This window comes from Rubrimonas cliftonensis, assembly GCF_900107585.1.
GTDB lineage: Bacteria > Pseudomonadota > Alphaproteobacteria > Rhodobacterales > Rhodobacteraceae > Rubrimonas > Rubrimonas cliftonensis.
The window spans coordinates 165419-218814 of record NZ_FNQM01000003.1; the positions used below are offsets into that span (position 1 = coordinate 165419).

The 53396-nt window shown below is 72.8% G+C and carries 59 protein-coding genes and 2 tRNA genes (2 of these 61 running past the window's edge); 27 read left to right on the top strand and 34 right to left on the bottom strand.

All coding sequences use genetic code 11. The features are described 5' to 3' along the window. A protein-coding gene (locus BLW43_RS06240; protein ID WP_093251561.1) for a DeoR/GlpR family DNA-binding transcription regulator crosses the window boundary here: on the top strand, positions 1-99 show its 3' portion. 687 nt of this gene lie to the left of the window's left edge; only the last 99 of its 786 coding nucleotides appear in the window; the start codon falls outside the window, past its left edge; it ends in the stop codon at positions 97-99. A 34-nt stretch (positions 100-133) separates the two neighbouring features. Here the strand turns inward: BLW43_RS06240 and BLW43_RS06245 are convergent, their stop codons facing one another. Genes BLW43_RS06245 through BLW43_RS06260 form a run of 4 tightly spaced genes read right to left on the bottom strand, consistent with a single transcriptional unit; the run spans position 134 to position 3940 of the window. Beyond that, complete coding sequence (locus BLW43_RS06245; protein WP_093250458.1) at positions 134-1066, bottom strand: dihydrodipicolinate synthase family protein; 933 nt, start codon at positions 1064-1066, stop codon at positions 134-136. Beyond that, positions 1063-2247, bottom strand: coding sequence for an NAD(P)/FAD-dependent oxidoreductase (locus tag BLW43_RS06250; RefSeq protein WP_217632107.1), 1185 nt, complete (start codon positions 2245-2247; stop codon positions 1063-1065). The genes BLW43_RS06245 and BLW43_RS06250 overlap by 4 nt, the downstream gene beginning before the upstream one ends. Then, positions 2244-3710, bottom strand: coding sequence for an FAD/NAD(P)-dependent oxidoreductase (locus BLW43_RS06255; RefSeq protein WP_093250463.1), 1467 nt, complete (start codon positions 3708-3710; stop codon positions 2244-2246). The genes BLW43_RS06250 and BLW43_RS06255 overlap by 4 nt, the downstream gene beginning before the upstream one ends. Next, positions 3707-3940 (bottom strand): 2Fe-2S iron-sulfur cluster-binding protein, encoded by a 234-nt coding sequence (locus BLW43_RS06260; protein ID WP_093250465.1) that lies wholly within the window; start codon positions 3938-3940, stop codon positions 3707-3709. The genes BLW43_RS06255 and BLW43_RS06260 overlap by 4 nt, the downstream gene beginning before the upstream one ends. Before the next feature lie 182 nt (positions 3941-4122). Here BLW43_RS06260 and BLW43_RS06265 point away from each other — a divergent pair, with 182 nt between their 5' ends. The 6 genes from BLW43_RS06265 to BLW43_RS06290 are packed head-to-tail and all read left to right on the top strand — an operon-like array spanning position 4123 to position 9008. After that, positions 4123-4926 carry a transporter substrate-binding domain-containing protein gene (locus tag BLW43_RS06265; RefSeq protein WP_093250468.1) on the top strand — a complete coding sequence of 268 codons (804 nt, stop codon included), beginning with the start codon at positions 4123-4125 and terminating at the stop codon, positions 4924-4926. A 58-nt stretch (positions 4927-4984) separates the two neighbouring features. Continuing rightward, entirely contained in the window at positions 4985-5659 is a 675-nt protein-coding gene (locus BLW43_RS06270; RefSeq protein ID WP_093250470.1) for an amino acid ABC transporter permease, read from the top strand. Then, positions 5659-6348 (top strand): amino acid ABC transporter permease, encoded by a 690-nt coding sequence (locus BLW43_RS06275; RefSeq protein WP_093250472.1) that lies wholly within the window; start codon positions 5659-5661, stop codon positions 6346-6348. Before BLW43_RS06270 ends, BLW43_RS06275 begins: the two co-directional genes overlap by 1 nt. Further along, positions 6326-7063 (top strand): amino acid ABC transporter ATP-binding protein, encoded by a 738-nt coding sequence (locus tag BLW43_RS06280; RefSeq protein ID WP_093250484.1) that lies wholly within the window; start codon positions 6326-6328, stop codon positions 7061-7063. Before BLW43_RS06275 ends, BLW43_RS06280 begins: the two co-directional genes overlap by 23 nt. Then, the gene (locus BLW43_RS06285) at positions 7063-7992 is read left to right on the top strand and encodes a DUF6282 family protein (protein ID WP_093250488.1); all 930 of its coding nucleotides are present in this window, start codon (positions 7063-7065) and stop codon (positions 7990-7992) included. Before BLW43_RS06280 ends, BLW43_RS06285 begins: the two co-directional genes overlap by 1 nt. Further along, a complete protein-coding gene (locus BLW43_RS06290) occupies positions 7989-9008 on the top strand; it encodes a phosphotriesterase family protein (RefSeq protein WP_217632109.1) in 1020 nt (339 codons plus the stop codon). The genes BLW43_RS06285 and BLW43_RS06290 overlap by 4 nt, the downstream gene beginning before the upstream one ends. A gap of 1 nt (position 9009) precedes the next feature. Here BLW43_RS06290 and BLW43_RS06295 read toward each other — a convergent pair whose 3' ends face one another. From BLW43_RS06295 to BLW43_RS06305, 3 genes are all read right to left on the bottom strand, one after another. Continuing rightward, on the bottom strand, positions 9010-9684 hold the full coding sequence (locus BLW43_RS06295; protein ID WP_093251566.1) for a GntR family transcriptional regulator: 675 nt from the start codon (positions 9682-9684) through the stop codon (positions 9010-9012). A 642-nt stretch (positions 9685-10326) separates the two neighbouring features. Continuing rightward, the gene (locus tag BLW43_RS06300; protein ID WP_093250492.1) at positions 10327-11094 is read right to left on the bottom strand and encodes a response regulator; all 768 of its coding nucleotides are present in this window, start codon (positions 11092-11094) and stop codon (positions 10327-10329) included. Then, a complete protein-coding gene (locus tag BLW43_RS06305; RefSeq protein WP_093250496.1) occupies positions 11091-11723 on the bottom strand; it encodes a MarR family winged helix-turn-helix transcriptional regulator in 633 nt (210 codons plus the stop codon). The genes BLW43_RS06300 and BLW43_RS06305 overlap by 4 nt, the downstream gene beginning before the upstream one ends. A gap of 200 nt (positions 11724-11923) precedes the next feature. Here BLW43_RS06305 and BLW43_RS06310 point away from each other — a divergent pair, with 200 nt between their 5' ends. Continuing rightward, positions 11924-12796, top strand: coding sequence for a branched-chain amino acid aminotransferase (locus BLW43_RS06310; protein ID WP_093250499.1), 873 nt, complete (start codon positions 11924-11926; stop codon positions 12794-12796). A gap of 137 nt (positions 12797-12933) precedes the next feature. Here the strand turns inward: BLW43_RS06310 and BLW43_RS06315 are convergent, their stop codons facing one another. Both BLW43_RS06315 and BLW43_RS06320 read right to left on the bottom strand, forming a co-directional pair. Further along, positions 12934-13935, bottom strand: coding sequence for an SGNH/GDSL hydrolase family protein (locus tag BLW43_RS06315; protein WP_093250502.1), 1002 nt, complete (start codon positions 13933-13935; stop codon positions 12934-12936). Between the two features lie 130 nt (positions 13936-14065). Next, complete coding sequence (locus BLW43_RS06320; protein WP_093250505.1) at positions 14066-15778, bottom strand: thiamine pyrophosphate-binding protein; 1713 nt, start codon at positions 15776-15778, stop codon at positions 14066-14068. A 50-nt stretch (positions 15779-15828) separates the two neighbouring features. On the opposite strand from BLW43_RS06320, the gene BLW43_RS06325 reads away from it, so the two are divergent. Continuing rightward, entirely contained in the window at positions 15829-17526 is a 1698-nt protein-coding gene (locus tag BLW43_RS06325; RefSeq protein WP_093250508.1) for a chloride channel protein, read from the top strand. Between the two features lie 41 nt (positions 17527-17567). On the opposite strand, the gene chrA is transcribed toward BLW43_RS06325, so the two are convergent. The 5 genes from chrA to BLW43_RS06350 all read right to left on the bottom strand — a co-directional run bounded on the left by chrA (position 17568) and on the right by BLW43_RS06350 (position 21353). Continuing rightward, positions 17568-18875: a chromate efflux transporter gene (chrA, locus tag BLW43_RS06330; protein ID WP_245730945.1), complete on the bottom strand. Its 1308-nt coding sequence runs from the start codon at positions 18873-18875 to the stop codon at positions 17568-17570. A gap of 45 nt (positions 18876-18920) precedes the next feature. After that, positions 18921-19565 (bottom strand): HAD-IA family hydrolase, encoded by a 645-nt coding sequence (locus BLW43_RS06335; RefSeq protein ID WP_093250513.1) that lies wholly within the window; start codon positions 19563-19565, stop codon positions 18921-18923. After that, positions 19562-20257: a ribulose-phosphate 3-epimerase gene (rpe, locus tag BLW43_RS06340; protein ID WP_245730946.1), complete on the bottom strand. Its 696-nt coding sequence runs from the start codon at positions 20255-20257 to the stop codon at positions 19562-19564. Before rpe ends, BLW43_RS06335 begins: the two co-directional genes overlap by 4 nt. A 13-nt stretch (positions 20258-20270) precedes the next feature. Then, positions 20271-21164 (bottom strand): universal stress protein, encoded by an 894-nt coding sequence (locus BLW43_RS06345; protein WP_093250521.1) that lies wholly within the window; start codon positions 21162-21164, stop codon positions 20271-20273. A gap of 113 nt (positions 21165-21277) precedes the next feature. Beyond that, positions 21278-21353, bottom strand: a tRNA-Ala gene (locus tag BLW43_RS06350). A gap of 211 nt (positions 21354-21564) precedes the next feature. Here BLW43_RS06350 and BLW43_RS06355 point away from each other — a divergent pair. From BLW43_RS06355 to BLW43_RS06370, 4 genes are read left to right on the top strand one after another with little or no spacing between them, the layout of a single operon-like run. Next, positions 21565-21852, top strand: a complete 288-nt coding sequence (locus BLW43_RS06355; protein ID WP_093250524.1) for a YggT family protein — start codon at positions 21565-21567, stop codon at positions 21850-21852. A 5-nt stretch (positions 21853-21857) separates the two neighbouring features. Next, positions 21858-22214: a carboxymuconolactone decarboxylase family protein gene (locus BLW43_RS06360; RefSeq protein WP_093250527.1), complete on the top strand. Its 357-nt coding sequence runs from the start codon at positions 21858-21860 to the stop codon at positions 22212-22214. After that, entirely contained in the window at positions 22207-22854 is a 648-nt protein-coding gene (locus BLW43_RS06365; protein WP_093251571.1) for a 2-hydroxychromene-2-carboxylate isomerase, read from the top strand. The genes BLW43_RS06360 and BLW43_RS06365 overlap by 8 nt, the downstream gene beginning before the upstream one ends. Next, entirely contained in the window at positions 22851-23378 is a 528-nt protein-coding gene (locus BLW43_RS06370) for a GNAT family N-acetyltransferase (protein ID WP_093250529.1), read from the top strand. Before BLW43_RS06365 ends, BLW43_RS06370 begins: the two co-directional genes overlap by 4 nt. A gap of 14 nt (positions 23379-23392) precedes the next feature. Here the strand turns inward: BLW43_RS06370 and BLW43_RS06375 are convergent, their stop codons facing one another. Beyond that, positions 23393-24214: a hypothetical protein gene (locus tag BLW43_RS06375; RefSeq protein WP_093250532.1), complete on the bottom strand. Its 822-nt coding sequence runs from the start codon at positions 24212-24214 to the stop codon at positions 23393-23395. Between the two features lie 165 nt (positions 24215-24379). On the opposite strand from BLW43_RS06375, the gene mdh reads away from it, so the two are divergent. Beyond that, on the top strand, positions 24380-25357 hold the full coding sequence (gene mdh, locus BLW43_RS06380; RefSeq protein WP_093250540.1) for a malate dehydrogenase: 978 nt from the start codon (positions 24380-24382) through the stop codon (positions 25355-25357). Positions 25358-25593: 236 nt separating this feature from the next. Here the strand turns inward: mdh and BLW43_RS06385 are convergent, their stop codons facing one another. The 6 genes from BLW43_RS06385 to BLW43_RS23400 form a co-directional block, all read right to left on the bottom strand. Then, positions 25594-25890, bottom strand: coding sequence for a DUF1244 domain-containing protein (locus BLW43_RS06385; protein WP_093250543.1), 297 nt, complete (start codon positions 25888-25890; stop codon positions 25594-25596). A 71-nt stretch (positions 25891-25961) separates the two neighbouring features. Beyond that, complete coding sequence (locus BLW43_RS06390) at positions 25962-26336, bottom strand: hypothetical protein (RefSeq protein ID WP_093250546.1); 375 nt, start codon at positions 26334-26336, stop codon at positions 25962-25964. A gap of 18 nt (positions 26337-26354) precedes the next feature. Then, positions 26355-28358, bottom strand: coding sequence for a protein meaA (locus BLW43_RS06395; RefSeq protein WP_281243483.1), 2004 nt, complete (start codon positions 28356-28358; stop codon positions 26355-26357). An 84-nt stretch (positions 28359-28442) separates the two neighbouring features. Further along, positions 28443-29033 (bottom strand): DoxX family protein, encoded by a 591-nt coding sequence (locus BLW43_RS06400; protein ID WP_093251574.1) that lies wholly within the window; start codon positions 29031-29033, stop codon positions 28443-28445. A 34-nt stretch (positions 29034-29067) separates the two neighbouring features. Then, positions 29068-29946, bottom strand: coding sequence for an HvfC/BufC N-terminal domain-containing protein (locus BLW43_RS06405; protein ID WP_175478781.1), 879 nt, complete (start codon positions 29944-29946; stop codon positions 29068-29070). Continuing rightward, the gene (locus BLW43_RS23400; protein WP_175478782.1) at positions 29930-30244 is read right to left on the bottom strand and encodes a hypothetical protein; all 315 of its coding nucleotides are present in this window, start codon (positions 30242-30244) and stop codon (positions 29930-29932) included. The genes BLW43_RS06405 and BLW43_RS23400 overlap by 17 nt, the downstream gene beginning before the upstream one ends. Positions 30245-30407: 163 nt before the next feature. Between BLW43_RS23400 and BLW43_RS23405 the strand changes: the two genes are divergently transcribed. From BLW43_RS23405 to BLW43_RS23410, 8 genes are all read left to right on the top strand, one after another. Continuing rightward, complete coding sequence (locus BLW43_RS23405; RefSeq protein ID WP_175478783.1) at positions 30408-30548, top strand: hypothetical protein; 141 nt, start codon at positions 30408-30410, stop codon at positions 30546-30548. Positions 30549-30743: 195 nt separating this feature from the next. Then, the gene (locus tag BLW43_RS06415) at positions 30744-31586 is read left to right on the top strand and encodes an SGNH/GDSL hydrolase family protein (protein WP_175478784.1); all 843 of its coding nucleotides are present in this window, start codon (positions 30744-30746) and stop codon (positions 31584-31586) included. A 15-nt stretch (positions 31587-31601) separates the two neighbouring features. Then, on the top strand, positions 31602-33023 hold the full coding sequence (locus tag BLW43_RS06420) for an MBOAT family O-acyltransferase (protein WP_093250564.1): 1422 nt from the start codon (positions 31602-31604) through the stop codon (positions 33021-33023). Positions 33024-33035: 12 nt separating this feature from the next. Beyond that, positions 33036-33299, top strand: coding sequence for a hypothetical protein (locus BLW43_RS06425; RefSeq protein WP_093250566.1), 264 nt, complete (start codon positions 33036-33038; stop codon positions 33297-33299). A 100-nt stretch (positions 33300-33399) separates the two neighbouring features. Continuing rightward, positions 33400-34290 carry an alpha/beta hydrolase family protein gene (locus tag BLW43_RS06430; RefSeq protein WP_093250569.1) on the top strand — a complete coding sequence of 297 codons (891 nt, stop codon included), beginning with the start codon at positions 33400-33402 and terminating at the stop codon, positions 34288-34290. 106 nt (positions 34291-34396) lie between these two features. Further along, positions 34397-36205: a gamma-glutamyltransferase gene (gene ggt, locus BLW43_RS06435; protein WP_093250572.1), complete on the top strand. Its 1809-nt coding sequence runs from the start codon at positions 34397-34399 to the stop codon at positions 36203-36205. 213 nt (positions 36206-36418) lie between these two features. After that, positions 36419-36760, top strand: a complete 342-nt coding sequence (locus tag BLW43_RS06440) for a hypothetical protein (protein WP_139283994.1) — start codon at positions 36419-36421, stop codon at positions 36758-36760. Beyond that, on the top strand, positions 36757-39801 hold the full coding sequence (locus BLW43_RS23410; RefSeq protein ID WP_093250580.1) for a hypothetical protein: 3045 nt from the start codon (positions 36757-36759) through the stop codon (positions 39799-39801). The genes BLW43_RS06440 and BLW43_RS23410 overlap by 4 nt, the downstream gene beginning before the upstream one ends. 62 nt (positions 39802-39863) lie before the next feature. On the opposite strand, the gene BLW43_RS06450 is transcribed toward BLW43_RS23410, so the two are convergent. After that, positions 39864-41009 carry an alpha-D-ribose 1-methylphosphonate 5-triphosphate diphosphatase gene (locus tag BLW43_RS06450; protein ID WP_093250585.1) on the bottom strand — a complete coding sequence of 382 codons (1146 nt, stop codon included), beginning with the start codon at positions 41007-41009 and terminating at the stop codon, positions 39864-39866. 53 nt (positions 41010-41062) lie between these two features. Between BLW43_RS06450 and BLW43_RS06455 the strand changes: the two genes are divergently transcribed. Continuing rightward, positions 41063-41764 (top strand): DUF1045 domain-containing protein, encoded by a 702-nt coding sequence (locus tag BLW43_RS06455; protein ID WP_093250588.1) that lies wholly within the window; start codon positions 41063-41065, stop codon positions 41762-41764. 26 nt (positions 41765-41790) lie between these two features. Here BLW43_RS06455 and BLW43_RS06460 read toward each other — a convergent pair whose 3' ends face one another. From BLW43_RS06460 to BLW43_RS06475, 4 genes are read right to left on the bottom strand one after another with little or no spacing between them, the layout of a single operon-like run. Beyond that, positions 41791-42501 (bottom strand): phosphonate metabolism protein/1,5-bisphosphokinase (PRPP-forming) PhnN, encoded by a 711-nt coding sequence (locus BLW43_RS06460; RefSeq protein WP_342741595.1) that lies wholly within the window; start codon positions 42499-42501, stop codon positions 41791-41793. Continuing rightward, positions 42498-43181, bottom strand: a complete 684-nt coding sequence (phnL, locus tag BLW43_RS06465) for a phosphonate C-P lyase system protein PhnL (protein ID WP_093250591.1) — start codon at positions 43179-43181, stop codon at positions 42498-42500. The genes BLW43_RS06460 and phnL overlap by 4 nt, the downstream gene beginning before the upstream one ends. 5 nt (positions 43182-43186) lie before the next feature. Further along, positions 43187-43984, bottom strand: a complete 798-nt coding sequence (gene phnK / locus BLW43_RS06470) for a phosphonate C-P lyase system protein PhnK (protein ID WP_093250593.1) — start codon at positions 43982-43984, stop codon at positions 43187-43189. Continuing rightward, positions 43981-44844, bottom strand: coding sequence for an alpha-D-ribose 1-methylphosphonate 5-phosphate C-P-lyase PhnJ (locus BLW43_RS06475; protein ID WP_093250596.1), 864 nt, complete (start codon positions 44842-44844; stop codon positions 43981-43983). Before BLW43_RS06475 ends, phnK begins: the two co-directional genes overlap by 4 nt. A gap of 36 nt (positions 44845-44880) precedes the next feature. Here BLW43_RS06475 and BLW43_RS24570 point away from each other — a divergent pair, with 36 nt between their 5' ends. Then, positions 44881-45006, top strand: coding sequence for a hypothetical protein (locus BLW43_RS24570; RefSeq protein WP_281243477.1), 126 nt, complete (start codon positions 44881-44883; stop codon positions 45004-45006). Between the two features lie 16 nt (positions 45007-45022). Here the strand turns inward: BLW43_RS24570 and BLW43_RS06480 are convergent, their stop codons facing one another. The 8 genes from BLW43_RS06480 to phnC all read right to left on the bottom strand — a co-directional run bounded on the left by BLW43_RS06480 (position 45023) and on the right by phnC (position 52037). Next, the gene (locus BLW43_RS06480; RefSeq protein ID WP_093250598.1) at positions 45023-46108 is read right to left on the bottom strand and encodes a carbon-phosphorus lyase complex subunit; all 1086 of its coding nucleotides are present in this window, start codon (positions 46106-46108) and stop codon (positions 45023-45025) included. Then, on the bottom strand, positions 46108-46689 hold the full coding sequence (gene phnH, locus BLW43_RS06485) for a phosphonate C-P lyase system protein PhnH (RefSeq protein ID WP_245730948.1): 582 nt from the start codon (positions 46687-46689) through the stop codon (positions 46108-46110). The genes BLW43_RS06480 and phnH overlap by 1 nt, the downstream gene beginning before the upstream one ends. After that, a complete protein-coding gene (phnG, locus tag BLW43_RS06490; RefSeq protein WP_093250601.1) occupies positions 46686-47198 on the bottom strand; it encodes a phosphonate C-P lyase system protein PhnG in 513 nt (170 codons plus the stop codon). The genes phnH and phnG overlap by 4 nt, the downstream gene beginning before the upstream one ends. Before the next feature lie 123 nt (positions 47199-47321). After that, complete coding sequence (locus BLW43_RS06495) at positions 47322-47936, bottom strand: LbetaH domain-containing protein (protein WP_093250603.1); 615 nt, start codon at positions 47934-47936, stop codon at positions 47322-47324. 10 nt (positions 47937-47946) lie between these two features. Then, on the bottom strand, positions 47947-49296 hold the full coding sequence (phnE, locus tag BLW43_RS06500) for a phosphonate ABC transporter, permease protein PhnE (RefSeq protein WP_093250612.1): 1350 nt from the start codon (positions 49294-49296) through the stop codon (positions 47947-47949). Positions 49297-49298: 2 nt separating this feature from the next. Continuing rightward, entirely contained in the window at positions 49299-50174 is an 876-nt protein-coding gene (phnE, locus tag BLW43_RS06505; protein WP_245730949.1) for a phosphonate ABC transporter, permease protein PhnE, read from the bottom strand. 68 nt (positions 50175-50242) lie between these two features. Next, entirely contained in the window at positions 50243-51142 is a 900-nt protein-coding gene (gene phnD / locus BLW43_RS06510) for a phosphonate ABC transporter substrate-binding protein (protein ID WP_093250615.1), read from the bottom strand. Between the two features lie 76 nt (positions 51143-51218). Next, positions 51219-52037 carry a phosphonate ABC transporter ATP-binding protein gene (gene phnC / locus BLW43_RS06515; protein ID WP_093250617.1) on the bottom strand — a complete coding sequence of 273 codons (819 nt, stop codon included), beginning with the start codon at positions 52035-52037 and terminating at the stop codon, positions 51219-51221. A gap of 285 nt (positions 52038-52322) precedes the next feature. Between phnC and BLW43_RS06520 the strand changes: the two genes are divergently transcribed. The 3 genes from BLW43_RS06520 to BLW43_RS06530 all read left to right on the top strand — a co-directional run. Beyond that, a tRNA-Gly gene (locus BLW43_RS06520) sits at positions 52323-52397 on the top strand. Between the two features lie 123 nt (positions 52398-52520). Further along, complete coding sequence (locus tag BLW43_RS06525) at positions 52521-53315, top strand: MlaE family ABC transporter permease (protein ID WP_245730950.1); 795 nt, start codon at positions 52521-52523, stop codon at positions 53313-53315. Then, positions 53315-53396: the 5' end (the start) of an ABC transporter ATP-binding protein gene (locus BLW43_RS06530; protein WP_093250621.1), read on the top strand. It continues 692 nt past the right edge of the window; the window shows 82 of its 774 coding nt (coding positions 1-82); its start codon is at positions 53315-53317; its stop codon lies off the right edge, out of view. The genes BLW43_RS06525 and BLW43_RS06530 overlap by 1 nt, the downstream gene beginning before the upstream one ends.

The following is a 53396-nucleotide window of genomic DNA, read 5'->3' on the forward strand; positions in this document are numbered from 1 at the left end:
ACCGACGAGACGCCGCCGCAGGCGATCGACGCGCTCTGCCGCGAGCACGGCGTCGCGGTGCATGTGGCGGGCGGGCGCCGGGCGGAGGCGGCTGAATGACGGCGGGGCGAGAGGCGGCGCGCGGGGCGCGGCCTCAGGCGTCGAGCGCCCCGGCGTGGACCAGCGCGGCGCGCAGGGCCGCCCGCTCCTGCGCAGGGGTTTCGGGGGTCGGCGGCGCCATCCGGTCGCTCGGGAAATGGCCCTGAAGCGCGAGGCAGGTCTTGAGCCGCGCGTTGGCCCGACCGCCGGGCGGCTCGCGGTAGATCGCGCGCGCCAGTGGATAGATGCGCTCATGCGCGGCGCGCGCGGCGTCGAGGTCGCCCCGCTCCACGGCCGCGAACAGCGTCGCGACCGGCTCCGGCGCGACGGCGGCGAGGCTGACGAGGCTGCCCTCCGAGCCGATCACGAAGCTGGTCAGCAGGTGCTCGTCGCCCGAGCCGTACACCGCCACCTGCGGCCGCGTCGCCTTCACCAGCCGGCGGTTGGCCTCGTAGGCGGCGACCTCCCAGCTGCCCTCCTTCACCCCCACGACGCGCGGCAGGGCGCAGAGCGCGGCGAGCGTGTCGGGCCCGTGCGCCATGCGCCCCGCCGAGATCGACGCCTGATAGAGCATGATCGGCGCCGTCGTCGCCTCGATGACGGCGCGGTGGTGGGCGAGCGCCATCTCGCGCTCGACATAAAGCGCCCAGCCGTTCGGCGGGAACACCATCAGCGCGTCGGCCCCGGCGGCCTCCAGCCCGGCCGCATGGGCGGCGGCGACCAGCGCGCTTTCGGCGTTGACGCCGGCCACGAGATAGGCCCCCGGCGCCGCGGCGCGAACGATCCCGACGACGCGGAGCTGCGCTTCGAGCGGCAGCACCGCGTTCTCGCCCGCGTGACCGTTGAGCAGGAAGCCGGAGACGCCCGCCGCCGCGGCAAGCCGCGCGGCCAGCGCGGCGAGCGGGGCCGCGTCCACGTCGAAGTCGGCCGTGAGCGGGCAAGGCAGGGCGGCGTAGACGCCGCGCGGGGCGGCGGGCGCGTCGGTCATCGGGCTGGGTCTCCCTCGGGGGCGTCGGCGCCGGCCGGGACGCGCGGGGACGCGCCGGCGGCTTCGGGAGCAGGCGCAAGCAGGCGCTCGACGGGGAACAGCGGCAGATCGGGCTCGCCGCCAAGCATCCTTTCGGCGAGCAGGCGCGCGATGTACGGGCCGCTGGTGTAGCCGGAATGCACGCCGCCGCAGACATAGGCCTCCGGCAGGCCGGGCAGCTCCCCCACGGCGGGCATCGCGTCGGCGGTCTCGGCCTCCAGCCCCGCCCAGGCGCGGGCGAGCCGCGCCCCGCGCAGCGCGGGAATGGCGTGGCAGGCGAGGCGGAGATTGCCGATCAGCGCTTCGGGCCGCAGCGCGAAGCCGCCCCGGTCGCGGTCTCCCACGGCCTGCCAGCCGCCGCCGATCACCGTCGTGCCGTTGGCGAACTGCTTGAGCGAGAGCAGCCCGCTCGCCACGCCGACGACGCTGCGCATAACGGGCGGCGTGCGCTCCGTCACGGCGAGCTGATTGACCAGCACCTTGACGGGCAACCTGACGCCGAGCCACGCGCACATCGGTTCGAGCCAGACGCCGCCGCACAGCGCCAGCCGCGCCCCGGCGATCGCGCGGCCGTCGGCGACGCGCACCGCGTAGCCCCCCGCGCACGGCTCGACGCCCGTCGCCTCGGCGTTCTCGAACAGCGTCGCGCCCGCCTCGACCAGCGCGCGCCGGAAGGCGAGGCCGGTGAGATAGGCGCTGGCGTAGCCGTCGACCGGGCAGAAGCCGGCGAGGATCGGATGGTCGGAGAGCCCCGGCTCGATCGCCTTCGCGCGGGCCGGGGAGACCAGATCGATTGGCGCGCCCGCCTCGCGGCGCTTGCCGGCCCGGAAGCTGAGGATCTCGGCCTCCCGCTCGGTGAAGGCGAGCGACAGGCCGTCGCAGACGACCACGCCGACGTCATGGCCGAGCCACTCCCGCGCGGTCGCCCACATCCGGTGCGCGCGCAGCGCGTAGGGGATCAGCGCGACACGCGTCATCTGCATGGTCAGCGTGCCGGCGTTGACGCCGGACGCCTCGCGGCAGAGCGGCCCGCGCTCGATCAGCGCCACGCGCATCCCGCCGCGGGCGAGAAACAGCGCCAGCGTGCAGCCGTGCACGCCGCCGCCGACCACCACGGCGTCGTATGTCGGCGGCGCGGTCACAGCGGCGCAGGGTCGGGCACGGGGATGTCGGCGTAGTCGAAAGCGCCGATCAGGGCGTCCAGGGGAACGGGGCGCAGGGGCGCGCGCCCGGTCCATTGCCCGACGGCGCGGCGGGCGGCGTCCACCCCGCCGCGCCCGGCCAGCCGCAGCGCCAGCAGTTCGGCTGCGGCGTCGCCGCAGACGCGGCCCTGGCAGGGGCCCATGCCGCAGCGGGTGAAGTGTTTGAGCTGGTTGAGGTCCGTCGCGCCCGCGTCGAAGGCGGCGTCGATCTCGGCGCGGGTCACGTCCTCGCACCGGCACACCACGGTCCCGGGCGCGATCGCCGCAGTCGCCGCCGGACGCTGGCGGCTCAGGCGGCCCATGGCGGCGCCGAAGCGCGCGGCGCGGCTGGCGCCGGGCGCCGGGCGCGGCGCGGGGCCGCGACCGAGATCGGCAAGCATGGCGGCGGCGGCGCGCTCGCCCGCCGCCAGGGCCGCCGCGGCCCCAAGCACGCCGGCGCCGTCCCCGGCGGCGTAGAGGCGCGGGGCCGAGGTGCGGCAGGCGTCGTCAGTCTCGGGTAGCCAGCCGCCGCGCGCACGGTCGAAGACGTGGGCGGCGCGCAGGAGGCGGGTGATCTCGGTCGCCGGCGCGAGGCCGTGGCCGACGGCGAGCGCGTCGCACGCCACCCTCCGCGTCGGCGCGCCGGCCACGGGCGCGCCCTCGGCGTCCACCGGGCCGAGCTCGACCGCCTCGAGCCGCATGTCGCCATGCGCCGCGCGCACGCCGGTCCTGAAGCCGGGCCGCACGCCCGCGCGCAGCATCGCCGCGACCCAGCCGGCACCGCGCGCGGCCAGCGCAGGGCGGCCGGCGAGCGCCGGCGCCGCCCGCGCCCAGTCCGCCGCGCCGTTCAGATCGGCGACGGCGACGACCTCGGCGCCCGCCTTCAGCGCGCCGGCGGCGACGGCGGCGAGCAGCGGCCCGGCGCCGGCCACGACGAGGCGCCGGCCCGGCGCCATGCGCTGGCTCTTGAGCAGGATCGTGGCGGCGGCGAGGCCTATCACGCCGGGCGTCGTCCAGCCCGGAAACGGCGAAACGCGCTCCAGAGCGCCGGTCGCCACGAGCAGCAGGCGCGCCTCGATCACCCGCGGCCCGTGGTCCGTCATCCCGCCGTCGGTCATGACGTCGATGCGGAAACGCCCGCCGAGCTCGGTCACGGACCAGACCACCGCCCCCGCGAGAAGCTGCGCGCCGGCGCCGGCCACACGAGCCCGAAGCGCGTCGCCCTCTGCCAGTTCCGGCCCGCCGGCGCGCGCGCGCAGCACGTCCGGCGGCGCGCGCCAGACGCGGCCGCCGGGCGCGGCGGCCTCGTCGATGAGAACCGTCGACACGCCGGCCCGGGCGAGGACCGCCGCGGCCGTCGCTCCCGCCGGCCCGGCGCCGATCACGGCGGCCTCCGCCCTGAGCGGCGGCGCCGCTGCGGTCATGCGAGGCTCTCCACGACCATGCCGGCCCGCGCCTCGACCATGCAGGCGGGCCGGCGCACGCCGTCGATGCGCATCACGCATTGCTGGCAGACGCCCATCAGGCAGAAGGCGCCGCGGGGCCGGCCGTCGCGCGGCGAGCGGCCGAGCGCAGGGCGGCCGGCCGCGATCAGCGCCGCGGCGACGCTGGCGCCGGCGCGCGCCGCGACCTCGTCGCCGTCAGCGGTGAACATTACGCGCGCAACCTTGCTCAAGTTGCGGGCAGCGGGCGCCGCGATCCTGCGCAACCCTGGCTCCATGCAGACAATGCGTTCATATTGTCGATGAAGCGTATACGATTTGTCGAATGAAGCGCAATGCGCGTCACGATCCGGCCGACCGAGAGGACGCGCCGCAGACAGGGAGAACAGACCCGATGCTGAGATCAATCGCATTCGCCGCGGCGGCGTTCGCCGCCGTGATCGGCCACGGCGCCGACGCCCAGGCGCGTTCGCTCGACGAAGTCGTGGCGAGCGGCGTCCTGCGCGTCGGCGTGAACCCGACCCTGCCGCCGCTCGGCCTCTACAACGAGCGCAACGAGATCGACGGCTTCGACGTGGAGTTCTCCCGCAGGATCGCCGAGATGCTGGGCGTCGAACTCGAAGTCGTGCAGGTCGGCTCGCCGGACCGCATCCCCTTCGTCGCCAGCGGCAAGATCGACTATGTCATGGGCGCGATGACGCGAAACCCTCAGCGCGCCATGATCATCGACTACACGCTTCCCGTACACACCGAGATCTTCGGCGTGCTCTCGGTCGAGGGCAAACCGTACGAGAGCTGGCGCGATCTCAACACCCCCGACGCGACCATGGTGCAGGTCCGCGGCACCACGCCGCTGAAATTCATCGAGGAGAACCTGCCCGAGGCCAACGTCCTGCTGCTCGACAACTACCCCGACGTGGTGCGCGCGCTGGCGCAGGGGCGCGGCGACGCGATGCTCGACGTGGTGGACTTCGTCGGCGAGCACATGAACCGGCACGACGTCGCATGGAAGGTGCTGGAGACGCCGGTGGACGTCTATTACTGCGGTCTCGGCGTGCAGAAGGGCAACTCCAGCCTGCGCGACTGGCTGAACGTGGCGATCTTCACGCTCCACAAGGACGGCGTGGTGGACGAGATCTGGAAGAAGTGGTTCGGGATCGACATGCTCTATCCCGTCGGCGTCACGCCCTACTTCTGAAGCGCCCCGCGCGGCCGGTTCGCGCCGGCCGCCGCCGCCCCGCACCTCCGGAAGCGCCATGGGCTACGCGATCAACTACGAGCAGGTGTTTCCCTACCTGCCCTATCTCATCGGCGGGGCGTGGCTGAGCCTGCAGATCGCCTTCCTCGCCTTCGTCGGCGGCGCGGTGCTCGGACTGCTCGGGGCCTTCGCGCTCAGCTTCGGCGGGCCCCTCCTGCGCGGCGTGACGCGGGCCTATGTGACCTTCTTCACCAATACGCCGCAACTCGTGCAGATCTACTTCCTGTTCTTCGCCCTGCCCGAAGCGGGCGTCCTGCTGTCGAGCCAGCAGGCGGTGCTGCTGGGCATGACGCTGAACGCGGGCGCCTACCTTACGGAGATCCAGCGCGCCGGCTTCTCCTCGGTGCGCGCCGCGGAGATGGAGGCGGCCGAGGTGCTGGGCTTCACGCGCCTCCAGCAGGTCCGCTACGTCGTTCTGCCGCACATCGCGCGCACGCTGTTTCCGCCGCTCTCCAACCACTACATCCTGATGACGCTCGGCACCTCGATGGCCGCGATCTTCGGCGTCGAGGAGCTTACCGGGCGCGCCCTCAACGTGAATTCCGAGACCTTCCGCTCCATCGAGGTCTTCACGATGACGGCGGGGCTCTACATCCTCGTCACGCTCGTCGCCAACGTCGTGCTGGCGCTGGCGGGGCGCTGGCTGTTTCGCGCGCGCATGAGGCTGCTCTGATGCTGGACAGCCTGATCGCCGAGGCGCCACGCTTCTTCACCTACTGGAACCTCAAGTTCCTGCTGGAGGCGGCGCTGACGACGCTGGCGCTGACGGCGGCCGGCTGCGTCGGCGGCTTCGCGCTGGGCTTCCTGATGGCGGCGCTGCGGCGCACCGAGGGCGCGGCGCTCTGGCCGCTCAGGGCGCTCTGCCTCGCGGTGACCGAGACGTTCCGGCGCGTGCCGTTCCTCGTGACGCTGTTTCTGGTGTTCTACCTGTTCGAGGCGCTCAAGCTCGGGCTCGACACATTCCATGTCGCGCTTGCGGCCGTCGTCGTGATCGCCGGCGCCTATATCGCCGAGATCGTGCGGGCCGGTTTCGAGAGCGTGCACCAGAACCAGTGGGACGCCGCCGCCGCGATGAATTTCGGCCTGGCCACGACGCTGCGCCATGTCGTGCTGCCACAGGCGTGGAAGGTGATCCTGCCGCCCGCCTTCAGCTTCTTCATCCTGTTCATCAAGGACACCGCGCTCGCCAGCCAGATCGGCGTGGTGGAGCTGACCTATGCCGGCAAGGTGCTCAACAACAAGGGTTTCTCGGCGGTGCTGACCTTTGGCGCAGTGCTGGCGCTCTATTTCCTGATGTCCTACCCGCTGACCCGTCTCGGCCGGCATGTGGAGGCGCGCCTTGCGACACGTCGAACTCGCTGACGTCACCGCCGCCTATGGCCGGACCCGCGTGCTCGACGGGGTGAGCTTCGGCGTGGACCGCGGCCAGATCGTCAGCCTGATCGGCCCGTCCGGCTCCGGCAAGAGCACGATCCTGCGGGTGCTGACGGGCCTGCTGAAGCCGCAGGCAGGCCAGGTGCGGGTGGGCGGCGAGCCCGTCGACTTCGCCGACAGGCGCCGCCTGCGCGCCATGCGCGCCCGCTTTGCGGTGGTGTTCCAGCAGTTCAACCTGTTCCAGAACATGACCGCGCTCGACAACGTCTCGATCGCGCCCATCAAGGTCGGCGGCCGGCCGCGGCGGGAGGTGGAGGCGGAGGGCGCCGCGCTGCTCGCGCGGGTCGGGCTCGGCGGGAAGCTGAAGGCCTACCCGGACGAGCTTTCCGGTGGGCAGCAGCAGCGCGTGGCGATCGCCCGCGCGCTCGCGCTCAGGCCGGAGGTGCTGCTGCTGGACGAGGTGACGGCCTCGCTCGACCCCGAGCTGGTCTCGGAGGTGCTCGACACGATCCGCGATCTCGCGGCGGAGGGAATGACCATGCTGATCGTCAGTCACGAGATGGGCTTCGTGCGCGAACTGTCCTCGAAGGTGGTGTTCATGGCCGACGGCAGAGTGGTGGAGGATGGTCCGCCGGCGCGGATATTCGACGCGCCGCAGGAGCGTCGGACGCGCGACTTCGTCTCCAAGATCCTGCGCCACTGATGACCGGGCCCGACGTGATCCGCCGCCGCCCCGGCGCCGAGCTTCTGGCCGGCGCGGTCGACAGCCACATCCACGCCTGCCCGCACATCAACGGCCGCTCGCTCGACGTGTTCGAGGCCGTCTCCGAGGCCGCCGCCGCCGGCATGTCGGCCATCGGCTTGATGGACAATTTCGCCAACAGCGCGGGCCTCGCCGCGCTCGCGAACCGCCATCTCGGCCATCTCGGCGTCGAGGTCTTCGGCGGGCTGATCATGGAGCCGCCGGCGGGCGGCGTCTCGGCGGAGGCCGTCGAGATCGCGCTGCGTTACGGATACGGCGACGGCGACGGCGCGCGCTTCGTCTCGCTGCCGACGCACCACACCCGCAACGTGGCGCTGCAGGAGGGCCGCTCGCCGCTCTTCGTGGAGAGTTGCCTGGCGATACCCGAGGCCGGCCCGCTGCCCGACCCCCTGCCCCGCATCCTCGACCTGATCGCGGCGGCGGACGTCGTCTTCAACACCGGCCATGTGAGCGGACCGGAGGCGGTGCGGGCGGCGGAGGCGGCGCAGGCCGCCGGTGTGCGGCGCATCCTCGCCCCCAGCGCGCATTACGACGCGGAGACGGTGCGCGCGCTGGCCGCGCTCGGCGCCGTGGCGGAGTTCTCGTTCTTCTTCGTGAGCCACGCGACGCAGGTGGGGCTGACCCATGTGGACGCCGCCCGCAACCGCCCGGCCCTGGTGGACGCCGGGCGCATGGCGGCGCTGATCGCCGCGGCCGGGCCGGAGAACGCCATGCTCAACAGCGACTGCGGCGTGTTCCTGCTGCCGCCGCCGGCGGAGGGGCTGCGCGAGTTCCTGCTGCTGCTTGGCGAGGCGGGCGTGGCGCGGGAGGATCTGCGCCGCATGACCAGCGACGTCCCGCGGCGCCTGTTTCGGCTCGGCGCGGCGTGAGCGTCGTCCGCACCGTCGCCGGCGACATCGCGCCGGAGGCGCTCGGCGCCACGCTGATGCACGAGCATGTGCTGTGCGACGTGACGCCCCCGCCCATCGCCCGCCTGCCGGACCGGGAGATCCGCTTCGAGGAGACCGACGCCATCCGCCGCTCATGGGGCGTGGACCACCCCGGCAACCACCGCCTGAACGACGTCGATCTCGCCGTGGCGGAGCTTGCGCGGCTCGTCGAGGCGGGCGGCGGCGGGCTGGTGGAGCTGACCTGCGGCGGCATCCGGCCCGACCCGGAGGGCCTGCGCGCCGTCGCCCTGCGCACGGGCCTGCCGATCGTCATGGGCTGCGGCTACTACACCGAGGCCTACGCCGGAGAGGCGCTCACGCTGAAGGGCGTGGAGGCGCTGGCCGCCGATATGGTCGCGGCCGTCCGCGAGGGGGCCTGGGGCGCGGAGGTCCGCGCCGGGATGATCGGGGAGATCGGCGTGTCGGACCCCTGCTCCCGCGCCGAGCGCCGCTCGCTGGAGGCGGCGGCGCTGGCGGCGGCGGAGACCGGCGCGGCGATCACGGTTCATCCCGGCCGCGACCCCGCCTCGCCGTTCGAGTGCGTGCGCACTCTGGTCGCCGCCGGCGCCGACCCCGCGCGCGTCGTCATCAGCCACATCGACCGCACCTTTTTCGACCACGCGGCGATGCTGCGGCTGGCCGACACGGGCTGCGTGCTCTCCTTCGACTTCTTCGGCATCGAATGCGCCCACTATCCGTTTGCGCCGGAAGTGGACCTGCCGAACGACGGCGGCAGGCTGCGCGCCGTGCGCGCCCTGCTCGACGGCGGCCACGCGGGGCGCATCGCCCTGTCGCACGACATCTGCACCCGCACGCGGCTCTGCCGGTGGGGCGGTCACGGCTATGCGCATCTGCTGCGCGACGTCGTGCCGATGATGCGCGCGCGCGGCTTCTCCGGGGCCGAGATCGACGACCTCCTCACCGCGACGCCGCGGCGGCTGCTGACGCTGGCCTGACTCAGCCGAGATGCGAGGTCGCGTGCCGCGCAAGGCTGCGGATATGCGCCGCCGTCGCCCGCCGCGCCGCCTTGGCGTCGCCTGCGGCCAGCGCGTCGAGAATGGCGCGGTGCTCGCGCCGGTCCGGCTCGACCCGGTCGGACAGGCCGGCGATCTCGAACAGGCGCGTGGAGACCTTCAGCGCCTTCACGGTGCGCGCCATCACCTGGTTGCCGCAATGGTCGAGAAACAGGTTGTGGAGATTGTCGTCGGAGACCCAGTGCGCGTCGGTGTGCGCATTCGGCAGCGCGGCCAGAGCCTCGATCTCCGCGCTCACCGCCGCGATGGCGGCCTCGGGCGCCCGGTTGACTGCAGCGGCCGCGGCCTCCGGCTCGAGAAGCTCGCGCAGCTTGAGGCTCTGGAGATACTCGGTCAGGTCGACGTGGCGGACCATGAACGAGCGGTTTGCGACCTTGACCAGCAGGCCCTCGCCTTCCAGACGCTGAAGCGCCTCGCGCAGGGGCGTGCGGGAGAGGTTCAGCGCCTCCGCCAGCCGGGCCTCCACGATGACCTCGCCGCCGCGGAGGCCCCGCCGCCGGATCAGTTCCGAGACGGCCCGGTAGGCCTGCGACGAGAGGCTGCCGCCGGCCGCCTTCGGTTCCGGCGCCCGCGCGCCGGCCAGCGACACCTCTTTCATCGCGTTCGTCGCCCCGTCATATGCAGGCCGCATGCGCCCGATCGCCCCAACCGCGTTCGCCGGAACGGCGGCCTTCGGGAAAGCGCCTTTGTTGACAAGACCCTGGAGCGCGGCCGCCGTTGCGCCCAGTGCACCGGAACATTCACCACTCGCCGGAGAATGCTCGGCTCAGGCATCCGAGGCAAGCCGCCGGGCTCGCGGCGTTCACCGGGGTCGCCACGGACGGCGCGCAGGCCGGGAGACGCGTGTTCGGCGCCGGATCGCGCATCGGGCCGCACCCATGCGCTGGGCGAACATGAACTCCTGACCGCTCATGGTTTCTGCGCGCCTCCGAACGAAACGCGCCGAGAGGCCGTTCGCATTTTTCAGTCCCCCGCATCCTTCCGGCCCGACTGTCGATCTTCGCGGCCGGGCGCATGCGTCGGAGCGGCCCCGCCCGAGCGTCGCCGCGGTCGACGGCGATCGCCACGGGCCGCTCGGCGACGTTCTCGGCCGCTTGGCGCCGCGCCCGGCCGGTCGTCGCGTCGTTCGCATCTCCGACCGCTCTCGGCCTCGGCGCGGGGCGAACGGCGCCTGGCGCGATGCGCCGTCCGCCCCTCCCGTCCGACCCCGCCGCCCCTCGACGTCCAGCGGACAAAGGGCCTAGTCGGACACCAGCATGTAGCCCTCGCCGCGCACCGTCTGAAGGTAGCGCGGCGCGCGGGGGTCGGCTTCGAGCTTGCGGCGCAGACGGGTGATCTGCACGTCGACGGCGCGCTCGCCCGCCTCGGCGTCGCCGCCGAGCGCGCTGGAGAGGGCGGCGCGGCTGACAGGCTCTCCCGGCGTCTGCGCGAGCGCCGTCATCAGCCCCGCCTCGGATGCGGTGAGGCGCACGGCCTCCGCGCCGCGCCACAGCTGGCCGCGGGTCACGTCGTAGCGGAGGGCGCCGAGCGCGAGGGTCCGCGGCGGCTCATGCGGCGCGGGGGCCGGCGCGACACGGCGCAGGATCGCCGCGACGCGCAGCAGCAGTTCGCGCGGCTCGAAAGGCTTGGCGAGGTAGTCGTCGGCGCCCGACTCCAGCCCCTCGATGCGGGCCTCGGTCTCTCCGCGCGCTGTCAGCATCAGGATGGGGGTGTCGAGCTTCGGGCGGATGGCGCGGGTGAAGGCGACCCCATCCTCGCCCGGCATCATCACGTCCACGATCATCAGGTCGAAGGCGAGCCCGGCCAGCAGACGGCGGGCGTGGGCGGCGTCGCGGGCGGCGGTGACGAGGTGGCCGTTGCGCGCCAGGAACTTCGCCAGAAGGGCGCGGATGCGCGCGTCGTCGTCGACCACGAGGATGTGCGCCGGCGGCGCCGGCGGCGCGGCGGGGCCGTCGTCGAGAAGCCGCGCGCGGGCCGGCGGCGCGCCCGGCGCCTCTGCCCCGGTCATCGCCCGCCCTCCCGTCCGGGCCGCGACGCGGCGCCCGGCCCGGCGTCACGCCCCATGTCCCGGTCCCGCCCGGCGTCGGGCGGCGTCCCGAGCGCGGCCTCGCGCGCCTCGGCGTCGATCATCCGCTCCAGCACCTGCCGGAAACCCGCCACGGCCTGCGGCCCGGCCTCGCTGAAGGCGCGCCGCATCCGCGCGCGCTGCGCCTCCGACAGACGGGCCTCCAGCGCGGCGCCCTTGGCGCTGAGCGACAGCAGTCGCTGGCGCCGGTCCTGCGCGCCGACGCGGCTCTCGATCATCCGGTCCTCGATGAGCTGGCGCAGAACGCGGTTGAGCGACTGCTTGGTGACGCGCAGGATATCGAGCAGGCCCTGCACGGTCAGGCCGGGGCGGCGGGCGACGAAGTGCAGGGCGCGGTGATGCGCGCGGCCGTAGCCGAACTCCTCAAGGATGCGGTCCGGGTCGGCGGTGAAGTCGCGGTAGGCGAAGAACATCAGCTCGATGCCCTGCCGCAGCTGTTCGTCGGTGAGGTAGAGGAGATGCTCGCCGCGCAAGCCCTCGCGCTGCGGGCCGCCCAGCCGGGCGTCCTGCCGCGCCGGCGGCCGCCGTGTCGGAAAAACCGCGTCGCCCATGGCCGTCTCATCCTCGCCTTCACGATTTATGTCAGCGGCGTTGACGCATCTCTAGCGCGATGTTACGCCCTGCGCAAGCTGCCGAGACGTTTCGTGTCGCCGACGGCGCAACAATGGCAACAAACGGAAAACGCGTGGGCTCGGCCTGCGCGTTGGCCGAGGGGGGCGGCGCAAGGCCGCCGTGAAAGGAAGAAAGACCGATGAGCGGGCCCGCATACGATGATCGCGACGGCTGGATCTGGATGGACGGCGAGTATATCCCCTGGCGCGAGGCCAAGGTCCACATCCTCACCCACGCCATGCATTACGGCTCGTCGGTGTTCGAGGGCGAGCGGGCTTATGGCGGGAAGATCTTCGAGAGCCGCAGGCACTCCGAGCGGCTGGCGGAATCGGCCCGTCTCCTGGGGTTCAAGCTGCCCTACGACATCGATGCGATCGAGGCGGTGAAGCTTGAGGTGATGAAGCGCAACGACCTCTCGGACGCCTATATCCGCCCGCTGGCGTGGCGCGGGTCGGAGATGATGGGCGTCTCTGCGCAGGGCAGCACCATCCATCTCGCCATCGCGGCGTGGAGCTGGGGCGCCTATTACGGCGATGCGAAGATGAAGGGCGCGCGGCTCGACATCGCGGAGTGGAAGCGGCCGTCGCCCGAGACGATCCCGTGCCGCGCCAAGGCCTCGGGCCTCTACATGATCTGCACGCTCTCCAAGCACGCCGCCGAGGCCAAGGGTTATTCGGACGCGCTGATGATGGACTGGCGCGGCTATGTCGCCGAGGCGACCGGCGCCAACATCTTCTTCGTGAAGGAGGGCAAGGTGCACACGCCGCTGCCCGACTGTTTCCTCAACGGCATCACCCGCCAGTCGGTGATCGCCATGATGCGCGAGCGCCAGATCGAGGTGGTCGAGCGCCACATCGAGCCCGCCGAACTGGAGGGCTTCGAGCAGTGCTGGCTGACCGGCACCGCCGCGGAGGTGACGCCGGTCGCCGAGATCGGCCCATACCGCTTCGAGGTGGGGCAGATGGCGAAGGACATGGTCTCGGCCTACGACGCGATGGTGCGCGCCGCCTGAACCGAGAGGCCTGAACCGAGAGGCCTGAACCGAGCGGCCTGAACCGAGCGGCCTGAACCGAGCGGCCTGAACCGAGCGGCCTGAGTCGGCGCGCCCTCGCCGTGGCTCAGGGGGCTGCGGCGCAGGCCGGGGCGGTCTCAGGGGGCCGCGGTGCGGCCCCGGACGGCGGCGAGCGCCGCGAGGCCCGCGAGCAGCAGCGCGCCGCCGGCCGGCGCCGGCACCGGCGCGATCGGCGCGCTCAGCGTCACCAGCGCCGCCGCCCGCTCGGCGACGACGGCGTTGACGGCGGTGGTGAGGTGCACGGCGTCGTAGAAGATGTAGCTGTCCTGCTCCGCCGGCGTGCGCGCCTCGCAGATTCCTGGGTCGGAGCCGAAGGGCGCGCAGCTCTCGAAACCGTTCAGAAAGGCGAAGCCGTTGCTCGGCGCGCCGGCCTGCAGGCTGGCGATCACCTCCACCATGTCGAGCGTCCAGGTGTCGATCCCGTCCGTGAACAGCCCCGACAGCCGGTCGCGCACCGCCAGCGAATAGGCGGTCTGGAGCGCCGAGCTCTCCGCCCCGTCGGTGAGCGCGGACTGACCGACGTCGAAGGGCGTGAGGATCAGCGCCTTGCCGAAGCCGGTGTCGCGCAGCCGGGCCACGCCGTCGCCGATCCGCCCCGCCACATGGTCGGCCAGCGCGTCCACCTCGGGCCGCGGGCCGAGCGGCTGGTTCAGCGTCAGCCCCAGCAGCGACGGCGACGGCAGCGCCGAGGCCCAGATGTCGTTCGTGCCGACCCAGATCACGGCGAGGTCGTCGGCGCCCACCGCCGGCGCGTCGGCCTCGAACCGGTCCAGCTGGGAGGTGAAGCCGGTGTCGAAGCCGAAGCCGGCGTCGGTGTCGGGGATCACGTTGATCGGGCCGGACTGGGCGCCGCCCACCGCGTAGTCGCGCGCGGCGGTCTCCGGCGTCGGGTAGTCGGCCCCCACGGCGGCGGCGAAGGCGGGGAGCCACGTCTCGGGGCCGTTGGTGAACGGGCCGATGAAGCAGCAGTCGTTGAGGCTGTCGCCGAAGGCGTAGACGGCGCCGACGGGCGCGGCGGCCGCAGGCGCGGCCGAGGCGGCGAGCAGCGCCGCCGCGGCTAGACGGGTCGCGAGGGTCATCCGGGGTCTCCTCCACTTGTTATGGTTGTGGAGCGATCCCGTTCGTTCGCCCCGCGGTTGTCAAGCGCGAAGGGTCCGTGCAGGGGTCGGCGGCGGGCTCGCGCCCGGCGCGTCAGGTCGGCGGCAGGGCTCAGGGCTCCATCGTGGAGAGCCGCGCCGTCGGCGAGATCGCGTCGGGGTCGGTCAGCAGGTGCAGCAGCGCCGGGCGGCCGGTCGCGGCGGCGCGGCGCGCGCGGGCGAAGGCTTCGGCGAAGTCCGCGGTCTCGCGCACCGTCTCGCCGAACGCGCCGTAGCTGCGGGCGAGCGCGGCGAAATCGGGGTTGTCGAGCGCGGTGGCGACGGGCCGGCCCGGATAGCTGCGGGCCTGATGCATCCTGATCGTGCCGTACATCGCGTTGTCGCAGACCAGCACGACGACGCCGGCCCCGTGCTGCGCGGCCGTCCCCATCTCCTGCATGGTCATCTGGAAGCAGCCGTCGCCAGCGAGGCAGACGACCTCGCGCTCGGGGTGGCGCAGCTTCGCCGACACCGCCGCCGGCAGGCCGTAGCCCATCGAGCCGGAGGTCGGCGCTAGCTGCGTTCCCCAGCCGCGATGCCGATAGAAGCGGTGCAGCCACGCGGCGTAGTTGCCGGCGCCGTTGGTCAGAATCGCGTCCGCCGGCAGCGCGTCGCAGAGAAGCGCGACGACGGCGCCGAGGTCGACGCCCGATCTCCCCGCCGGCGCCGCCGCGGGCGCGCTCCAGGCGAGATAGGCGGCGTGCGCCTCGGCGGCGGCGGCGGGGTCTCGCGGCGCGGGCGGGCGCGGCGCGGCGGCGAGAAAGCCGCCCGGCGCGGCGCAGATCGCCAGATCGGGGGCGTAGATGCGCCCCAGCTCCTCGGGGCCGGGATGGATGTGGACGAGCGTCCGCCTGGGCTTCGGGATGTCGAGCAGCGTGAAGCCCTGGCTGGGGTTCTCCGAGAATCGCGCGCCGAGCAGGATCAGAAGGTCCGCCGACGCGACGCGCGCGCGCAGGGCGGGGTTGATCCCGAGGCCGACGTCGCCGGCGTAGAGAGGATGCGCGTGGTCGAAGAGTTGCTGGCGCCGGAAGGAGCAGGCGACCGGCAGCGCCCACGCCTCGGCGAAGGCTTGCGCCGCGGCGACGGCGGCTGCGTCCCACCGTGAGCCGCCGAGCACGAGCAGCGGGCGCTCGGCGGCGGCCAGCATCGCGCCGAGGCGCAGGACGTCGGCGGCGCCGGGGGCGGGCTCGGCGGCGCTCACGCGCGGGCCGGCCGCCGCCGCGGCGCTCTCGCGCAGCATGTCTTCCGGCAGCGCTAGCACGACGGGGCCGGGACGCCCCGCCATCGCCATGCTCCAGGCGCGGCCCATGGTCTCGGGGATCAGCGCGGCGCTCTCGATCTGGGCGGTCCACTTGGCGAGGTCGCCGAAGGTCTGGCGGTAGTCGACCTCCTGGAACGCCTCGCGCCCCCGCATCGCCCGGCCGATCTGACCGACGAGCAGCACCATGGGCGTGCTGTCCTGCTTCGCGACATGCACGCCGCTGGCGGCGTTGGTCGCGCCGGGGCCGCGGGTGACGAGCGCGACGCCGGGCCGGCCGGTCATCTTGCCCTCGGCTTCCGCCATCATCGCGGCGCCGCCCTCGTGGCGCGCGACGACGACATCGATGCCTGCGTCGCGCAGCGCGTCGAGCACGGCGAGGTAGCTCTCGCCCGGCACGCAGAACACGCGCTCCACGCCCTGCGCCCTGAGGCACTCCACGACGAGCTGGCCGCCGGTGCGGGCCCCGGCGGCCGCCCGATCGGCGGCCCGATCATGGGCCTGGGCGCTCTCCGTCGCGTCATCCATCGTCCTGCCCCTTCCCACGTCCGTCGCCGGACTTCTATGCTGGCGCGAGCATGTCCGACCAGCCCGAGACGAGTTCCGCCCCGGCGTCGCCCCCGGCGTCGCGCCACGCCTCTCCCCGCGCGGCCGTCCGCGCGGCGGAGCGCGCGCCGAAGGGCGATGCGCGGGCGGCGCTCGTGCTGTGGCTCGTCGCGCTGCTCGTCGGCGTGCTGGCCGGCTACGCGGCCATCGGCTTCCGCCTCGCCATCGCGCTGATCCAGACCCAGCTCTACGGCGCCGACGACGAGACGATCCACAGCGCCGCCGCCGAACTCAACCCGCTGCTCGTCATCGCCATCCCCGTCGCCGGAGGCGTGGCGGTGGGCTGGATCCTCAGCCGCTTCACCGCGAACGGCAAGGCGCTCGGCGTCTCCGACGTGATCGAGGCCGCGGCGCTGCGCGACGGGCGCGTGAACCGGCGGGAGGGCTGCGCCTCCGCCGCGGCGGCGCTGGTGACGCTCTCGACCGGGGGCTCGACAGGGCGCGAGGGGCCGGCGGTGCATCTGGCGGCGGTGATCGCGGGCTGGATCGAGGACCGCTTCGACTTCCACGGCCTGCACGCGCGCGACATCCTCGGCTGCGCGGTGGCGGCGGCGGTCTCCGCCAGCTTCAACGCGCCCCTCGCCGGCACGCTGTTCGCGCTGGAGGTGGTGCTGCGCCACTACGCGGTGCACGCCTTCGGGCCGATCGTGCTGGCCTCGGTCGCGGGCGCGGTGATCAGTCGCATCCACATGGGCGATGTGACCGAGTTCGTGCTGCCGCCGCCCACCCCGGCCTTCTACGCCGAGATCCCGGCCTTTGCGCTGCTCGGCGTGACCTGCGGCGCCGTCGCGGTGCTGATGATCAACGCGATCTTCATCGCCGAGGGCGTCGGCGACCGGGTGACGCGCCGGTTCGGCCTGGGGCCGCTGCAGCGCCCGGCGCTGGCCGGCGCGCTGCTGGGGGTGATGGCGGTCGGCTTCCCGCACATCATCGGCGTCGGCTACGAGACGACCTCGCGCGCGCTGACCATGGGCCTGGACTTCTGGACCTGCGTGGTCTTCGCCGCCGCCAAGACGGTCGCGGTGGGGCTGACCTTCGCGGGGCGGATGGGGGGCGGGGTGTTCTCGCCCTCGCTGATGATGGGCGCGCTGGTGGGCGCGGCCTTCGGCATCGTCGCCACCGAGATCGCCCCGGTTCCCTCCGGCAGCCAGGGGCTCTATGCCGTCGCCGGCATGGGCGCGGTGGCGTCGGCGGTGCTGGGCGCGCCGATCTCGACGACGCTGATCGTGTTCGAGCTGACCGGCGACTATCAGGCGGCCATCGCGGTGATGGTGTCGGTGTCGCTGGCGACGGTCGTCGCCCACGCCTTCGTGCGCAAGAGCTTCTTCCTGACGCAGCTCGCGCGGGCCGGCGTGGCGCTGGCCTCGGGGCCGCAGAGCTGGCTGCCCAAGACGATCCCCGTGCGCCGGCTGATGCGGCTGCGCGGCGCTGAGGACTGCGCGTCCGACACCGCGGCGCAGGCGCTGATCGACCAGGGGGCGTGGCTGACGCGCGACGACACGCTGGCGCTGGCGCTGCCGATGTTCGACCGGCTGAAGGGGCCGTTCATCCCCGTGGTCGACGCGCCGCCGGAGGGCGAGCCGGAGCTGATCGGTGCGCTCTACCATGTCGACGCGCTGAAGGCGGTCAACCGCATCCTTGAGGAGACGCACCGCGAGGAGCATTCCTGAGCCGCGCCCCCGGCGGCGGATCGGGCCGACGCGGCGGGACGTCAGGTCAGTCCGAGCGCCTGCGCGGCGACGCCGAGCGCCGCGAGCAGCCCCACGGTCGCCATCACGCCCCAGCCGAAGCGGAAGATCAGCGCGCCGGCCAGCGCCGCCAACGCCGCCGCCGCGAGGTCCAGCCCGGCGAGGTCGACCGTCGGCAGCCGCAACGGCCCGAAGCCGACGAAATCGACCGCCCCGAACAGCACGTTGAGCGCGAACCACAGCGCCACGAAGCCGATCACGCCAACCACCGCCGCGGTCACGCCGGTCAGCGCGCCGGCGAGGCGGCGGGAGGCGCGCAGATCCTCCACGAAGGGCGCGCCGGCGAAGATCCACAGGAACGAGGGCGCGAAGGTGGTCCAAAGCGCCATCAGCGCCGCCGCGGCGGCCAGGCCCAGCCCGCCGGCCTTGAGCCCGCCGAGGAACGCGACGAACTGGGTGACGAGGATCGTGGGGCCGGGCGTCGTCTCCGCCAGCCCCAGCCCGTCGATCATCTCCGCCGCGTCGGCCCAGCCGCGCTCGACGCCGGCCTGCGCAAGCCACGCCAGCACGGCGTAGGCCCCGCCGAAGCTCAGCACCGCGAGCTGGGAGAAGAAGAGCCCGATCTCCACCAGAACATGGCCCGGCCCGAGCGCCAGCGCCGCCAGCGCCACCGGCGCCCACCAGACCGCAAGGCACCACGCGGCGGCGCGCGCCGCGGCCCCCGCCGCTCCCGCCGCCTGCGGCGGCGCGGGCTCCGCGGCGCGGTCCGCGGGCGCCGCCAGCAGCGCGCCGACGACGCCGGCGCCGATCACCACCAGCGGAAACGGCAGGTCGAGGAACATCATCGCCGCGAAGGCCGCGAAGGCCAGCGCGGCGAGCCCCGGCCCCTTGAGGCCGCGCCTGGCGATCTTGATGAGCGCCTGGGCGACGATGGCCAGCACCGCCGCCTTGACGCCGAAGAACACGCCCTCCACCAGCGTCAGCCCCGCGCCGAGAACGTAGAGCATCGAGAGCGCCAGCATCAGCGCCGCGCCCGGCAGGATGAACAGCAGCCCCGCCGCCAGCCCGCCGCGCACCCCGTGCGTCAGCCAGCCGACATAGGTGGCGAGCTGCTGCGCCTCGGGCCCCGGCAGCAGCATGCAGTAGTTGAGCGCGTGCAGATAGCGCGGCTCGTCGAGCCAGCGTTTCTCCTCGACGACGATGCGGTGCATCATGGCGATCTGCCCGGCGGCGCCGCCGAATGACAGCACGCCGATCTTCGCGAAGGTGGCGACAAGGTCGCCGAACGCCGGCCGCGCGAGCCCCTGCGCCTTCATCTGCCCGTCCGCCATGCCGCCCCCCCAACACACGGTTGCAGGCGATCATAGCGCGCGCCGTCAGCCAGCGAGAGCCAGCGCCGGCAATTTCGCAAAATCGTCAAAGACGAAGGCCGCTCCCATCGCCTCGATCGCGCCATGGCGATAGCCCTCGGTATAGAGGCCGAAAGGCGCTCCCATGGCGGCGGCGGTCGCCGCGTCGGTCTCGCTGTCGCCGACAAACAGCCCCGTCCCGGCGCCGAGCGCGGCGAAGCAGGCGCGCAGCGGCGCTGGGTCGGGCTTGAGCGGATGCCCGGCATAGGCCCCGACCACCGCCTCGAAGAACGGCGCCAGGCCCATCCCGGCGAGCACCTCGTGGGTGACATCCTGCGGCTTGTTGGTGCAAAGCCCCAGCCGCGCGCCCGCCGCCTTGAGCGCAGCCAGCGCGTCGAGGGCGCCGGGAAACAGCGTCGCGTTCGACGCGCCCTGAGCAAGGTAGGCCGCGCCGAACTCCGCCCGCGCCCGAGGGTAGAGCTCGGCCGCGGCGCCGGCCTTCTCCAGCGCGCCGCGCACGAAACTGTCGGCGCCGCGGCCCACCAGCGCGACGGTCTCGGCGCGCGAGATTGTCGGCAGGCCCAGCCCGCCCAGCATCGCGTTGGCCGCGCCCTGGATGTCTCCGGCGCTGTCGATCAGCGTGCCGTCGAGGTCGAAGACGATGGCCTTCATCGCGCGCCCTCCCCTGCGGCGCGGATGGCGGCGATGTTCTCCGCAAGCCGCGCCCGCCCGCCGCGAAAGGCCGCGGAGCCCGCCACCAGAACGTCGGCGCCGGCGCCGGCCGCCAGCGGCGCGGTCTCCACGTCCACCCCGCCGTCCACTTCGAGATGGATCGGCCGGTCGCCGATCAGCGACCGAAGGCGCGCGATCTTGGCGGTCTGCGAGGCGATGAACTTCTGGCCGCCGAAGCCGGGGTTCACGGTCATCACGCACACCAGATCGACCATGTCGAGCAGCCCCCCGACCGCCTCTGCGGGCGTGCCGGGGTTGAGCGCGACGCCCGCGCGCAGGCCGAGGGCGCGGATCGCCTGAAGCGTGCGGTGGATGTGCGGCCCCGCCTCGACATGGGCGGTCAGCACGTCGGCGCCAGCCTCGGCGAAGGCGGCGATATGCGCGTCGACCGGCGCGATCATCAGGTGCACGTCCATCACCGTCGCCACATGGGGGCGCAGCGCCTTCACCATCTGGGGGCCGAAGGTGATGGCGGGGACGAAGTGGCCGTCCATCACGTCGACGTGGACCCAGTCGGCGCCGGCGGCCTCGACCGCCGCGCAGTCGGCGCCGAGCGCGGCGAAGTCTCCGGCGAGAATGGACGGCGCGATCTTCACGTCTCGCGCGAATGGGCGGGAGAAGAAGTCTGACACGGCGGGGCTTTCCTCAGCGATAGAGCACGAGCGGCACATGGCAGGAGCGGATCAGCTCCGCCGTGGTGCTGCCGAGCATCAGGGTGCGCAGGCGCGAATGGCTGTAGGCGCCCATCAGCAGCAGGTCGACGCCCTCGGACGCGACGAACTCGGCGATGGCGACGTCGGCCTGCCCCTGCAGCAGCATCGGCGTCGCCACCCGGCCGGCGGCGCGCAGTCGGCTCGCGGCGGCCTCCAGCCGCCGGCGCGACTCCAGCGTCTCGGGACCGACCGCGAGCACGTCGCAGACGAGCCCCGCGAAGAGCGACGACTGCGCCGCGCTCTCCAGCGCCTTCTGCGCGCTCGGCCCGGCGTCGAAGGCGATCGCCATGCGGCGCGGCGTGCGGAAGCTGCGCGAGGCCACCAGCAGCGGCCGCGTGCTCGCCCGCGCCACCCGTTCGAGGTTCGAGCCGAGATGGCCGCGCGCGTAGTCGGCGGCGACGCCGCGCTTACCGATGACGACCATCGCCGTCTCGGTTTCGCGCCGCGCCAGCGACTCCAGCAGGTCGCCCTCGCAGAGCGTGAGCGTCGCGTCGGGCGCGCCGCCGGCCTCGGCGTGGACCTGCGCCTCCTCCAGGTCGAGCCGCCCGCGGTCTCGCAGCAGCCGCGTGCGCTCGCTCTCCAACGCTGCGAGATCGGCGCTGAGCTTGGCGCGCGCGGGGTCGGCGTCGTCATCGGCGGCGGAAGTCGGCAGCGAGCGGCGGCCGAGAACCTGGAGCAGCTCCACGGGAAGGCCGAGCCGCGCCGCGGCCCATGCGGCCTGCTGCGCGACGCTGGGCGAATAGAGCGAGCCGTCTATGCAGCCGAGAACGCGCAGTCGCGGCGGGGCGGCGTTCAGATCGGGTTCGGCGTCGTCGCTGAGGGGCATGGCGCTTCCCGTCCTGACCGCTCTGGCGGCGCTGCAGCCGGTTGCGCCCTGCGGGTGCGTCCGTCCGGAACTGCCGCCACGAGAGGCGCCGTCGAGACGGCGATGGCGGAAAATGGTGGAGCCGAGGGGAGTCGAACCCCTGACCTCTGCAGTGCGATTGCAGCGCTCTCCCAACTGAGCTACGGCCCCGCGCGGCCCGCTGCTTGCGCTGCGGCGGCGTGTGGCGGGCGGATACGCCGCGCACCGGGGAGTGTCAATAGCCGCTCTCCGCAGGCGCCGCGATCGGCCGGTTTTTTGCAGCGCAGCGTCGTTGAACCGGGGGGCGGCGTTGGATATGACTTCCGTGGCGACGGCGCCCGGCCATCAACGGGGCGCGACCGGTAACGAAAGGCCGCCGCCCATGGGCTCCCTCCTCGCGATCCTGTTCCTGATCCTCGACATCGCCTTCTGGATCATCATCGTGCAGGCGGTGCTGAGCTGGCTGATCGCGTTCAACATCATCAACATGAGCAACGACTTCGTGCGCGGCCTCTACGCCGGGCTGGCGCGGCTGACCGACCCCGTCTACGCCCCGATCCGGCGCATCCTGCCCGACACCCGCCCGATGGACCTCGCGCCGCTGGTGGTGCTGGTGGCGATCTACGCCCTCCAGATCATCCTGTCCAACAACGCCCGCGCGCTGATGTGAGCGCGATGGGCGGGGGCGACGGCGCGATCGACTGGGCGGGCTTCATCGCCGCCACCAACGGCGAGCTCGCCGCGCTGCGCAAGGCTGCGCCGGAGGCGACGGCGGGCTTCTCGGCGCTCGCGAAGGGCGCGATGGCGGCCGGCGCGCTCGACCCCAAGGCGAAGGAGCTCATCGCGCTGGGCATCGGCGTCGCCAAGCAGTGCGACGCCTGCATCGCCTATCACGTCAAGGCGCTGGTGGGTCTTGGCGCGACCCGCGAGGAGATCGCCGAGACGGTGGGCGTCTGCGTCTACATGGGCGGCGGGCCGTCGCTGATGTACGGGGCCAAGGCGCTGGCGGCCTATGACGCGCTCGTTGGCTGAGCGGCCGCGGCTGACCTTCTGGTTCGAGTTCGCCTCCACCTACGCCTATCTCGCCGCGATGCGCGTCGAGGGGCGGGCGCGCGCCTGGGGCGTGGCGCTCGACTGGCGGCCGTTCCTGCTCGGGCCGGTCTTCGCGGCGCAGGGCTGGGAGACCTCGCCCTTCCTCATCTACCCCGCCAAGGGCCGCTTCATGTGGCGCGACATGGCCCGGCGCGCCGAGGCGCTGGGGCTCGCGTTCCGCGTCGACCCGCCGGCCTTTCCGGTGAACTCCGCGCCCGCGGCGCGACTTGCGATCGCGGCGCTGGAGCGGCCCGAGGGGCCGGCCTTCGTGCGCGCGGTCTACGCCGCGCAGTGGGCGCAGGCGCGCGACGTCGCCGATGCGGGCGTGCTGGCCGACTGCGCGCGGGAGGCGGGCCTCGACCCGGCGGCGCTCGCAGAGCGCGCCGGGGCGCTGCGCCCGCGCCTGCGCGAGCACACCGAAGCCGCGATGGCGGCCGGCGTCTTCGGCGCGCCGAGCTTCGCCGCGGGCGGCGAGCTCTTCTGGGGCGCCGACCAGATGGAGGATGCCCTGAGCTGGGCGGCGACCGGGCGGCTGGCGCCCGCGGCCGGGCAAGGGGACGACCCCGAGGACAGGCCATGAACCCGACGCCGAGAGACGCCGCCGCCGCCGACATCCCCGCAATCACGGAGATCTACGCGCGCTACGTGCTGGAGACGACGGCCAATTTCGAGGAGACCGCGCCGGACGCGGCGACGATGGCGGCGCGCTGGCGGGCGGTGGTCGACGCCGGCTGGCCCTGGCTCGCAGCGGAGGTCGACGGCGCCCTGCTCGGCTACGCCTACGCCGCCCACTACCGCCCGCGCCCGGCCTATCGCTTCACGCTGGAGGACTCGATCTACCTCGCGCCTCAGGCGCAGGGGCGCGGGCTGGGCTCGGCTCTGCTCGGCGCCTTGATCGCGCGCTGCGAGGCGGCCGGCGCGCGGCGCATGATCGCCGTGATCGGCGACCCCGACGCGATGCCGGCCTCGATCGCGCTGCACCGCCGCTTCGGCTTCGCCGAGGTCGGCCGGCTGCCCGGCGTGGGCTGGAAGCTCGGCGGCTGGCGCGACACGCTCCAGATGCAGCGCGCGCTTGGGCCGGGCGCGAGCGCGCCCCCCGCCTGAACGTCGCGCCGGGCTCAGCCGCCCTTTGGAAACAGGAACACCAGATTGAGGCGGACGCCCAGACCTTCAGGGCCCGCGTCGGGCGCCTCGGCCCAGTAGCGCAGGCCGGCGCCGATCTGGATGCGCTGGGCGCCGACGCCGACAAGCTGGTTGACGCCTGCGTTGATCGGCACGCTCCACGCGCCGCCCTCCCAGTCGTAACTCGCCTCGGTGTTGAGGAAGAAGCTCGTGGCGCCGGCCGTGGTGTAGTTCACGAAGGGCTGCGCGAAGGTTGCGTTCACGTCGGCGCCGTCCTCCCCCGCGAAGGACCAGATGTGGTTGGCCAGCGCGCCGAACGTCCATGGCCCACGCTGGATCAGGCCGACAGCGGTGGGCCCCGCGCCGAGCTTGCCGGCGCCGAGGGCGTCGTCGGTGGCGGTGGGCAGCAGGAAGGCCGGCCCCACGCCCCAGATCAGGCCGCCCGCGCCCGGGGCCTTCGGCGAGAAGAACAGGCTCTGGAGGACGTCCCCCAGGCCGAAGGCGTCGTCGGCGCCGGCCACGGGCGCCTCCAGCGACACGACGGGCAGGATGGTGCGCGAGATGAGGTTCAGGTCCTCGGTCAGGTCGATCGGGACGACCGGCTGAACGTTCAGGGTGTAGCGGTCGGCGTCCTGCGAGCCTATGCCGCCGTCCCAGTTGAACTGGAGCGGCACGCTGACGAGGCTCGCCACCGGGTTGGCGAGCTGCTTGGCGAGCTCCGCCGCGTCGCCCGAGCTCTGCGCGGAAGCGCCCGTCGCGGCGAAGAACGCGGCGGCCCCGACGACCGCGGCGAGACCTGCGCCCGGAATGCGACCCATGGCGGACTCCCGATCATGCCGTCGCGCGGCGATCCTGCGATCCTGCGACAGGCGTTTCCTCCCCGCAAGCTTTGCGGCGTTCGCAGGCGCGGCGAAAGCGCGCCTGTCGCTGGCGACGGCGCGGCGCTATGCCTCGCGCGACATCAACCGAGGGAGACCGGTGACATGGCGAGAGCGAAGATCGCGCTGATCGGCGCGGGGCAGATCGGCGGCACGCTGGCGCATCTGGCGGGGCTCAAGGAGATGGGCGACATCGTCGTGTGCGACATCGCCGAGGGCGTGCCGCAGGGCAAGGCGCTCGACATCGCCGAGAGCGCGCCGGTCGACGGCTTCGACGCGAAGCTCACCGGGGCCACCACCTCCGACGCGGCGAGCTATTCCGCCATCGCCGGCGCCGACGTCGTGATCGTCACCGCCGGCGTGCCGCGCAAGCCCGGCATGAGCCGCGACGACCTGCTCGGCATCAACCTCAAGGTGATGAAGGCCGTCGGCGAGGGCCTCAAGGCGCACGCGCCGGACGCCTTCGTGATCTGCATCACCAACCCGCTCGACGCGATGGTGTGGGCGCTGCGCGAGTTCTCCGGCCTGCCGGCGCAGAAAGTCGTGGGCATGGCGGGCGTGCTGGATTCGGCGCGGTTCCGGCATTTCCTCGCCGACGAGTTCGACGTCTCGGTGAAGGACGTCACGGCCTTCGTGCTGGGCGGCCACGGCGACACGATGGTGCCCTCGGTGCGCTACTCCACCGTCGGCGGCATCCCCCTGCCCGACCTGATCGAGATGGGCTGGACGAGCAAGGACAGGATCGACGCCATCGTGGACCGCACGCGCAACGGCGGCGGCGAGATCGTGGCGCTGCTCAAGACCGGCTCGGCCTTCTACGCCCCCGCCGCCTCCGCGATCCAGATGGCGGAGAGCTACCTCAAGGACCAGCGCCGCGTGCTGCCGGCGGCGGCGTGGTGCGACGGGGTCTATGGGCTGAACGGCCTCTATGTCGGCGTGCCGGTGGTGATCGGGGCCGCCGGCGTCGAGAAGGTCGTGGAGATCAGGCTCAACGCCGACGAGAAGGCGATGTTCGACACGTCGGTGAACGCCGTCCAGGGCCTCGTCGCGGCGTGCAGGGAGATCGATCCGTCGCTGGCCTGACGGCCGGCTCACGCAGGGGCCGCGGCCCAGGCCTCCGAGCCGCAGCCCCCGCTTCCGGAGCGAGAGGTCTTCCGAGCTGGTCCGCCTCTGTGCCGGCGGATCGACTGGAGCACGCTCGCGCGGCGTGGCTCAGCGGGGAAGGCGCGCCGTTCCAGGGGGGCCCGGCGCTAGGCCGGGACGCCCCGCGGCCTGAGGCAGTCCCGCCCCGTCCTGGGCCTTCGGCGGACTGCCCTCGTTCAGTGCTCGGCGTGGCTCCTGGCGAAGGCTGCCTTCTGCGCGTCGCTCGCTTCGGTCTGATGCTTCGCGCGCCACTGGTCGTAGGGCTCGCCGTAGACGAGCTCGCGCGCCGTCTCCTTGTCCATCGGCACGCCCCGCGCCTCGGCGGCCTCCTGATACCAGCGGCTGAGGCAGTTCCGGCAGAAGCCGGCGAGGTTCATCATGTCGATGTTCTGCACGTCGGTGCGCGCGCGCAGGTGGTCGCGCATCGCGCGGAAGGCGGCGGCCTCCAGTTCGGTGCGGGTCGCGTCGTCCATGGTCGGTCTCCCCTGATCCGTCTGAGCAGAGATGGCGCGTGGAGGCGGCGGCGCCAAGCGCAGCTCCTAGTTTAGAAGGTGGCGGATCGCCGCTCGTCGGTCCGCAGCAAGGCGAGAACCCGCCGCGGCGTTCCGCTGCCATCGAGGCAGACAGTCAAGCCGAATATCTCCCACAGCCAAGGCGACACCATGCAGGGATGCGGATTGGTTCTGTCGCGCAGCTTGTGAATGACCCGGACGCGTCCGCCGATGCCCAACGCCTCGGCAGCAGCAGCGACTTCACCGCCCATATGGGCGAGAAAAGCGAAGGCGATCGCGTTCTCACAAACCTGACGATCCTCCCAGACCGTCACTATCAGTCCGCCGTCATCGGCGAGGGCCGCCCAGCCACGCTTGCTGCGCAACCTGCGCGCGCCGGCCTCGTGAAACGCGTCCAATACCGTCATGGCGTCGGCGCAAATGGCTCAAGCCGCCTCGCGGCTCTCCTCGGCCACCAGCGTCACGATGTCGGTCATGATGCGGGTCAGGTCGAAGTCCTTCGGCGTGTAGACCTTCGCCACGCCGAAACCCTTCAGCGTCTCGGCGTCGACGTCGGGGATGATGCCGCCGACCACCACCGGCACGTCGTCCATGCCCTCGGCGCGCATCCGCTCCATCACCTCGCGCACCAGCGGGACATGGGAGCCGGAGAGGATCGAGAGGCCGACGACATGCACCGACTCCTCCAGCGCCGCCCCGACGATCTGCGCGGGCGTGAGGCGGATGCCCTCGTACACGACCTCCATGCCGCAGTCGCGCGCACGCACGGCGATCTGCTCGGCGCCATTGGAGTGGCCGTCGAGCCCCGGCTTGCCGACGAGGAACTTCAGCCGCCGACCGAGCCGGGCCGAGACGGCCTCGACCTTCTCGCGCACCGCGTCCAGCCCCTTGGCGCCGACATTGGCGGCCTTGCCGACGCCGGTGGGCGCGCGGTACTCGCCGAAGACCTCGCGCATGGCCGCGCCCCATTCGCCGGTGGTCACGCCCGCTTTCGCCGCGGCGATCGAGAGCGGCATGATGTTGGCGCCCTCGCGCGCGGCGGCCTTCAAAGCTGCGACGGCGGCCTGCGCGGCGGCCTCGTCGCGGCCCTCGCGCCACGCCTTCAGGCGCTCGATCTGCTCGGCCTCGGTCTCGGGATCGACCACCATGATGGCGTCGGGGCCGGTGGTGAGCGGGCTGGGCTCGGTGGTGGTGAACCTGTTGACGCCGATCACCGCGGTCTCGCCGGTCTCGATGCCCTTGAGGCGCAGGGCGTTGCTCTCGACCAGCCGCGATTTCATGTAGTCGATGGCGGCGACAGCGCCGCCCATCTCGTCGATGCGGGCGATCTCAGCGCGCGCCATCTCCTTCAGCGCCTCAACCTTGCGGTCCACCGCCGGGTTGCCGTCGAAGAGGTCGTCGAACTCCAGCAGGTCGGTCTCGTAGGCGAGCACCTGCTGGAGCCTGAGCGACCACTGCTGGTCCCAGGGCCGGGGCAGGCCCAGCGCCTCGTTCCACGCGGGAAGCTGCAGCGCCCGGCAGCGGGCGCGCTTGCTCAGCGTCACCGCCATCGCCTCGATGAGAATCCGGTAGACGTTGTTCTCGGGCTGCTGCTCGGTAAGGCCCAGCGAGTTGACCTGCACGCCGTAGCGGAAGCGGCGCAGCTTGGGGTCGGTCACACCGTAGCGCGTCTCGCAGATCTCGTCCCACAGGTCGACGAAGGCGCGCATCTTGCACATCTCGGTGACGAAGCGGATGCCGGCGTTCACGAAGAAGGAGATGCGGGCGACGACGCCGGCAAAATCCTCGTCGGAGACCGCGCCGCGCGCCTTCACCGTGTCGAGCACCGCGCAGGCGGTGACGAGGGCGAAGGCGAGCTCCTGCTCCGGCGTCGCGCCGGCCTCCTGCAGGTGGTAGCTGCAAACGTTCATCGGGTTCCACTTGGGAACGTCGCTGTAGCAGTAGGCGGCGATGTCGGAGATCAGCCGCAGCGACGGCTCGGGCGGAAAGACGTAGGTGCCGCGCGAAAGATATTCCTTGATGATGTCGTTCTGGACCGTGCCGGTGAGTTTCGAGACGTCGGCCCCCTGCTCCTCGGCGACGGCGACGTAGAGCGCCAGCAGCCAGGCGGCGGTGGCGTTGATCGTCATCGAGGTGTTCATCTGGTCGAGCGGGATCTGGTCGAACAGCGTCCGCATGTCGCCCAGATGCGCGATCGGAACGCCGACCTTGCCGACCTCGCCGCGCGCCAGCACATGGTCGCTGTCGTAGCCGGTCTGCGTCGGCAGGTCGAAGGCGACCGAGAGGCCGGTCTGGCCCTTGGCGAGGTTGCCGCGATAGAGTTCGTTGGACTTCGCGGCGGTCGAGTGCCCGGCGTAGGTGCGGAACAGCCACGGTTTGTCTCGCGTCGTCATCTCGAACCCTCCACGCCGGTCGTTGCTGCGCCGCACACTAGGCAAGGCGCAAGACTTCGGCAAGAAGGTTTCGCGATGGGGCGCGGGGGCGAAACTTAATGATCCACGCCCCGCCGACGCTCAACCCGCCTGCGCCCGCAACCGGGGCGCGAGAACGCGCCTCAGCGCATGGTCGAGCGAGACCGCGCCGGCCCCCTTCGCGACGAGAACCGAGAGCAGGAACGCCCAGAGCAGGCGCTGGTCGAGGATGACGGAGGACGGGATGCGGTCGAAGAGCGCCCCGACCGTGGCGGCGTCGGCCCCGTGGAAGGTGACGTCCACCCAGCTCTGCACCGCCACGAAGCCGATCATGCCGAGAGCGGCCAGCCGCGTCAGCAGGCCGGCGACGATCAGCAGCGGCAGCAGGAACTCCAGATAGGTTCCCGCGGCCACCAGGGCGCCCCAGGGCAGGAAGCCGATGGCCGCATCGTCGTACCCGACCGCCTCCATCGCCCAGGGAACGATCTGGACATAGGCGCCGGCGGTCAGGTCGAAGAACCCCGACAGGCCGTCGCCCACCTTGGTCAGCGCGCTGTTCCAGTAGTAGCCGAAGAGCACGGCGGCGAAGGCGAGGCGCGCGGCGAGGCCGAGAAACCAGCCCTCCAGCGCGTCCTCCACCGCCCGCCCGGCGGCGGCGGCGGCTGCGGCGGCGGTCTCCAGCGCGTCGATCATGCGGTCCATGGCGGATCTCCTTGAATGGGCTGCGTCAGGGGCCGCCTCGGGCCGCGGCGACCACGAGGCCGGCGGCGAAGGCGGCGGCGAGCTGCTCGCCGAGGTCGAAGGCCGGAGCGCCACCCGGCCCTCCGCCGACGCCCGCCGCGGCGATCTCGCCCAAGGGCCGGCCCTCGACGACCATGGCGAGGAAGGCGGCGGCGGGCGCCGGCAGCGCGCGGGTCTCCACGGTCCAGTCAGGGCGGACGACGAGCGCGGTCTCGGGCCGGCCGAGGTCGGCGAGGCCGCGGCGCGGGCCGGTCACGTCCGCCCAGAGGCTCGCGACGGCGAAGCGCGACGCGACGAGCCGCAGCGACGGGTGCGCGACAAGGCGCGCCGACGCCAGCGCGCCCGGGTCGAGCGCGGAAAGCGCCTTCGCGCCGACCGGGGCGACGTCGGCGGCGCCGACCGGGGCGACGTCGGCGGCGTGGAACGCCTCGCAGCGCGCCCATTCCAGACGCGCGACGTCGGACAGCCACGGCAGTCCGGCGGCGGGCGGAAACGCCGCGAGCCAGCCCGCGAAAGCGCCGCCCCAACGCAGCAGCACCGGCGAGCGCGGGGGATGGGCGCGGACGAAGGCCGCGGCGGCGGCGGCGAAGAACCCCTCGCCGACCAGACGCCGCACCGCCGGAAAGGTCTCGCCCAGCGCCGCTATGAGGCCCGCCACGACGTTGTTGCGATGGACCGAGAAGCGCGGGTCGGGCGGGCCGGGCCGAGCGGGGTCGAGCGCGGCGGCGGCCATGGCGGCGAGGCTCTCGCGCGCGGCAGGCGATGCGGCAGGGTCCGCCGGGTCGACGCCGCACCGGCGCAGGTGAGACGCCGCGAGGCTGGGCGGCCCGAGGCTGGGCGGCCCGAGGTCAGGCGGCGCCGGCATGACGCGCGGCGCCCCTGCTCGTGATCGCATGGTCCGCCGCCGCCGCCACGGCGGGCGGCGCGTCGACGGCGGGCGCGCCGGCGACCCGCCCCGCGAACGCCGTCGGCGCAGCGGAGCGCGCCACGGACTGCCCGCACGCCGCCCGGGTGGCTGCGTCGCCCCGCCAGTCGCCGGGCGTCGCCCCGCCGTTCCGGGCCTTGCAGGCGCGATGGTCGTCGCAACGCGGCGAAAGGCGCGGCGCCTCGGCGAGGAAGCGGGCGCGGCCGGTCATGCCGGCGACGGCCGCGCGCCTGCGCATCGCAGCGATCGTCGCCCCGCCCGGCGCGGGCGCCGGACGGCGCCCAACGAGGGGCGCCTGCTCCCCGTCGAGGCGGGACGGCGCGTCGAAGCCGCGCTTCCCGCAGCAGCTTGCGGCTGCGCATCGGGCGCCGGCGACCGCCAAGCCGCGCAGGAAGTGGCGCATGGATCTCTCCGTCATCCGCTCCGTCATCCGCCTCGTCATCGGCTCCGGCGCCGCGCTTCGGCCCGTCCTCACGCCGACTGTCTCACCCCGACTGTTCGACGCGCCCCGGCGAGACGTTACGCGGCTCACGCGCATGTGACGCCAACGCTCCCGCAGCCGCGCACGCTCCCGCGCGCACACGCCCCGACCGCGGCGCGCCGCGCGGGTCTCGCCAGTCGGGGTCATGTGCGCTATCCATGCGGGCAGTCTGGGCGGCGCTTCGCGCTTGCACGCGCCCGGAACGCTCATCACCATTGCGCCGCGCTGCGCTGCGCGCGGACCGAGGTTGTCGCAAATGAAGGCGATCGTGCGGATGAACCGTATCGGGAGAGGCGAGCGCGCTGCTGGCGGTTCGCCGGCGGGACGCGTCTGGACGCGCCCGTTCCGGGCGGCTCTCGTCCGGCGCGGGCGGGCCTCCGCGGGTCGACGCTGGCGCGCGCTCGCATGGTCGCTGGCGGCGGCGGCCGCGCTCGCCGTCGCCGCGCCGCAGGGCGCGTACGCCGCGCAGGCGACCTCCATAGCGGTGATCGGCGACAGCATCGCCCGCCACTACTGCAGGGGTATCACGCGACACCTGCGCGGCGACGACCGCTTCCGGGTGTCGTGCTGGGTGCATCCGTCCTCGGGGCTGACGCGCGACGACTTTCTCGACTGGGAGGCGACGCTGGGCGACTATCTGGAGCGGGACCGGGTGGACGTCGCCGTGGTCTCGTTCGGCGCCAACGACGCCCAGCGCATGCTGCTTCCCGACCGCGTGCTCGCCTTCGACGACGACGCCTGGGCCGCCGAGTACGAGACGCGGGTCGACGCGATGCTGACCAAGCTGAAGGAGCACGGCGCGCGGGTCGTCTGGGTGGGCCTGCCCATCCCGCGCAGCGACAGCTTCGCGCGCAAGCTGGCGCGGCTGAACGCGATCTACGAGGCGCGCGCGCTGGCCAACGGCGCCGCGTTCCACCCGCTGTGGGAGGCGACGCAGGACGCGAGCGGGCGCTACGCCACGGCCCTGCCCGACGCCAAGGGGCGGATGCGCGTGGCGCGCGAGGAGGACGGCGTGCATTTCACCCGCGAAGGCGAGATCCTGATCGCCTGCAAGCTCATGGTGGACATACCCGGCGCGACGCGGCCCGACGGCTGCTGACGCGGCGGCCCGCGCGTGCTGTTCCATACCTCCGGCTTCGCCGCCTTCTTCCTGTGCGCCTTCGCCGCCGCCTGGGCGACGCGGGGCCGGCCGACGCTGCATCTTTGGACGCTGACGGCGGCCAGCTTCGTCTTCTACGCGGCGTGGGACTGGCGCTTCGCCTTCCTGCTGCTGGGAAGCGGTCTGTTCAACTGGGCCGCGGCGCTGGCGCTGGAGCGGCGGGAGGGCCGCGCGCGGCGGGCGGTCGTCGCCGGCGCCGTCGCGGCCAACCTCGGCGTGCTGGCGACGTTCAAGTATTTCGACTTCTTCGCCGAGGGGCTGAACGCCCTGCTGCGCGCCGCAGGTTTCGAGGGCGGGATGCCCTACGCGGGGCTGATCCTGCCGGTGGGCGTCTCGTTCTTCACGTTCCAGGGCCTGTCCTATGTGGTGGACGTGCACCGGCGCGAGATCGCGGCGTCGCGGCCGGCGGTGGAAGTGCTGTTGTACCTCAGCCTCTTTCCGCAGCTCGTCGCCGGCCCGATCGTGCGCGCCTCGGCGCTGCTGCCGCAGATCCGCGCGCGGCTGACGCCCGCCCCGGGGCCGGAGCGCGTGGCTGCCGGCTTCGCGGCGGTGATGATCCTCTCGGGCCTGTTCAAGAAGCTGGTTCTGGCCAACTACATCGCCGCCGATCTCGTGGACGAAGCGTTCTTCGACCCCTCCTTCTACGGCGCGGCGGACCTGTGGCTCGCCGCCTACGGCTATTCGGTGCAGATATACTGCGATTTCAGCGGCTATTCAGACATGGCGATCGGGCTGGCGGCGCTGCTCGGCTTCGCAATCCCGAAGAACTTCGACCAGCCGTTCCGCGCCGCGTCGATGCGCGAGTTCTGGCGGCGCTGGCACATCTCGCTGTCGACCTGGCTGCGGGACTACCTCTACAAGCCGATGGGCGGCTCGCACGGCCGCGCGGGGCGCACGGCGCGCAACCTGTTCCTGACCATGCTGCTGGGCGGGCTGTGGCACGGCGCGGCGTGGACCTTCGTGCTGTGGGGCGCGCTGCACGGCGCGCTGCTGGTGGCGGAGCGGGCGCTGGCGCGGGCGGCGCCGCCGATGCCCTCGGGCCGGGCGGGCCGGGCGGCGGCGATCTTCGTCACCTTCCATCTCGTCGTGCTGACCTTCGTGCTGTTTCGCAGCGAGTCGCTGCCGCTGTTCTGGGACTTCCTCGCCGGCCTGACGCGTTGGGAGCAACCGCCGGAGCTGGCGGGCGGCTTCGTCGCCGGGCTGATCGCGCTGGGAGTGGCGCTGCACTTCACGCCGCCCGAGGCGCCCGAGCGCGCCGCGCGCGCCCTCTCGGCGCCGCCATGGCCGGCGCTGGGGCTGGTCGCGGGGTTGCTGCTGGCGCTGATCGGCTTCCTTGCGCCCGCCGAGGTGACGCCCTTCATCTACTTCCAGTTCTAAGGAGCGCCGACCATGGCGGAACCGACCCCCGAGACGCCGCCCGCCTCGCTGCCGGTTGGCCGCGCCGCCGCGGCGCTGGCGCTGGCGCTGCTGGTCGCGCTGTCGCTCAATCCGCGCGTGCCCGGCGGGTGGGCGCGCGACGCGGGCCTGCCCGAGGCGACGACGCTCGCCGCAATCGACGCGGCCGACGCGCTGGCGGCGTGGGCGGAGGCGGCCGGCCTGACCGCGCCGGGGGACTGGGTCTCCGCGCGCGTGCAGGCGCTGCGCGAAGAATGAGCGCGACGCGCGCCGCCGCCCGGACGCGCGCGCCGGCGCGGCTGAGCGGCCGAGAGACCGAGCGGCCGAGCGGCTGAGCGGCAGGGCGGTGCGGGCGGTCATGGTCTTCCTCCTCTCCACGGGCGCCGCCGCCGGCGCCGGGCTCGACGCCTGCCCGCCGGCGCCGGCGCGCCACGCGGCCGCGGCGGAGCGAACGCTGCGCATCGAGACGCCGGACGGCCGCATCGCGGCCACCTTCGCGCGGCCCGAAGGCGTCGAGCCGGCGGCGCTGGCGCTGATGCTGCACGGCTACACCGGCGCGCGCGACGAATTCCCGGTGCAGGGCGGCGAGGGCATGTTCGCCCGCGCCGCGCGCGCCTTCGCCGAACGCGGCGTCGCCTCGCTGCGCATCGACTTCATCGGCTCCGGCGAGAGCGACGGTGCCTGGGCCGACACGACCTTCGAGACGCAGGCGCGCGACGCCCTGCGCGCCCGCGACTTCCTCGCGGCGACGGTCGGGCGGGAGGGCGCGCCGCTCGGCGTGCTCGGCTTCAGCCAGGGCGGGCTGGTGGCGCTGAAGGCGGCGCGCGAGGGCGGCTTCGACCGCGTGGCGCTATGGAACCCGGTGCTGGCCCCGCGCGAGACCTATCGCGCGATCTTCGGCGACGCGCTCGACGCCGGGTTCGCCGCCGCGGCGGAGGGCCCCGGCGGCGCGCAGGTGGCGGGAACCGGGCTGCGGCCCGGCTTCTTCGCCGGCGTCGCCGCCGCCGACCCCGCCGCGGACGCCGTCGCCATCGCGGCGCCGCTGCTGGCGGTCAGCGGGGCGCGCGACATGCTCGCCGCGCAGGGGCCGGCCCGGGCCGAGGCGCTGGCGGCCGCGCGCGCGGCGCCGACGACGGCGGTCGCCGTGGCGGGCGGGCACGACCTCGGCGCCGTGGGCGAACCGGCGCTGCTGGACGCCGTGATCGCCTGCACCGCGGGCTTCCTGCTCGGCCTCGCGCCCAGACCCTGACGCCGCGCCGCCCTGGCGCCCGAGGCCTCGACCGGGCCGAAGCTTCGCGCCATGCTCGACCCCGACGGCCCCCGGCAGGCGGGGGCGCCGGAGCGGGAGCCAGCCCATGCAAGCGACCCTGAGAACGCCGCGCCGCGCCGCGGTCCTCGCCCTGCTCGCCGCCCTCGCCGTCGCGCTCCCCGCCTTCGCGCAGGGCGTCGCCGCGCGGGACGCCGCCCGGCTCCCCGAGGCCGCGACGGCGACGCGGGAGATGGTGGTGACGGCGCATCCGCTCGCCAGCGAGGCCGGCGCGCTGATGCTGCGGCTGGGCGGGACGGCGGCGGACGCGATGGTGGCGGCGCAGACGGTGCTGGGCCTCGTCGAGCCGCAGTCGAGCGGGATCGGCGGCGGCGCCTTCGCGCTCTGGCGCGACGGCGCGAACGGCGCGCTGGTGACGCTCGACGCCCGCGAGACGGCGCCGATGGCGGCGACGCCGGAGCGGTTCCTCGACGCCGTCGCCGCGCCGCTGGAATTCGCCGACGCCTGGCAGAGCGGCCTGTCGGTCGGCGTGCCCGGCGTGCCGGCGCTGATGCAGGCGACGCACGACCGCTGGGGCCGCCTGCCCCGCGCCACTGTCTTCGCCCCCGCCCGCCGCCTCGCGCTCGCCGGCTTCCCCTTGAGCGGGCGCACCGCGGATCAGGTCGAGGGCCTGCTGAAGCGAAACGCGAGCTGCGCCGACCGGCTGTTCTTCCGCGACCCCGCCGCCTTCGCCCATTTCGTGGAGGGCGACGCGACGGCCTGCGCGGCGAAGCCGGCGGGGACCATCCTGCGCAACCCCGCCTACGCGCGGCTGATGCGGCGGCTGGCGCGGCGCGGCGCGGCGGGGTTCTACGCGGGGCCGGTGGCGCGGGCGGTGGTGGAGGCGGTGCGGAGCGACCCCAACCGACCCGGCGACATGACCCTCGACGACCTCGCCGCCTACCGGGTGATCGCGCGCGCGCCGGTCTGCGTCGGCTATCGGGGGCGGACGGTCTGCGGCATGGGCCCGCCTTCCTCGGGCGGCGTCGCCGTGGGGCAGATGCTGCGGATGCTGGAGGGCTTCGATCTCGGCGACGACCCGCTCGGCGAGCGCGCGCTGCATCTGTTCGCCGAGGCGGGGCGGCTCGCCTTCGCCGACCGAAACCGCTACGTCGCCGACGCCGATTTCGTCCCCGTGCCGGTGGCGGGGCTGCTGGACCCCGGCTATCTCGCGGCGCGCGCGGCGCTGATCGGGGAGCGCGACATGGGCGCGGCGGCGCCGGGCGACCCGCCGGGCGCCGCGGCGGCGGGCGCGCATGTGCGGGCGAAGGACAGCGGCACCAGCCACGTCTCCATCATAGACCGCTTCGGCAACGCGCTGTCGATGACGACGACGGTGGAGTCGTCCTTCGGCAACGGCGTGATGGTTCCAGGCTTCGGCTTCCTGCTCAACAACGAGCTGACCGACTTCTCCTTCGCGCCCGTCGACGAAAGCGGCGATCCGGTCGCCAACCGGGTCGAGCCGGGCAAGCGGCCGCGCAGTTCGATGTCGCCCACCATCGTTTTCGACGCCGAGGGCGCGCTCAGCGTCGTGACCGGCTCGCCGGGCGGCTCGCGGATCATCGGCTATACGGCGCGCGCGCTGGTGAACGCGCTCGACTTCGGGCTCGACGCGCAGGCCGCCGTCAGCGCGCCCCATGTCCAGAACCGCAACGGCGCGACGGAGGTGGAGGCGACGGGCGAGACTGTCTGGCCCGGCTACGACCCCGAGGCGCTGGCCGCCGCGCTGAAGGCCCGCGGGCATGAGACGCGCGTCGCGCCGATGACGAGCGGGCTGTCGATGATCGTCGTCGGGCCGGACGGGCGGCTGACCGGCGGCGCCGACCCGCGTCGGGACGGCGTCGCCGCCGGCCGCTGACGACCCCCGCCGCAGGCCCGCTCCCGGCGACCCCACAAAGCCGGGCGCATGCGCGGCCCTCCTCGCCCGCCTCGATTGTGGGCCCGCCGCCCTGCGCGGCGGGCGGGCGGCGAATTGGCGAAAGGGGGTGTGACGCGCGACGCAGCGGGCTGACGCAGACGCAGCAATGGTGTCTCAAACGCCTGAAGGCGAAGCGAATCGGAGTGGAATTGAATGTTGCGCGTATCGGGCGACGTAGTGGCCGCGTTGAGTTCGGCCGGGCGCAGGAAGCTTGCGGCGGAGATCGCGGAGGCGACCGCGCGCGACCACCCCGAGGCGGTCGAAAGCGAAGGGGGCCCCGAGGCCTTCGCCGCCGCCGCGATCGAGCAGGCGCAGGCCCTCGGCCTCACGACCCGCGGGCGGATCCGCGCCTGGGCCCGGCTGCGGGCGACCCACGGCGCGGACGTTGCGTCGCTGCCCTGGGTCTCGGCGGTGCTGGAGGACAGCGCGCTGACGCCCGACGAGCGCCTCTCGCTGATCGAGGACCGTGCGCTGATGCGGGAGGCCCGTGGATGAGCCGCGTCGCGAAGCGCCCGCTCGACCCCGCCGCGGTCTCGGCCGCCAACGACGCCTTCTACGCGGCGCACCCCGAGATGATCGCGGCGGACGGCGCGCGCATCCCCATAGGCGACGGCGCCGACCAAGCCGCCTATCGCACCGAATGGATGGACCATTATGTGGCCGCCGGCGGCGCGCTGGAGGGCGACGACCCGACGCCCGCCGAGGAGCCTGTGCAGCCCTGCCCGCTGAGCTGGATCAAGTTCCAGTTCCTCGCGAAGGAGGGCGACCTGCCGCTCGCCGGCGTCGAGGCCGTGGTGATGGACCCCAACGGCGCCGAACGGCGCGCCACGAGCGACGCGCAGGGCGTGATCGAGATCCGCCCCGCCGCGCCGGGCGCCTGGGCGATCTACACGCCCATCGAGGGCCGCACGATCTCCGACACCTTCCACCTCACCAGTTCGGCCGAGGCCGGCGCGCCGGTCACGGCGAGCCAGACGCCCGAGCCCGAGCCGCGCCCCGGCCAGACCCCGGCGGAGGACCCCAACCAGACCCGCGCCGAGGCGATGCCCTGGGCGCCCAGGGCCTTCGCCGAGATCACCAAGCACAAGGTGCAGGACGGCGACGACCTCGTGGGGCTCGCCGAGCAGGTCGGGCTGACCTGGGACGAACTCGCCTTCTTCAATTTCGGCGTGAAGGAGCCGGAGCAGATCAACCGCCAGCTTCGCGACCTAGTGGGCTGCACGAACGCCGACGCCAACGGGAACTACTGGTTCACCGGCGAGGACGACCCGGGGATGATGTTCCTGCCCTGGCCGTTCGGCGCCGACGGGCTGGCGACGGAGACCGTCCACATCTTCCGCGGCGAATCGGTCGAGCGGCCGGTGAAGCTGGAGCTCCAGACGGTCGACGCGCTCGGCTACCGCGTCGGCGGCGTGTCGCTGACGCTGGTGACGGTGGAGGGCGTCGAGATCCCGGTCACGACCGACGGCGAAGGCTACTGGACCGACACGCTGATGCTGACCGGGCCGGTGGACGTGTTCCACGAGAGCGGCGACCGCGCGCATTTCTTCGTCGACGCCTATGGCGCCGCCGACCAGGCCGACAGCAACGAAGGACCGGTGGGCGCGACCGAACTCGTTGAGGCGCGGCTCGACCCGCTGCTGGTGCGGCGCGCGCTCTCCAGCATCCTCGTCCCCGGCGTCACGGCGGACCCGACACTGGCCGAGCGCGACACGCTGCGCCGCCGCTACGGCCGCACCCCGGCCGACCGCGAGGCCGCGCAGGCCGTCTCGGGCGTGTCCGGCGAGGGCGACACCGAGGCCGGCGACGGCGGGCCGGACAGCGACCGCGCCGCCGGCGCCTTCGTCCATCGCGCCGTCCACATGGCGGTGGACAACGTGTTCGCGGCGCCGCTGGCCGGCGAGGACTTCTTCCTCACCCTTGACCAGTGGCTGAAGGACCGCCACCCGACGGCGGGCTCGGGCCGCGGTTACTATCTGATGGTGGCGCGCGGGAGCACGCTTTACGTCGGCGAGGTCTCGGGCGGCAGCTTCACCGAGAAGGCGACCTTCGAGATCGACACCTCCCTCGTCTACGCCGGCGACGTGACGCTGCCGGACGGGCGCACGGTGACGGCGCGCAACGCCTATGGCGCCTATGCGGCGTTCGAGGTGGGCCGGCCCGAGCCGGTCTATTTCGACCTAGAGACCCGCTCGCAGCCGCTCAGCGACTTCAACCAGCTCGACGATGTCGACACGCTGCAGGAGATCGTCGTCGGCGCCGACCAGCAGCAGAAGCTCATCGACCTCCAGCGGTCGCTGAACCCCAAGGTCGGCGTATTCTACCTCTATCCGGAGAACGAGCCCCGTCGCGGCGCCGCGGCGCTGCTGGGCGGCTGCGGGCTGCTGGAGAACTACCCCGCCGACGGCGCCGTGAACGCCCGCGTCCACGCCCGCAACCGCATGACGGCGCAGGCCGCGAACGCCGCCTATCGCAGCGTCATCAGCGAATACGTGGACGGGGTCGAAGCGGTGACGACGGTGCAGGCGCTGCACGACCTAGGCCCGCCGATGCAACCCTACATCTTCCCCACACCCGCCGGCGCCACGCGCGCGCAGGCGCTGCAGTTGCTGGGCGACCAGAGCGAATCGTCGTTCCGGGCCTGGAAGGCGGTGTCGGAGAAGCTGGCGGAGCTGGAGAACCGCCATTCCTCCGGCTCGATGTTCTTCCGCACCAAGTTCGAGTTCGCCAGCGCGGTCAACTCGCCGGTGGGCGGCGGAACCGGCAAGGTCAGCTTCAACTTCGACATCGGCACCGACGGCTATCTGGAGAAGACCGAGCGCACGGTCGAGGCGGCCGTCGGCCCGGGCGGGGTGACCATCCCCGGCCTGAGGTCCGCCGGCACGGCGCAGCTGAAGCGCGAGGTCAACGTCGAGACCGGCGAGACCAAGGACACGCTGGAGGTCGGCCTGTCGCGCGGCGGCAAGAGCTACGGCTTCGAGGCGGCGTCGGACGGCAACGTGAAGATGAAGGGCCCCTACGGAACCTACTCGGAGTTCAACTCGCGCACCGCGGAGGGCGGTTACGGCCTGTGCCTGTCGCTGCAGGACCTTCTGGCGAGCAGGCGCGAGCGCAAGGCCGCCGAGTCCGGGACCGACCCCGAGAAGCAGAGCTTCCTCGCCGGCATCCCCAACGCCACCTTCTGCTTCGGCCTGCATTTCGTGCTGCTGCGCGAGGACCAGGTTGTGAGCTATCTGGTGCGGGCGCCGGGCTTCTTCGAGCGGCGGCTGCTCGACGAGCTGCTGCGCTGCAACTGGAACAGCCTGTCGGGCTTCGAGCAGGCGCAGCTCACCGCGGTCGGCTGGGAGATGGCGACATGGGACCGGCGCGCGCCGGAGGATTTTCCCGCCCCGACGAAGAAGGACTACAGCAGGCTGGAGGCCGCCGAGAAGATCGCGGCGGTGAAGCTCGGCTTCACCCAGCTCGACTGGGCGGCGCGCTGGAACGGCCAGATGGCGTTGGCGCGCTCCCGCGCCACGGTCGACGGCGGGCGCTGAGCCGCGGCGGCCCCTGCGTCGCGTCCTTCGCCGTCACGCCGCCCGCCGGCCCCGCCACGGCGTCACGCCACCTGCCGGCCCTGCGCCCACACCCCGCGCAGGGCCGGGGCGAGGCCGCGCATCCGGAAACGCACGAGGTCTCCGCGCAGGCCGGGCTCGAGCCTGCCGCGGTCGGTCAGCCCGGCCCCCGCGGCGGGCGCCGCCGTCACCGCCGCCAGCCCCCGCGCCATGTCTCCCCAGATCGCGCCGAGCCGCGTCGCCCCCATCAGCAGCGCCGCCGGCACATAGTCAGACGACAGGATGTCGAGGCGGTCGGCCTCGGCCAGCGCCTGCGCGGCGACGTTGCCGGAATGCGAGCCCCCGCGCACGAGGTTCGGCGCCCCCATGATCACGGCGATGCCGGCGCGGCGGCAGGCCTCCGCCGCCTCCCGCGTGGTGGGAAACTCAGCGAGCCGCGCGCCATGGGCCTGCGAGGCGGAGACCTGCTCGGCCGTGGTGTCGTCGTGGCTGGCGAGCGCGGCGCCGAAGCGCCTCGCCGCCGCCGCCGTGGCAGCCTCGTGCCGCGGCCCCAGCCGCGCCGAGAGGCCGCGCAGGTGGTCGAAGTATTTCTCGATCCCCGCCTCCCCGAGACTGTGCTTGCCGCGCAGGTAGTCGGCGAACTTCGAGACGTCGCGGAACTGCCGCTGGCCGGGCGTGTGGTCCATCATCGAGACGATGCCGATGCGGTCCTCCGGGCCGAACTCCGCCAGCTCCTCCTCCAGCGTCTCCGAGCAGATCTCGGCGCGCAGGTGGAGGTGGTGGCTGATCTTGAGCGCGCCGGCGGCGCGCAGCGCGAGGATCTCGTCGGCGACGCGGCGCGCGTAGCGCTCGTAGCCGTGCACCCCGTCCGTCGCGACCGAGCCGGCGCGGATCGCGTCGAAGACGGTGGTGATGCCGGTCGAGGCGAGTTCGGCGTCATGGGCGATGATCGCGGCCTCGTGCGGCCACTCCACCTTGGGGCGCGGCGCGATGTGGCGTTCGAGGTTGTCGGTGTGCAGCTCGACCAGCCCCGGCGCGACGAAATCCCCCTCGCAGTCGATGGCGCCGGGCGGGACGGCGGGGCCCGCGTCGATCGCGGCGATCGCGCCGTCGCGCACGACGACGGCGCCGCGCAACGTCTCGGTCGGCAGGACGAGGGTTGCGTTGGCGAGGATCAGGTCGGATGTCATCGCTGGCTTTCGTCGAGGGAAAGGCGGAGGCGTCGCGAGGGGGAAGCCGCGCCATGAAGTTCCGCCGTTACGCCGTATTCGTCACGCCGTCGCCTGGCGCCTTCGCCGAGGCCGCGGCGGCGTGGCTCGGCTGGGACGCGGCGGCGGGGCGGGAGCGGCGCCATCCCGCGCTCGACGGCCTGCCGGCGCCGGTGGCGGAGATCACCGCGGCGCCGCGGAGATACGGCTTCCACGGCACCGTCAAGGCGCCCTTCGCGCTGGCCGAGGGGGCCTCGGCCGACGACCTTGCGCAGGCGCTGCGCGCACACTGCGCGGGCCTCGCGCCGGTGCGGCTGGCGGGGCTGGAGGTCGCGGCGCTCGGGGCCTTCGTCGCGCTGCGTCCGGCAGGCGAGACGGGGGCGCTCTCGCAACTGGCGGCGGCGACGGTGGCGGGGCTCGACGGGTTCCGCGCGCCGCCGGGCGCCGCCGAGCTCGCGCGCCGCCGCGCCGCCGGGCTGACGCCGGCGCAGGAGGCGCTGCTGGCGCGCTGGGGCTACCCCTTCGTCATGGAGGAGTTCCGCTTCCACATGACGCTGACCGGCCCGCTGGCGGCGGACGGAATCGACGCCGCGCGGGAGGCGCTGGCCGCATATCTCGCGCCCGTGCTGCCGGCCCCCTTCGCCATCGACGCGCTGACCCTGCTCGGCGAGGGCGAGGACGGCCGCTTCCGGGAGATCCTGCGCGCGCCGCTGGGCGGCGGAGCGGGCGGGGGCTGACGCGGCGGTTGAGGCGGCGGGGCCGGTCACGCCGCGCCCGCCGTCTCGGGAAAGAGCGCCGCCAGCGCGGCGGCGACCGTCTCCCCCAGGGCGCCGTCATTGCTGAGCGCGATCACCGCGTCGGCCTGCGCGAGCGCAGGGGCCAGCACTGGCGGCGGTGCGCGGCGCGAGAGCCTGCCGGCGATGGCGGCGGCGTCCTCCCGCCCCCTTCCCGCCAGCCGCTCGGCGAGGCGCGCGGGGTCGGCGTCGAGCGCCAGAACCACGAGCGGGCGGAAGCGCGCCGCCGCCTCCGGCAGCGCCGCGCGCGAGAGGTTTGCGACGGCGTCGCCGCCCGCTTGCAGCACCGCCGCCATGCGCGCCGGCAGGCCGTAGCAGTACCCGTGCGCCTCCCACCACAGCGCAAGCCGTCCCGTATCGCGCAACTGTGCGAAGCGCTCCGGCGTCACGGCGTCGAACGGCTCGCCGCCGGCGCCCTCGGGCCGGGTGATCACGCGGCGCACACGGTGGAGGTCAGGGCGCGCCGCGACGAGGCCGGCGATCACGCTGTCCTTGCCGACGCCGGAGGGGCCGACCACCGCGATCAGGCGCCCGCGCGGGACCGGCGGCTGCTCCTCGCGCGCCTTCCCGGTCGCCTCGCCGCCGTGGGGCTCATCCTCGCGCGCCGATCCTCCAGACCCGGAACCTCCGCGCGCCCCGTCTCCGCAGGCCCCGTCTCCGTCGCGCCCCTCGCCGCTCACGCCGCGGCGCCGGGGCTGAAGGCGGAGACGTCGATCTCCCGGTCGCAGACCTGCACCCGCGCCGCCGCGTCGTGGAAGATGCCGACGACGGCTGCGCCGCGCGCCTTGGCCTGCTCGATCAGGGCCAGCACCACGGCGCGGTTGGCGGCGTCGAGGCTTGCCGTCGGCTCGTCCAGCAGCAGCGCGGGGTATTCGTGGGCGAAGCCGCGGGCGATGTTCACGCGCTGCTGCTCGCCGCCCGAGAAGGTGGTGGGCGAGAGCGCCCATAGCCGCTCGGGGATGTTCAGCCGCGCCAGCAGCGCCCGCGCGCGCTCCCGCGCCGCCTCTGCGTCGAGGCCGACCGCGCGGCAGGGCTCGGCCACGACGTCGACCGTCGGCACCCGCGGCACCACGCGCAGGAACTGGCTGACGTAGCCGAGCGTGCGCCGGCGCAGGGCGAGGATCTCCCGAGGCGAGGCGCGCGCGACATCCAGCCCGTCGATCTCGATGCGGCCGGCGGCGGCGCGGTAGTTGCCGTAGATCATCCGCATCAGCGTGGACTTGCCGGCGCCGGAGGCCCCGGTCAGCGCGACGCACTCGCCAGGCGCGACCCGCAGCGCCGCGCCGCGCATCACCTCGATGACCGCGCCGCCCTGATTGTGAAGCGTGAAGGTCTTGGAGAGCCCGTCGATCTCGATCATGGCGCTCACACCTGCAGCACGGAGGCGACGAGAAGCTGGGTGTAGGCGTGCTGGGGGTCGTCCAGCACCTGGTCGGTCAGTCCCTGCTCCACCACAAGCCCGTCCTTCATCACCATCAGCCGGTCGGCCAGCAGCCGCACCACGGCCAGATCATGCGTCACGATGATCGCGCTGAGGCCCATCTCCCGCACCAGCCCGCGCAGCAGGTCGAGCAGGCGCGCCTGCACGCTGACGTCGAGCCCGCCGGTCGGCTCGTCCATGAACACCAGCCGCGGCCCGGTGACGAGGTTGCGCGCGATCTGCAGCCGCTGCCGCATCCCCCCCGAGAAGGCCGTCGGACGGTCGTCGATGCGGTCGGCGGCGATCTCCACCCGGCCCAGCCAGTCGAGCGCCTGCGCGCGGATGTCGCCGTAGTGGCGCGCCCCCACCGCCATCAGCCGCTCGCCGACATTGCCGCCGGCGCTGACGCCCATGCGCAGCCCCTCATGGGCGTGCTGGTGGACGAAGGCCCAGTCGGTGCGGGCGAGCCGGCGGCGCTCCGCCTCGGCCATGCGCGCGGTGTCGCGCAGAACCCCGCCGACGTCGAACAGCACTTCGCCCGCATCCGGCGCCATATGCCCCGCGAGGCAGCCGAGCAGCGTGGACTTGCCCGAGCCGCTCTCGCCAACGATGCCCATCACCTCGCCGGGCCAGAGGTCGAAGCTCACCGCGGCGCAGCCGATGCGCGCGCCGTAGCGCTTCTCCAGCCCGCGCACCCTGAGCAGCGGCGCGTCGGAGGCGACGACAGGCGCTGGCGCGTTCAAGCCGCGTCCTCCTGCGCCGCGCCGCGATGGCCCGCCGCCTGACGCCCGGCGCAATAATCGGTGTCGGAGCAAAGGAACATGCGCCCGCCCTCGTCGTCGGTGATGACCTCGTCGAGATAGCTGTCGGTCGCGCCGCAGAGCCCGCAGGCGGCGTCCGCCTTGCTTGGCTCGAACGGGTGATCCTCGAAATCGAGGCTGACCACGCTGCAGTGCGGCGGCAGGGCGTAGATGCGCTGCTCGCGCCCCGCGCCGAAAAGCTGGATCGCCGGGGAGCAGAGCTTGGGGTTGTCGAATTTCGGGATCGGCGAGGGGTCCATCACATAGCGGCCCTCCACCTTCACCGGGTAGGCGTAGGCGGTGGCGATGGCGCCGTGGCGGGCGATGTCCTCATACAGCTTGACGTGCATCAGCCCGTATTCCTCGAGGCTGTGCATCTTGCGGGTCTCGGTCTCGCGCGGTTCGAGAAAGCGCAGGGGCTCAGGGATAGGCACCTGGTAGACGAGGATCTGGCCTTCGGTCAGCGGCGTCTCGGGGATGCGGTGGCGCGTCTGGATCACTGTCGCCTCCGTCGTCGCCTCGGTGGTGGCGACGCCTGCGGTGCGGGCGAAGAAGCGGCGGATCGAGACGGCGTTGGTGGTGTCGTCGGCGCCCTGGTCGATGACCTTCAGCCGGTCCTCCGGCGTCAGCACCGCCGCCGTCACCTGCACGCCGCCGGTGCCCCAGCCGTAAGGCATCGGCATCTCGCGGCTGGCGAAGGGCGCCTGGTAGCCGGGGATCGCGAGCGCCTTGAGGATGGTCCGGCGGATCATCCGCTTGGTCTGCTCGTCGAGATACGCGAAGTTGTAGTCCGTGGCGGTCATGCGACCCCCCTATCGACGGTCCGAGGACGCATGCCGATGACGCTGATCCCGTATGATGCGCAGACGCTCTTCGGCGTGCCCCTGCTGGTCTGGCTGATCCCGGTCGCCATCGCGGTGTGGCTGCGCATCGCGTGGGTGCAGCGTCGGCGCGACGACGACTGAGGCGCGGGGCGCGGGCTCATTCCGCCGCCTCCTCGGCTGCGGCGGCCACGTCGCGCCGCAGGCGGCGCACGAGCTCCAGTTCGGACTGGAAATCGACGTAGTGGGGCAGCTTGATGTGCTCCAGAAACCCGGTCGCCTGGATGTTGTCGGCGTGCATCAGCACGAACTCCTCGTCCTGGGCGGGCGCGCCGACGAACTCCTCGCCAAGCTCCGCCCAGCGCAGGGCGCGGTCGACCAGCGCCATCGCGATGGCCTTGCGCTCGGACTGGCCGAAGACGAGGCCGTAGCCGCGGGTGAACTGCGGCGGCTCGGTCTTCGAGCCGGTGAACTGGTTCACGGTCTCGCATTCGGTGAGCGTGATCTCGCCGATCTCCACCGCGAAGCCGAGTTCGGGGATGTCCATCTCCACCGCCACGGCGCCGATGCGCAGCTCGCCGACGAAGGCGTGGTTGCGGGCGTAGCCGCGCTGGGTGGAGTAGGCGAGGCCGAGCAGGAACCCCTCGTCGGCCCGCGTCAGCGCCTGCAGCCGCAGCGCCCGGCAGGCCGGCAGCTCCATCGGCTCTCGCGTCAGGTCGGGCGGCGGGTCGTCGGAGCGCGGCTCGGGCTGGATCAGCCCCTCGCGGTTCAGAAAGCCCGCGACATGGGGCGTCGGCCCCTCTCGCGGCGGCGCCGTGCCGGCCTGCGGCGCCGCGCCGTCGGCGGCGAGCCGGAAGTCGAGCAGGCGGTGGGTGTAGTCGAAGGTCGGGCCCAGCACCTGCCCGCCCGGCGCGTCCTTGAAGGTCGCCGAGATGCGGCGGTCGCAGGCCATCGCCGCCGTCTCGACCGGGCGGCTCACGCCGAGGCGCGGCAGCGTGGTGCGGTAGGCGCGGATCAGGAAGATCGCTTCGATCAGGTCCCCGCGGGCCTGCTTGATCGCCAGCGCCGCGAGGTCGGGGTCGTAGAGCGAGCCTTCCGCCATCACGCGGTTCACGGCCAGCGAGAGTTGCTCGCGGATCTGCGCGACGCCGAGTTCCGGCACGGCGGGGTCGCCGCGCCGCTCCTCGCCGAGCCAGGCGTGGGCGGCGTCGATGGCGCGCTCGCCGCCCTTCACCGCGACGTACATCAGGCGGCCTCCACGCAGGTCGAGCGCGGCAGGGCCGCGACCAGGTCGCCGCTGGCGAAGAAGGCGTCGAGGCCGAGCGGAAAGCGTTCGGCGTTGGCGCCGAAGGCCGCGACGTCGGGCAGGCGCAGGAAGGCGGCGTCCTTCAGCCCCGGCCCGGAGAGCCGCGCAGCGCCGGCGCCGGCCCCCTGCGAGAGGTCGGCGCCGTCGACGATCAGCGTCGCGGAGCGGTCGGGATACTCGGGCGTGCCGACCGGGTAGCCGTCGAGCGGCGCGAGATCCTCCCAGCTCCCGACCGCGAAGGCGCAGGCGCCGCGGCCGACGATGGGCGCGCCGGTGTGGAAGGCGACCCAGCCGCGCACCTCCCCGGTATCGGCGGCGCCCACGAGGCAAAGCGGCGCGTCGGCGTCGCACAGCGTCAGGATCAGCGCGCCGGCGGCCGGCGACAGCGGCGCGGGCGGGCGGGCGCCGGCGACGCGGTGGACCGAGCCGGGGCGCGCCATCGCCTCCATCGCGGCGCGGAAGGCGCGGGCGGCCTCTATCGGCGGGTCGGCGAAACCGCCGGTGAGCATGGCGTCGGTCACGCGTCCTCTCCCCGCATCAGGGTCAGGAAATCCACCTTGGTCGCCGCCGCGCGCGCCGCGCGGGCGCGCCTGCGGTCGGTCTCCTCCGCGGCGAGCGGCGCCAGCAGCGCCGCCTCGACCTCGCCGCTGCGCGAGGTCTGCATCAGGGCGTCGACGAGCGCGGCGATGCGGGCCTTGTCCCGGTCGCGGCCCTGCACATGGGCGTGGCCCACGGCGCCGCACTCCAGCCGCACGGCGGCGCGCGTCACCGTCATCTCGCCGAGATTGAAGGGCGCGCCCGACGCGCCCGCCCTGCCCCGCACCATGACGCCGCCGATCTCCGGCGCGCGGAGCCAGCCGAAGGCCGGCGCAGGCTCGAACGGCGCCCAGAGCGCCTTGAGACGGTCGACGGGCGCGCGGGCGAGCAGCCCCATCCACTCGCGGCGGCGCACGGTCCGCGCCGCGGCGTCGGCGTCAGCGTAGGGCGCATGATCGCCTGCGGCGGCCTCGGGTCTGTCGGCGTCAGTCATCGCGGCCGGGGTCCACCATGCTCAAATTGTCTATACAACCGAGCTCATTTCTCTGTAAACCGCCTGCCTTGGCAAGCGCGACAATGCGAATTTTCCGTGACGACCTCGCGGCGCAGACCCGCTTCAGCCATGGCGCGCGAGAAACCCCGCCGCGTCGAGCGTGCGGAAATCCTCCAGCGCGGCGCGAAGCCTTGCGTGATCCCAGTCCCACCATGCCAGCGCGACCATGCGCTCGGCGAGATCGGGCGCGAGGCGGGCGCGGATCGGCTGCGCCGGGACGCCGGCGACGATGGCGTAAGGCGCGACGTCCTTCGTCACGATCGCGCCCGAGGCGACGACCGCGCCATGGCCCACCGTCACCTCCGGCTTGATCTGCGCGGCGTGACCGATCCAGGTGTCGCAGCCGATGACGGCGCGGCGCGCGCGGCGGCGGGCGAACCAGTCGGCGTCCTCCGCAGCGTCGGCCCAGTAGTCGCCTGAGCGATACTGGAAATGGTGCAGGCTGGCGCGGTCGAGCGGGTGGTCCGTCGCGCCGACGCGCACGAAGCTCGCGATGTTGGCGAACTTGCCGACTTCCGCGTTCGCGATGTCGCAGAAGCGGTCGCAATAGGCGTAGTCGCCGAAACTCGCGTCGCTCAGCCGGGTTCCCCGGCCGATCTCGACCCAGGCGCCGAACTCGGCGCCGGCGATCTCGCAGTCGGGATGGACAAGGGGCGCCTCGGCGCTCAGGCGGGGCAAGGGCGCGGACCTACTTCTCGCCGCCGCCGGTGATCAGCCGTCGCCGCAGCACGCCCGAGAGCCAGTCCATGAACATCACCATCAGGACGATCAGCACGATGTAGTAGCTGACCTCCTCCCAGTCCTTCTGGGTGATGATGGCCTGCGTCAGCAGCAGGCCGATGCCGCCGCCGGTGATCGCGCCGATCACCGTGGCGCTGCGGGTGTTGGATTCCAGATAGTAGAGCACCTGGCTCAGCAGGATCGGCGTGAGCTGGGGGATCACGCCGAAGCGGTAGCGCTGGAGGGGCTTCGCGCCGGTGCTCTGCACGCCCTCGATCTGCTTGTCGTCGACGTTCTCCAGCGCCTCGGAGAACATCTTGCCGAAGCTGCCGGTGTCGGTGATCAGGATGGCCAGCGCGCCGGTCATCGGCCCCGGCCCGAATGCGCGGCTGAGGATGATGGTCCAGATCAGACCGTCCACCCCGCGCACGAAGTCGAAGAAGCGGCGCATCAGGAACCGCGCGGACGCGAAGCGCGAGAAGTTCGCCGCCGCGACGAAGGCCAGCGGCAGAGCGACCAGCGCCGCCCCCATCGTACCGAGGAACGCCATCAGAATAGTCTCGAAGATGGCCCACAGCACGTCCTTGTGCCGCCACATGGCGTTGTTCCAGAAGTCGTGCGCCATGGCGGCGAGGTTGCCGACGCCGGGGCGCACCTGCTGGTCACTGACGGCAAGCGACGCGAGTTCGCCGACGCTCTTGCCGTAGAACGGGCTGTCGAGGGTGAACCAGAACAGCTCCCAGCCGAATCTGTAGCGATAGACCTCGGTGCGGGCGCGGGTGACGATGGCGCGGCCGCCCGGCGTCGTGATGTCGACGCGCGAGGAGGAGGCGCTGATCCAGTCCGGCGTGGTCTCGGTCGGCAGGTCGAGCTCGATGTCGCGCCCCTCGACGCGCACGACGATGCGGCCGTAGTCCGGCACGTCGAAGCGCAGCGTCGAGCCCTCGATCTCCGCCGCGTAGCCGTCGGGCAGCGCGATGCGCGCGGCGTCCTCGCCGGTCATGGTCACGAAGTCGGGGATCATGCCCTTGGGATAGGTCCCCTTGTTCTCGCCCTCGACCGCCATGGTCAGCCCGCCGTTGCGGTTGTCGTGGGTGATGTGGGTCTTGTAGCTGTAGGCGTCGGAGACGAGGATGGCCGCGTTGTCCATCCGGGCCCGCTCGGCCAGCCCCGGAATGTCGAAGGCGAAGAACACATAGACGAAATAGGCGAGGATCGCCGCCGGCGCCCCGAAGCTCAGCAGCCGCTTGCGCGCGAAAAGACGCAGCGCCTGCGCCTTGAGGTCCGCGGGCGCGCGGGCAGCTTCGGCCATGGCCATGCTCACACCCTCCCGACCAGCTTGTTGCGGTAATGGCTAGACGTCTGGTCGAAGAAAACGATGGTCAGAAACAGCAGCAGGAAGATGGCGGCGACCTCGTCATAGCGCCCCTGCCCCCACGAGAACGCGTTGCGCAGGTCGTATCCGATGCCGCCCGAGCCGACGAAGCCGAGGATCGCCGAGGCGCGGATGTTGATCTCGAAGCGCAGCAGCGCGTAGCTGAGATAGTTCGGGGCCACCTGCGGGATCACGCCGAGCCACATCCGCTGCGGCCAGGTCGCGCCGACCGACTCCAGGCCCTCCAGCGGCTTCAGGCTCGCGTTCTCGTTCACCTCGGAGAACAGCTTGCCGAGTGCGCCGGCGGTGTGGAACGCGATCGCGATCATCGCCGGAACCGGCCCGCCGCCGAGCACGAAGATCAGCACCAGCGCGATCACGATCTCGGGGATCGCGCGCATGACGTCCATGATCCGGCGAAAGACGCCGATGAGCGCGGGATAGCGCGCGAGGCCGCGGGTCGACAGCAACGACAGGATCACCGCCGCGACGGCCCCCAGCAGCGTGGAGGCGGCGGCGATGTTGAGCGTCTCGACCAGCGAGGGCAGGAACTTCACCATCAGCCCCGGCAGGTTCGCGATCTTCTCGCGCGCCTCCGAGAGCACCTCGGCGGGGAAATCGAAGATGTTCAGAACGCCGTCCCAGAAGCCGCCGGCGTTGCGCTCGTCGGCCACGATGAAGCCTGACGCCATCAGCGCGATGAAGACGACGAGCATCAGCCCGCCATAGAGGCGCCGGGTGCGCGCCATGGCGAGGTAGTTCTCGCGGATGCGGTCCACGCCCCCAAGGGCGTCAGCGCCGCTCATCGTCTGGTCCGCCATCGGCTGCGCCTCATGCGAATGGGCTGGCCCGCCTCGCGGCGGGCCAGCCCGGATTGCGAAGGATCAGATCACATCTGCGACTTGCGGGCGTCGATGATGGACTCGTATGCGTCATGCCCGATCGGGGCCATGCCGAGCGCTTCGCCCGCCATGAAGTTGTAGGCGCACTCCTTGTCGAAAGCGGGCATGGCGGCGAGCATGCCGACCATCTCCAGCTTCACGCGCTCGGGCAGAGCCTTGCGCAGAACGATCGGGCCTTCCGGGATCGGCTTCGACTTCCAGATCTCGACCAGCTCGTTCATGTCGACGAGGCCGGCGTCGGAGGCCTTGCGAAGGGCGCCGGAGTTGTAGCCGTCCTCCCACTCGCCGAGGCCGTCGGCCCAGGTCACGCCGCCGTCGACGTCGCCGTTGGCCACCGCGACGATGGTCTGCTCATGGCCGCCGGTGAAGCGCACTTCGCCGAAATAGGCGCCCGACTCCATCGAGGCGCCGGTGACCTGGGGGATCTCGATGGAGGGGATCAGGTAGCCGGAGGTCGAGTTCGGATCGCCGAAGCCGAACACCTTGCCCTGCATGTCGGCGAGCGAGGTGATGCCGCTGTCCTTGCGGGCGAAACCGATCGAGTGGTAACCGTACGAGCCGTCGACGTTGACCTTAACCAGCACCGGCTCGACGGCCTCGGGGTCGGTCAGGTAGGTCTTGGCGTAGGCGGAGGCGCCAAGCCAGGCCATGTCGAGCGTGCCGCCGAGCAGGCCCTGGATCACGCCGTCATAGTCGGCGGGCGTGAAGAGCTTGGTGGGCACGCCCAGCATCTCTTCGGTCTTGGCGCGGACGCACTCGTTGGAGGTCATGCGGTCCTGGGCGTTTTCGCCGCCGAGGATGCCGATGCGGAATTCCTCGATCTCCTGCGCCGTGGCGGGGGCGACGAGGGCCGTCGTGACGAGGGCCGCCGCGATGAGTGCTTTCATGGTCTCTCTCCAGACTGTCTGTCCCGGCGCGAGGCCGGGTTGCGGGTTGCGAGAATTCAAGTGCCGGGGCGCGCCCTCAGACCGCGGCGACGACCGCCGCGGCGGGGCCCGGTCGGTCCAGCGCGTCGATCGCCGTCGACGTCGCCGCCTCCGAGAAGCCCGCGTCGGCGCCATAGATCTCACGCGCGGCGTCGGTGGTCAGTTCGTCCGGGCCGCCGTCGAACACGACGCGGCCGAGCCGCATCCCGATCACGCGGTCGCAGTAGCGGCGTGCGGTGTCGAGGGTGTGGAGGTTGCAGACGACCATGCGGCCGTCCTCGTCATGGATGCGGCGCAGCGCATCCATGACGATCTGGGCGTTCATCGGGTCGAGGCTCGCGATGGGCTCGTCGGCGAGGATGATCGCGGGATCCTGCATCAGCGCGCGCGCAATGGCGACGCGCTGCTGCTGGCCGCCGGAGAGCGCCTCGGCGCGCTTGGCGGCGTGCTCGGCGATGCCCAGCCGGTCGAGGATGTCGATGGCGCGGCGAATGTCGGATTCAGGATACAGATTGAACAGCGTCGCGAGCGTGGAGCGCTTGTTGAGCGTGCCGTGCAGGACATTCGACACCACGTCCATGCGCGGCACGAGGTTGAACTGCTGGAAGATCATGGCGCATTCGGCCTGCCAGGCGCGCTTGGCCGCGCCGCGCAGCGCCGTGACGTCGCGGCCCTCGTGCAGAATGCGACCCGAAGAAGCGTCGCTGAGTCGGTTCAGCATCCGCAGAAGCGTGGACTTGCCTGCCCCCGACGCGCCGATCACGCCGATCATCGCCGGTTTCGGGAACGTCAGCGTCACCGCATCGACCGCCGTGCGGCCGCCGAAGGTCTTCGTCAGTCTGTCGAGTTCGAGCAACTGCGGCTCCTCGCATGCAACGACGCCGAGCTAGCGCCAACAGCTGACGTTTTTGTGCAGGTTTTACGACAATTCCGCGACGGCGCCGGGCCAGCGCGGAGAAGGCAGGCTGACGGCGTAACGATCCAAAAGACAAAACTACGCACAATCAAACCTCTGCATCGACATGTGAATTCCAGAACTCAGGTTCTGCCGCGGCGCGATATCCTGTGCCGGGGCGCGGCTTTCGCCGCCCGGTCCCTCGCGCTTGACGGCGCGGGCGCGACGCCATAACGACAATGCCGTGCGGGCGTAGTTCAGTGGTAGAACGTCAGCTTCCCAAGCTGAATGTCGTCGGTTCGATCCCGATCGCCCGCTCCACCTCCTCCCGTCGCCTGCGCCACGTTTCCGGCCTGCGCCAAGGGGTCACGGCTTGGCGCCATGCGGCTCGCCGTCTAGGTAACGGAGCGCGCCGCGTTTCGGCGCGGTGCGGATGGTCTGCGCATGATGGTTCTGGGCACGTTGCAGCGTCTGGTCGCCGCCGTCGGGGCCGCCACGCTCGGGCTTTGCGCCGGGGCGGGCCGCCTTGCGATCTTCGCCGCGGGAAGCGTGAGCCATGTGTTCCGCCCGCCCTTCTACTTCGGGGAGTTCGGCCGCCAGTTGCTGCGGATCGGCTATTTCTCCCTGCCGGTCGTCGGGCTGACGGCGCTGTTCACCGGCGCCGCGCTCGCCCTACAGATCTACGCCGGCGGGGCGCGCTTCAACGCCGAGACGGTGGTGCCGTCGATCGTGGCCATCGGCATCACGCGCGAGCTTGGTCCGGTGCTCGGCGGGCTGATGGTGGCGGGCCGCGTCTCGGCCTCGGTCGCGGCGGAGATCGCGACCATGCGCGTGACCGAGCAGATCGACGCGCTGACGACGCTCTCCACCAATCCGCAGAAATACCTCGTCGCGCCGCGCCTGCTCGCGGCGACGCTGGCGCTGCCGGCGCTGGTCGCGGTGGGCGACGCCATCGGCATTCTCGGCGGCTTTCTCGTCGGCGTGGGCCGGCTGAACTTCAACGAAGGCGCCTACATGAAGAATACGCTCGACTTCCTCGAAGTCGGCGACGTGACGTCCGGGCTGGTCAAGGCCGCAGTTTTCGGCTTCATCATCGCGCTGATGGGCTGCTACCATGGCTATTTCTCGGGGCGCGGCGCGCAGGGCGTCGGCCGGGCGACGACCAACGCGGTGGTCTCGGCCTCCATCATGATCCTGGCGGCGAACTACATGCTCACCGACATCTTCTTCGGGAACTGATGACCGAGAGCCCCACCCCACCGCCGCGCATCGCGCTTCAGAACGTCGCCAAGCGCTTCGGCGCCAACGCGGTGCTGCGCG

Excerpts from the sequence above, each read along its gene's own strand:
- BLW43_RS24570 (WP_281243477.1), top strand. The coding sequence starts at position 44,881 with ATGACGCTGATCCCGTATGATGCGCAGACGCTCTTCGGCGTGCCCCTG.
- BLW43_RS06440 (WP_139283994.1), top strand. The coding sequence starts at position 36,419 with ATGTTGCGCGTATCGGGCGACGTAGTGGCCGCGTTGAGTTCGGCCGGG.
- phnE (WP_093250612.1), bottom strand. The coding sequence starts at position 49,296 with ATGGCCATGGCCGAAGCTGCCCGCGCGCCCGCGGACCTCAAGGCGCAG.
- BLW43_RS06300 (WP_093250492.1), bottom strand. The coding sequence starts at position 11,094 with ATGACCGGGGCAGAGGCGCCGGGCGCGCCGCCGGCCCGCGCGCGGCTT.
- BLW43_RS06270 (WP_093250470.1), top strand. The coding sequence starts at position 4,985 with ATGGGCTACGCGATCAACTACGAGCAGGTGTTTCCCTACCTGCCCTAT.
- BLW43_RS06335 (WP_093250513.1), bottom strand. The coding sequence starts at position 19,565 with ATGAAGGCCATCGTCTTCGACCTCGACGGCACGCTGATCGACAGCGCC.
- BLW43_RS06475 (WP_093250596.1), bottom strand. The coding sequence starts at position 44,844 with ATGACCGCCACGGACTACAACTTCGCGTATCTCGACGAGCAGACCAAG.
- BLW43_RS06320 (WP_093250505.1), bottom strand. The coding sequence starts at position 15,778 with ATGGATGACGCGACGGAGAGCGCCCAGGCCCATGATCGGGCCGCCGAT.
- BLW43_RS06370 (WP_093250529.1), top strand. The coding sequence starts at position 22,851 with ATGAACCCGACGCCGAGAGACGCCGCCGCCGCCGACATCCCCGCAATC.
- BLW43_RS06310 (WP_093250499.1), top strand. The coding sequence starts at position 11,924 with ATGAGCGGGCCCGCATACGATGATCGCGACGGCTGGATCTGGATGGAC.
- BLW43_RS06525 (WP_245730950.1), top strand. The coding sequence starts at position 52,521 with ATGATGGTTCTGGGCACGTTGCAGCGTCTGGTCGCCGCCGTCGGGGCC.
- BLW43_RS06255 (WP_093250463.1), bottom strand. The coding sequence starts at position 3,710 with ATGACCGCAGCGGCGCCGCCGCTCAGGGCGGAGGCCGCCGTGATCGGC.
- BLW43_RS06385 (WP_093250543.1), bottom strand. The coding sequence starts at position 25,890 with ATGGACGACGCGACCCGCACCGAACTGGAGGCCGCCGCCTTCCGCGCG.
- phnD (WP_093250615.1), bottom strand. The coding sequence starts at position 51,142 with ATGAAAGCACTCATCGCGGCGGCCCTCGTCACGACGGCCCTCGTCGCC.
- phnE (WP_245730949.1), bottom strand. The coding sequence starts at position 50,174 with ATGGCGGACCAGACGATGAGCGGCGCTGACGCCCTTGGGGGCGTGGAC.
- BLW43_RS06285 (WP_093250488.1), top strand. The coding sequence starts at position 7,063 with ATGACCGGGCCCGACGTGATCCGCCGCCGCCCCGGCGCCGAGCTTCTG.
- BLW43_RS06355 (WP_093250524.1), top strand. The coding sequence starts at position 21,565 with ATGGGCTCCCTCCTCGCGATCCTGTTCCTGATCCTCGACATCGCCTTC.
- phnG (WP_093250601.1), bottom strand. The coding sequence starts at position 47,198 with ATGACTGACGCCGACAGACCCGAGGCCGCCGCAGGCGATCATGCGCCC.
- BLW43_RS06260 (WP_093250465.1), bottom strand. The coding sequence starts at position 3,940 with ATGTTCACCGCTGACGGCGACGAGGTCGCGGCGCGCGCCGGCGCCAGC.
- BLW43_RS06295 (WP_093251566.1), bottom strand. The coding sequence starts at position 9,684 with ATGAAAGAGGTGTCGCTGGCCGGCGCGCGGGCGCCGGAACCGAAGGCG.
- BLW43_RS06275 (WP_093250472.1), top strand. The coding sequence starts at position 5,659 with ATGCTGGACAGCCTGATCGCCGAGGCGCCACGCTTCTTCACCTACTGG.
- BLW43_RS06305 (WP_093250496.1), bottom strand. The coding sequence starts at position 11,723 with ATGGGCGACGCGGTTTTTCCGACACGGCGGCCGCCGGCGCGGCAGGAC.
- BLW43_RS06400 (WP_093251574.1), bottom strand. The coding sequence starts at position 29,033 with ATGATCGACGCGCTGGAGACCGCCGCCGCAGCCGCCGCCGCCGCCGGG.
- BLW43_RS06430 (WP_093250569.1), top strand. The coding sequence starts at position 33,400 with ATGGTCTTCCTCCTCTCCACGGGCGCCGCCGCCGGCGCCGGGCTCGAC.
- BLW43_RS06375 (WP_093250532.1), bottom strand. The coding sequence starts at position 24,214 with ATGGGTCGCATTCCGGGCGCAGGTCTCGCCGCGGTCGTCGGGGCCGCC.
- mdh (WP_093250540.1), top strand. The coding sequence starts at position 24,380 with ATGGCGAGAGCGAAGATCGCGCTGATCGGCGCGGGGCAGATCGGCGGC.
- BLW43_RS06265 (WP_093250468.1), top strand. The coding sequence starts at position 4,123 with ATGCTGAGATCAATCGCATTCGCCGCGGCGGCGTTCGCCGCCGTGATC.
- BLW43_RS23400 (WP_175478782.1), bottom strand. The coding sequence starts at position 30,244 with ATGCGCAGGCGCGCGGCCGTCGCCGGCATGACCGGCCGCGCCCGCTTC.
- BLW43_RS06345 (WP_093250521.1), bottom strand. The coding sequence starts at position 21,164 with ATGCCCCTCAGCGACGACGCCGAACCCGATCTGAACGCCGCCCCGCCG.
- BLW43_RS06450 (WP_093250585.1), bottom strand. The coding sequence starts at position 41,009 with ATGACATCCGACCTGATCCTCGCCAACGCAACCCTCGTCCTGCCGACC.
- BLW43_RS06480 (WP_093250598.1), bottom strand. The coding sequence starts at position 46,108 with ATGTACGTCGCGGTGAAGGGCGGCGAGCGCGCCATCGACGCCGCCCAC.
- ggt (WP_093250572.1), top strand. The coding sequence starts at position 34,397 with ATGCAAGCGACCCTGAGAACGCCGCGCCGCGCCGCGGTCCTCGCCCTG.
- BLW43_RS23405 (WP_175478783.1), top strand. The coding sequence starts at position 30,408 with ATGGATCTCTCCGTCATCCGCTCCGTCATCCGCCTCGTCATCGGCTCC.
- chrA (WP_245730945.1), bottom strand. The coding sequence starts at position 18,875 with ATGGCGGACGGGCAGATGAAGGCGCAGGGGCTCGCGCGGCCGGCGTTC.
- BLW43_RS06405 (WP_175478781.1), bottom strand. The coding sequence starts at position 29,946 with ATGCCGGCGCCGCCTGACCTCGGGCCGCCCAGCCTCGGGCCGCCCAGC.
- BLW43_RS06315 (WP_093250502.1), bottom strand. The coding sequence starts at position 13,935 with ATGACCCTCGCGACCCGTCTAGCCGCGGCGGCGCTGCTCGCCGCCTCG.
- BLW43_RS06325 (WP_093250508.1), top strand. The coding sequence starts at position 15,829 with ATGTCCGACCAGCCCGAGACGAGTTCCGCCCCGGCGTCGCCCCCGGCG.
- BLW43_RS06245 (WP_093250458.1), bottom strand. The coding sequence starts at position 1,066 with ATGACCGACGCGCCCGCCGCCCCGCGCGGCGTCTACGCCGCCCTGCCT.
- BLW43_RS23410 (WP_093250580.1), top strand. The coding sequence starts at position 36,757 with ATGAGCCGCGTCGCGAAGCGCCCGCTCGACCCCGCCGCGGTCTCGGCC.
- BLW43_RS06390 (WP_093250546.1), bottom strand. The coding sequence starts at position 26,336 with ATGACGGTATTGGACGCGTTTCACGAGGCCGGCGCGCGCAGGTTGCGC.
- BLW43_RS06455 (WP_093250588.1), top strand. The coding sequence starts at position 41,063 with ATGAAGTTCCGCCGTTACGCCGTATTCGTCACGCCGTCGCCTGGCGCC.
- BLW43_RS06415 (WP_175478784.1), top strand. The coding sequence starts at position 30,744 with ATGAAGGCGATCGTGCGGATGAACCGTATCGGGAGAGGCGAGCGCGCT.
- BLW43_RS06425 (WP_093250566.1), top strand. The coding sequence starts at position 33,036 with ATGGCGGAACCGACCCCCGAGACGCCGCCCGCCTCGCTGCCGGTTGGC.
- phnL (WP_093250591.1), bottom strand. The coding sequence starts at position 43,181 with ATGATCGAGATCGACGGGCTCTCCAAGACCTTCACGCTTCACAATCAG.
- BLW43_RS06360 (WP_093250527.1), top strand. The coding sequence starts at position 21,858 with ATGGGCGGGGGCGACGGCGCGATCGACTGGGCGGGCTTCATCGCCGCC.